Genomic DNA, 57,671 nt, shown 5'->3' on the forward strand with positions numbered 1-57,671 from the left:
GGCCCTGCTGCACGACGTCGGCAAGCCGGACACGCGGCGGTTCGAGGAGGGCGGCGGGGTGTCGTTCCACCACCACGAGGTGGTCGGCGCGAAGATGGCCCGCAAGCGTTTGCGCGCCCTCAAGTACTCCAAGGAGATCACCGAGGACGTCACCCAGCTCGTGTACCTCCACCTGCGCTTCCACGGCTACGGCACGGGCGAGTGGACCGACTCCGCGGTGCGCCGGTACGTGACCGACGCGGGCCCGCTGCTGTCGCGCCTGCACAAGCTCGTCCGGGCCGACTGCACCACCCGCAACAAGCGCAAGGCCAACGCCCTCCAGCGCACCTACGACGACCTGGAGCGCCGCATCGAGCGGATCGCCGCCGAGGAGGACCTCAAGCGCGTCCGGCCCGACCTGGACGGCAACGAGATCATGCGGCTGCTCGGCCTCCCGCCCGGCCCGCTGGTCGGCAGGGCGTGGAAGTTCCTCAAGGAACTGCGCCTCGACCGGGGGCCGCTCGACCACGACGAGGCCGTCGCGGAACTGCTCGCGTGGGCCCGAGCGGAGGGCGTGGAGCCGCCAACCGGTTGCCCGGAGTGACCTATCCGGGTCTTTTCCCTTGGCTAGTGACAGCCCGTTGCGACACCATGACTGTGTGCGTCAGACACGCACTGGGGGTGGTGTCGCATGAACGCTTGGGGATTGTCCGAGGGGGGCGCCCGGGTGCAGGGGTTGGAGACGTTGACCGATCGGCAACGGGCGGTGCTGCGGTGCCTGGCCCGTGGCCTGGCCGATCACGAGATAGCCCGGGTGCTGGCGATCAGCCAGATCCAGGTGGGGGTGGTGGTGACCGAGATCCTGAGAGTGCTGAACCTGCGCGACCGGATGGCCGCGGTGGTCTACGCGCACGAGACGGGCATGATCCGTTTGCCGCTGCCGCGGTAATTCGGCCGCTGCTTCGCGGGCGGCGCCGAGGTCGCGGGGGTCAGCGCAGGGATCGGCTGTCCGGTGACGGCGCGCGCTTGGCCAGCAGCAGGTAGCCGACGAGGCCCAGCAGGTAGGCCGCCGTCGCGGCGACCACCAGGCCGGTCGACCGGCCGTCCAGGGGCACCACGGTCGCCGCGGCGGTGACGGCCGCCACCTGCATGACGTTGAACAGCGTGTCGTACAGGGCGAACACCCGGCCGCGGACCTCGTCGCCGATGTCGCCCTGCACGGCCGCGTCCACGCACAGCTTCACGACCTGGCCCGCGAAGGTGAGCAGGAACGACGCGGCCAGCGTGGTCGGCAGCAGCATCGGCAGGCCCAGGCCCAGCTGGGTGACCGCGGCCAGCAGCAGCGCGGCGCACACCGCGCCGCGCCGGCCCAACAGGTCCACCACGCGGTCGGTGACCAGTCCCGCGAGCAGGATGCCCGCGCCACCCGCGACGGCGACCTCGCCCAGCCCGGCCAGGCCCGCCTTGAACGGGCCGAAGTCGGTGAAGGTGTGGCGCATCAGCAGCAGCGTGAGCAGCAGCGACGCGCCGAACGCGGCCCGGTGCGCCAGCAGCGCGAGCAGCGCCGCCGCCACGCTCGGCGTCCGCCAGACCGCCCGCGCGCCGTCCAGCAGGCCCCTGGCCACCGCGGTGGCCGTGCGGCTGGGTTCGACCACCTGGTCGGGGCCGAGGGCGGCGGGCCGGAAGCGCGCCGCCAGCCACGCCGCCAGCAGCGAGCCCACCAGGGCGACCGCCGTGGTCGACGCCGAACCGCCGTCGCCCGCCCCGAGCAGCCCGCGCAGCGCGACCGCGCAGCCCGCGCCCGCCACGGCGGCCAGCGCGCCGAGCGTGGCGGCGAACGCGTTGGCCTCGACCAGGTGGTCCGCGTCGACCACGTGCGGCAGGGACGCGGACAGGCCCGACCCGACGAACCGGCTCACGCCGGTGACCAGCAGCGCGGACGCGTACAGCGGCACGCCGTCCAGCCCGAGGGCGACGGCGACGGCGGTGAGCACGACGAACAGGCCGCGGGTGAGGTTCGCCGCCACCAGCACCCGGCGGCGGTCCCACCGGTCGAGCAGGGCGCCCGCGAACGGGCCGACCACCGAGTACGGGAGCAGCAGCACGGCGAACCCGGCGGCCACGGCGAGCGGGTCGGCGTGGCGCTCGGGGTTGAACAGCACCGCGCCCGCGAGACCGGCCTGGAACAGGCCGTCGCCCCACTGGGCCGCCAGCCGGGAGGCCAGCAGCCTGCGGAAATCCGCTACGGCGAGGAGTTTCCGGATGCCGAGGTGGTGCTGTGCCGCAGTGGTCCCGGCGGTGGTCACGAGCTTGAGCCTATGCCTCTCGTCGCCTGGTCCCGGTGAACCGCGGGCGCGGGCCCGCCGAACCCCGGGGCGGTCGGTGGCGCACGACTGCCGGTGACGACCACGAAGGCCGGACCCTCGCGGGTCCGGCCCCCCTGGCGCCAGGCGCCCGGTCGCCTCTCGGCGCTTCGCGCTACGCGGCTCCAGCCGGACGGTATTCCGCGGAGGCGGTTTTGAGTGGGCCCGGGGGACTCGATGGCGCCTGGCAGGTCGTACAACGACAACGGTAACCCGGAATGTTCCCCGCCGAGTGCGTCGCCGCCCATCTGGGATCATGCAACCCGTGCGCCCTGATGTCGACGTCGAACCGGGTTCCCTGCTGGTCGCGGCACCGAGCCTGACCGACTCGAACTTCCGCCGCACGGTGGTCTACATCATCGACCACCGGGAAGGCGGGACGCTCGGTGTCGTGCTGAACCGCCCCAGCGAGGTGGCGGTCCACGACGTGCTGCCCGCGTGGGGACCCCACGTGACCAGGCCCCAGGCCGTCTACATCGGCGGCCCGGTGCAGCAGAAGACGGCGCTGTGCCTCGCGGCGATGCGCACCGGCGAGAACACGGGTTCACTCGAAGGTGTGGTTGGCGTGCACGGCCCGGTGGCGCTGGTCGACCTGGACGCGGACCCGGACGCCCTCGCCCCGAAGGTGCGCGGCCTGCGCGTGTTCGTCGGCTACTCGGGCTGGGGCGAGGGCCAGCTCGCGGGCGAGATCTCCCGCGGCGACTGGATCGTGGTCAAGGGCCTGCCGGACGACGTCCTCACCCCGCCCAGCGTCGACCTCTGGGGCCGCGTCCTCCGCCGCCAGGGCCTGCCCAACGCCCTCCTGGCCACCTTCCCCACCGACATCCGCCGCAACTGACCCGCGCGAGTCGTACGCCCAGACCCCGCGAGTCGTACCTCCAGACCTCGCGAGTCGTACGTTCAGGACCCCCGAGTTCAACACTCAGGACCCGAACGAGGGTTCCTGAACGTAGAACTCGGGGGTCCTGGAGGTACGACACGGTCGACCTGGGCGCACGACTCGCGCGTTTGCGGGAGGGAAGGGGAGGGCGGTCAGGCTCGGGTCAGCACGCCGCACGCGCCGGCGCACGCGCACCCGCCGCACCCGTCGGCCGGCTCCGGCTCGGGCAGCGCCGCCGCCGCCCGGTGGCCGACGAGACCGCCCGCCACCGCCACCGCCACGCCGCCGAGCAGGCCGATCAGGCTCACGACCAGCGCGATCGCCGTCGTCGGGGCGAACAGCACGACCGCGCCGCACACCAGCGCCACCGCGCCCGCGCCCACGTTCGGCACCCCGGCGACCCGGTTGGCCAGCGCGAACGCCTCGTCGTCGCGCAGCGCGGCCTTCGTGCGCACGCCGACGAAGGGGTTGCGGCGCAGCCGCCCGCGCAGGCCGAGGGCGCCGACCGCGGCGAAGGCGACACCGACCAGACCCAGCACCACAGCCAGCAGGATGTTCACGCTGACGAGGGTAGGCCGCGCCACCGCGCCCACCCGAGCCGACCCGGGCGTGAGGTTCGTTGCAGTTCGCTTGCGCCGCGCTGATACCGTGGAGGCATGAGCAAGGCCCGCCTGCTCCTTATCTAGCCGCGCAGACCTCGCAGGGCCAGGTCGGCGCGGCAACCCCTCATGCCCGAGCAGGGCTGAGGGGTTTCGTCATGTCAGGGGCAGGTACTGATGGAGAGGGACATCCCGATGAGCACCGACGCGGCGGACGAGAAGCCCGCCTTCCGCTACACCGCCGAGCTGGCGGGCGAGATCGAGCAGCGGTGGCAGCAGCGCTGGGAGGAGCAGGGCACCTTCCACGCGCCGAACCCGGTCGGTCCGCTCCGGGGCGAGGTGCCCGCGGACAAGCTGTTCGTGCAGGACATGTTCCCCTACCCGTCCGGCGCCGGCCTGCACGTGGGTCACCCGCTGGGCTTCATCGGCACGGACGTCTTCGCCCGGTACCACCGGATGAACGGCCGCAACGTGCTGCACACGATGGGCTTCGACGCCTTCGGGCTGCCCGCCGAGCAGTACGCCGTGCAGACCGGCCAGCACCCGCGCAAGACCACCGAGGACAACATCCAGACCTACCTGCGGCAGATCCGCAGGCTGGGCCTGGGCCACGACGAGCGCCGCCGCATCTCCACGATCGACCCGGCGTACTACAAGTGGACCCAGTGGATCTTCCTGCAGATCTTCAACTCCTGGTACGACCCGCAGCGCGGCAAGGCCCGGCCGATCGCCGAGCTGGTGGCCGAGTTCGAGTCGGGCGACCGGGAGACCGGCGGCGAGCCGTGGGCCGACATGACCGGCACCGAGCGGCAGGCGCTGCTGGGCCGGTACCGCCTGGCCTACCTGTCCGAGGCGCCGGTCAACTGGTGCCCCGGCCTGGGCACCGTGCTGGCGAACGAGGAGGTCACCGCGGACGGCCGCAGCGAGCGCGGCAACTTCCCGGTGTTCCGCCGCAACCTGCGCCAGTGGATGATGCGGATCACCGCCTACTCCGACCGCCTGATCGACGACCTGGACCGGCTGGACTGGCCGGAGAAGGTCAAGTCGATGCAGCGGAACTGGATCGGCCGCTCCCACGGCGCGCGCGTCAGGTTCGCGGTCGAGGTCCCGGGCGAGGGCCCGGTCGACGTCGAGGTCTTCACCACCCGCCCCGACACGCTGTTCGGCGCCACCTACGTGGTGCTGGCCCCGGAGCACCCGCTGGTGGACGTCATCACGGCGCCCGACCAGGCGGGGGCGATCGAGGCCTACCGGCGCGAGGTGTCCCGCAAGTCCGAGCTGGACCGGCAGGAGAACAAGGACAAGACCGGCGTCTTCACCGGCGCCCACGCCACCAACCCGGTCAACGGCGCCCAGCTGCCGGTGTACGTCGCGGACTACGTGCTGATGGGCTACGGCACCGGCGCGATCATGGCGGTGCCCGGCCAGGACCAGCGCGACTGGGACTTCGCCAAGACCTTCGACCTGCCGATCATCCGCACCGTGCGACCGCCGGACGACTTCGACGGCGAGGCCTTCACCGGCCAGGGCCCGGCGGTCAACTCCGGCTTCCTGGACGGCCTGGGCGTCGACGAGGCGAAGAAGAAGGTCGTCGCCTGGCTGGAGGAGCGGGGCCGCGGCGAGGGCACCGTGCAGTTCAAGCTGCGCGACTGGCTGTTCTCCCGGCAGCGGTACTGGGGCGAGCCGTTCCCGATCGTCTACGACGAGGACGGCGCGCCGGTCGCGGTGCCGGAGTCGATGCTGCCGATCGAGCTGCCGGAGGTGGACGACTACTCGCCGCGCACGTTCGACCCGGACGACGCGAACTCCGAGCCGTCGCCACCGCTGTCGCGCGCCGAGGACTGGGTGACCGTCGAGCTGGACCTGGGCGACGGCCCGAAGCGGTACCGCCGCGAGACCAACACCATGCCCAACTGGGCGGGTTCGTGCTGGTACCAGCTGCGGTACGTGGACCCGACCGAGGCCGAGCGGTTCGTCAACGCCGAGAACGAGCGGTACTGGCTGGGTCCGCGCACCGCCGAGCACGGCGCGAGCGACCCGGGCGGCGTCGACCTGTACATCGGCGGCGTGGAGCACGCGGTGCTGCACCTGCTGTACGCGCGGTTCTGGCAGAAGGTGCTGTTCGACCTGGGCCACGTGTCCGGTGACGAGCCGTACCGGCGGCTGTTCAACCAGGGCTACGTCGAGGCGTACGCCTACACCGACGCGCGCGGCGCCTACGTGCCCGCCGAGCAGGTGGAGGAGCGCGAGGGCAAGTACTTCTTCGGCGACGAGGAGGTCAGGCGCGAGTACGGCAAGATGGGCAAGAGCCTGAAGAACGTCGTCACGCCGGACGAGATGTGCGCCAAGTACGGCGCGGACACGTTCCGGCTGTACGAGATGTCGATGGGCCCGATGGACGTCTCGCGGCCGTGGGCGACGAAGGACGTCGTCGGCGCGCAGCGGTTCCTGCAACGGCTGTGGCGCAACCTGGTCGACGAGAACACGGGCGAGTCCCGCGTCACCGACGAGGAGCCGGGCGAGGAGGCGCTGCGCCTGCTGCACAAGACCATCGCGGGCGTGCACGACGACTACGCGAGCCTGCGCTACAACACGGCGGGCGCGAAGCTGATCGAGCTGAACAACCACGTCACCAAGCACTTCCCGGGTGGCGCGCCGCGCGCGCTGGCCGAGCCGCTGGCGCTGATGCTGGCCCCGCTGAGCCCGCACGTGGCGGAGGAGCTGTGGGCCAGGCTGGGCCACGGCGAGTCGCTGGCGCACGGCCCGTTCCCGACCGCGGCCGAGGAGTACCTGGTCGAGGACACCGTCGAGTACCCGATCCAGGTCAACGGCAAGGTGAAGGCCCGCGTGGTCGTCGCCGCGTCGGCGTCGCAGGACGAGGTCCGGGCGGCGGCGCTGGCCGAGGGCAAGGTGGCCGAGCTGCTGAACGGCGGCGAGCCGCGCAAGGTGATCGTGGTGCCCGGCCGGCTGGTGAACGTGGTGCTGTGAGGCAGTGGGTCGGGGGTGGGGCCGGCCGGGCCCGCCCCCGGCCTCACGGTCGGGGCAGCTGCGCGGCGACCTCGGCCAGGGCGTCGAGCAGCTCGGGGTCGACCGACCCGGCCGCCGGTTCCGCCTCGGCGATGGCGATCGTGGTGTCCCGGATCTCCGACCAGTAGTGGGCGGCGGTGAACGACACCTCGGCCATGCCGGTCAGCGTGGTGCTGAGCGGTCGCACGTCGCCCGAGCCCGGCGCGCCGATCACCCGGTCGAACTGCCGCGCCTGGTTGCGGCCCGGGAAGGTCACCCAGGCCACCGACACCACCGAGGCGTTGCCCGCCCCGTCGCCCACGGCCAGCAGCAGCCGGTCGAGCGCCGTGCACGGGTGACGCGCGAAGAAGTCCTTGACCTGGCCGAACGAGTTCTCCAGGCAGCTCGGCTCCTGCTTGAGCGCCTGCTTCTCCACGCGCACGCCCAGGTGCCGCATCGCGCCCTCGGCGTCGCCGCCGCGGGCCGACCGCTTGGCGTCCCACTTGAGCACGCCGATGCTGGTCACGGGCGCGACGCCACCGGCGCCGCCCGCGCCCGAGTTGAGCGCGGCGCCACCTGCCCCGCCTGCCCCGGCGAGGACGACGAGCACCGCGGCGACTAAGGCAACCCCTCCGCCGCCGGATCCCTTGTTCGAGCCCACGATGATCCCGCCCCGGGGTCGCCATGTCGTTCGGACGCCCCATGCAACCCCGTTCCCCGCGGTCTGGTTGCGCCCGAACGTGGAAAAGCGCTCGAACGGACCAGCAGGTGTGCCGGGAAGTCGCAGCTCACGGTTGCGGAGGGAGACCCATGTCACCCAACAGGTCGGCCAGCATGGAGTCGAACAGGGGTTCCGGATTGGCCACCGCGAACGGGAAGCGACCGAACACCTCCAGGGCGACGTGCCCGTACAGGCGCACCCAGGACTGGGCGATCCGGTGGACCGCGCCGAGCGTCAGCACGCCCTCGTCCACCTCGACGCCCTGCTCGTGCACGGTGGCCGCCAGGACCTGCCGGAACGCCGCCAGGTCGGCGTGCAGCTCGGCGGGGACGTCCCCGGTGACCTCCGCGGCCAGCGGGTGCGCCGCGATGAGCTTCCCGGCGACCTGGAGGAACACCCGGCCGAACTGGTCGCCCACCTGGCCCGCGGCGTCGGCGTCGCAGGACCCGATCTTCGCCTCGGTCGACGCGAAGACCAGCGCGAACTCCTGCGGGTGGCCCAGCGCCCAGCGCCGGAAGCCCCGGCACACCGCGTAGACCTGCGCGGCCACGTCGTCCTCGGGCAGGCCGTCCAGGCCGGCGTCCAGCTCGCCGGCGAGGTCGGTGCAGATGTCGTCGGCGAGCTTGAGCAGCAGGTCCTCGCGCGAGTCGTAGTACCGGTACAGCGCCGGTGCGGTGATGCCGAGTTCCCGGGCGATGGCACGCAGCGTCACCGCGTCCCGCCCGCGTTCCACGAGCAGTGCGCGGGCCTGGCGGCGGATGTCGCGCTCGGTCTCCGCGCGTAGTCGTTCTCGACGGGTGGCCTCGGTCATATGTCACCTGATCGGGTTGTAAACGGTGTTCACCGGGGTATAGCTTCCAGGCCTGTTCAGTGAACGGTGTTTACGGAGTTCACGCCAGTCACGCAACGTTAGCCCATCAGCCTGGGAGGACGCGTGTTCGCGAAGTGGGGATCGCTGGCGTACCGCCGCCGGTGGGCGGTGCTGATCTCGACGGCGCTGCTCGCCGTCGGCGGCGGCACCTGGGGCCTGGGGGTGTTCGACAAGCTCGGCCAAGGCGGCTACGAGGCCCCGGACAGCGAGGCCGCGCGGGCCAACCACGTCGCCCAGGAGGCGTTCGGCCGCCAGGGCGGTGACGTGCTCGTGGTCTACGGCACCGCGGACCCCGCGCGGCTCGGGCAGATCGGCGCGCGGCTCGCCGAGCTGCCCGACGACGCCGTGCTCAGGGCGCAGCCGCCGATCCCGTCGCCCAACGGCGACAAGTCGCTCGCCGTGATCACGCTCCGCTCCGGCGACTCGAACGAGCAGGTCAAGCAGTACGAGCGGATCTCCGGGCAGCTCGCGGTCGACGGCGTCGACAGCCACGTCGGCGGCCTCGTGCCGACGCAGAAGGCGATCAACGACATGTCCGCCTCCGACCTCACCAAGGCCGAGGCCGTGTCGCTGCCGATCGTCCTGCTGCTGCTCGTGGTCATCTTCGGCGGCCTGGTCGCCGCCTCGCTGCCGGTGCTGGTCGGCGGCCTGTCGATCCTCGGCTCGCTCGGCGTGCTGCACGCGGTCTCCTACGGCGCGGACGTCAACTCGTTCGCGGTCAACGTGGCCAGCCTGCTCGGCCTCGGCATGGCCATCGACTACGGCCTCTTCATGGTCGGCCGGTTCCGCGAGGAGCTGGCCGCCGGCCGCGCCACGCCCGACGCCGTCCGCCGCACGGTCATGTCCGCCGGCCGCACCGTGCTGTTCTCCGCGACCCTGCTGGTGATCGCCCTGGCCGGCCTGCTGCTGTTCCCGCACGGCTTCCTGAAGTCGCTCAGCTACGGCGGCATGTCCGCGGTCGCCATCGCCGCCCTGGTCTCGCTGACCCTGCTGCCCGCGCTGCTGGGCGTGCTCGGCCACCGCGTGGACAAGCTCGCCCTGCCGTGGCGCAAGGACAAGGCGCCGTCCGAGGCCGGGTGGCGGCGGCTGGCGGGCCGCGTGATGAAGCGCCCGGTGCTGTTCGCGCTGCCGATCGTGGTGGTGCTGCTCGCGCTCGGCGCGCCGTTCCTGAACGTCAAGTTCGGCGAGGTCACCGAGAAGGTGCTGCCCGAGGGCAACCCGGTGCGCGTCGCCGCCGAGAGCATCAACACCGACTTCGCCGCGCTGTCCAACTCCGGGCTGAAGCTCGTGATCACCGGCGACCCGGCGGCGGCCGACGTGCAGCGGTTCGCGGCCGAGGTGGGCGCGGTGCCCGGGGTGGGCGAGGCGCAGCCCGCCGCCGAACCGGCCAACGGCACGTGGCTGCTCAACGCGGGACTGGAGCAGGACGCGCTGAGCGACGCGTCCAAGCAGGCGCTGCGGGACGTGCGGGCGCTCGACGGGCCCGGCGACGAGGTGCTGGTCGGCGGCAGCACGGCGATGGTCTCCGACAGCCTCGACGCGATCGCCGACAGGCTGCCGTGGATGGTCGTGCTGCTCGTCGGCGCCACGTTCGTGCTGATGTTCCTCGCGTTCGGGTCCGTGCTGCTGCCGGTCAAGGCCGTGGTGATGAGCGCGCTCAGCCTGTCCGCCACGTTCGGCGTGCTGGTGTGGGTGTTCCAGGAGGGCCACGGCGCGTCGCTGCTCGGCGTGACGCCCGCCCCGCTGGAGTCCGGCATCGTGGTGCTCATGGCGGCCGTGGTGTTCGGCCTGTCCACCGACTACGAGGTGTTCCTGCTGTCCCGGATGGTCGAGGCGCGCGGGCGCGGCGCGTCCACCGAGGAGGCGGTGAGCGCGGGCCTGGCCAAGACCGGCCGGGTGATCACCGCGGCCGCGCTGCTGCTGATCGTGGTGACCGGCGCGTTCGCGTTCTCGCAGATCACCATGATGCGGTTCGTCGGCGTCGGCATGATCCTCGCCCTGGCGCTGGACGCCACCGTGGTGCGGGTGCTGCTCGTGCCCGCGGTGCTCAAGCTGCTCGGCGACGCCGCCTGGTGGGCGCCCGGACCGCTGCGGCGCGTCCAGGAGCGCATGGCGATCCACGACGACGTGCCGGCGGAGGACGGGGAGAAGGTGCCGCAACCCGCTTAGCCCACCTCGAAGGCGACGACCTCGGCACGCGAGCCGGGGCCGTCGCCGTCCAGGGCGCCGACCCGGAACGTCGCCAGCACCTCGTCGTCCGCGCTGTCCAGCACGGTCGTGGTGCCGCCGGTGGCGAGGAAGACGCGGCGGTCGCCCGGCGGGATGGCCAGCGACCTCGCCGCGAACGGCAGGTTCCTGGTGGTGCGGCTGACCGTGTCGACGACGGCGACGGACCGGTCGAGCGCGACGTAGACCCGCCTGCCGTCCGGGGTGACCGCGATGGCCCCCGCGCCCCGGCCGACCGGCGTCGACCACACCACGCGGGCGGTGCGCGGGTCGACCATCGACACCGTGCCGGTCCCCTCGCGCAGGTCCAGCGAGCTGACGTACAGGGCGTCGCCGCGCGGGCTGATCGCCACGTGCTGGGGCAGGCCGCCGACCTGGGCGGTGGCCTCCGGGGTCGCCGCCGCGGTGTCGAGCACGCGGACCGTGCCGTCCTGGGCGTTGGCCACGTACAGGTGACGCCCGTCCGGTGACACCGCGAGGCCGAGCGGCTGCCCGCCGACCTGGACGGCGGCGACCATGCGGAACGTCGCGGGGTCCACCACCGCGACGCTGCCGCTGCCGCTGACGTAGAGCCGCTCCCCGTCCGGGCGCAGCACCGCGTGCGCCAGCGGCGCGCCGGCGTGGATGCGGCCGACGACCTCGCCCGAGGCCGGGTCGACCGCGGTGATCGTGCCGGACCAGCCGTGGACGACGTAGACCCGCCGCCCGTCCCGGTCCACCGCCGCGCTGGTGGCCCGGCGCCCGGTGACCGCCGTGCCGACGACCGCGCCGTCGGAGGTGTCCAGGACCCGGAGCCCGCCCCCCTGCGTGACCACGTACGCGCGCGGTGCGGTGGTGTCCGCGACGGTGACGACGCGGGAGGGCGGTTGACCGGCGGAGAGCGCGGCGGTGAGCAGGAGGGCGGCGGTGCCGGTGGCAGCGGTGCGTCGTCGTCCCCACATGGTCGGATGGGAACACCGCCGCACACCCGGCCTCCACTCGGGAGACACGTGCAGGTGATATTTGCGCCGGTTCGAGTGGTCCACGGGCCTCGCGGGTGCGCTGCCGCCCGCGACGGCGGGGCGGGCGGCAGCGGGAAACCGCGTGCGGCCGTGCGCCCGGCGCCGGTCGCTCGGGGGGCGAAACGACCGACGCCGGACCCCTGCCGGTGCTCGCGCACCGGTGGTCGTGCCCCGACGACGTAGAGAACTACACCAGGTTGACGCAGCCGGCCGGTATTTGGCCCCGCGGCACGGCGAAACAACCCGAAATAGCCCTACTTCCCCCTGGTCGCCACCAACTTGGCGTAACGGGTGCCCGCGGTCAGGAGCACCAGGCCCGCGCCGATGAACGCCAGCACGCGCGCGATGCCGTCCAGCGCGGCCAGGTCGAACAGCAGCAGCTTCGCCACCGCCGCGCCCACCAGCACCAACCCGGCCACCCGCAGCGACCTCCGGTCGATGCCCCGCACCAGCAGCACCAGCGCGGCGACCGTCCACGACACCGTCACGATCGTGTGACCGAAGAGGAAACCGGTCACGTCCTGCGACACCAGCAGCGCCGAGCACAGCACCACCCCGGCCGCCGCGTACAGCAGCACCACACCCGCGACGACCCACGGGAGCGGGCGGCGGTCGAGCGCTCCCAGGTCGGCGGCGAACCACGGCAGCACCACCGCCAGCACGCCCAGGACCAGCGAGGTGAGCGCGCCGGCGACCAGGAAGCCCGGCGAGTCCAGGTGGCGCGGCACGTCGAGCAGCAGCCGCGGCGGCACCGCCTCGCCCAGCGCGAGCAGCAGGCCGATCACGCCGAACGCGCCCGAGCCGAGGAGCGGGCCGCGCGAGGACAGGCGCCTGGCCACGAACGCCAGGACCAGCGCCTCGGCCAGGACGACCGCGGCGCGGGTGCTGCCGTCCAGGGCGAGCGCGGTCGCCAGGAAGGCCGCGAACACGCCGACCGCGCCCACACCGGTCGTGAAGCCCGCCGGCAGCGCCCGCCGACCGGCGGCCCACACGGAGACCATCACCACCGCGACGGCCCCGGCGACGCCCGCGCCCCAGGGCCGGTCCAGGACGGCGGTGGTCAGCAGGGCGGGCATCGGCGAGCCGATCGCCAGGCCGACCGCCGACAGGTCCCCGGGGCGGACCCGCGCGGTCAGCACGGCCGCGGCCACCCCGACCGCGGCGGCCACCAGGGCGATCGCGGCGAGGGTGGGCTGGTCCTCCGGGGCGGCCAGGCACAGGACCGCGGCCGGCAACGGCGGCACACCGGCCGCGACCGCGAGCCACGGCCAGTCGCGCTTGAGGTGGACCGGGCTCGCGGCGATCTTGAGGACCAGCAGGAACGCGACGAGCAGCGGGGTGAAGCCCGAGGTCAGGACGGGCGCGCAGGCGGCGCACGCGACCACCGTGCCGATGGCCAGGACCGACGAGTCCCAGCGCAGGGCGAGGAGCAGGCCGCCGCCCGCGACCACCAGCCCGGCCACCAGGCCGCCGCCCGCGGGCAGGTACCCGTAGATCGAGGTGGCGGCGACGACGTCGAGGTAGAGGACCGCGATGCCGGTGGCGGCCAGGGCGAACGCGCCCGTGCGGTTGGCGGGTGCGCGGTGCAGGCGCAGGCCGATCGCGACCAGGACCAGGCCCAGCGCCGCGCCGCCCAGGACCCGGGGCAGCGGGCCGAGGTGACCGCGCTGGACCGCGAGGACCAGGAGGAGGACGACGCCCAGGAGGGTCACCGCGCCGCCGACCCAGGCGAGGAGCTTGCTGCCCGCGCCGTCCTGGCCGAGGCGGTCGAGGAGGGAGGGGCGCGGTGGCGGCGGGGACCAGGCGGGGGGCGGTGGGCCCCAGCCCTGGTTCGGGTGGGCGTGGTTCGGGGGCGGTGGGGCGGCGGGGCCGGTGAGCGGGCTCGGGGCGGTGATCGGGCTCGGGGGTGCGGACGGGTTCGGGGCGGTGGTCGGGGGCGGCTGGGTGGTCGGGTGCGGCTGCGGCTGGGCGGACGGGTGCCGGCCCGGCGCGGAGGTCGGGACCGGGGCCGGAGCGGGGGCGGGGGCGGGGAGCTGCGCTGATGCCGGGGCCTGGGCCGCAGTCGGGGCCGCAGTCGGGTTCGAGCCGGCGCCGGTGGTCCGGGCGCCGACCCGGTGCAGCTCCCGTCCCACCACCTCCAGGCGGCGGCCCAGGTCGCTCAGCTCGTCCGCCAGCCGCACGAGGGGGTCCTGTCCGATACCTGTCATGTGAGCAGGGTCGCTCCCGATCGGTGTATCCGGCATCCGTACCTCTACTCAGGTCGCGTACCGAACCGGTCACACCACCACGCTCCGGGCCTGGCAGAGTGCGGGGGGTGACGGTGCTCGTGCTCGGCTCGGCCAACGCCGACCTCGTGGTCCCCGTGCCCCGCCGCCCCGGCGCGGGCGAGACCGTGCTCGGGGGCGACGCGGTCGTCCTCCCCGGCGGCAAGGGCGCCAACACCGCCGTCGCCGCCGCGCGGCTCGGGGCCCGGGTCGCGTTCGCGGGTGCGGTGGGCGCCGACCAGTACGGCGACCTGCTGCGCGACTCGCTGGCGTCCGCCGGGGTGCGCACCGACCTGCTGCGCACCTCCACCCGCCCGACCGGCCTCGCCTACATCACCGTCACCCCGGACGGCGAGAACTCGATCGTCGTCGCGCCCGGCGCGAACTCCGACGTCGGCGACCTCGACGTGGACGCCCTGACCTGGGACGGCGTCTCCGTCCTCGCCTGCTCGCTCGAAGTGCCGGTGAGCGCGGTGGCGCGTGCGGTCGAGGCGGCCGCCGCGCACGGGGTGCGGCCGGTGCTCAACCTGTCCCCCGTGGCGCCGGTCCCGCCGTCGACCCTGGCGCTGCTGGACCCGCTCATCGTCAACGAGCACGAGGCGGCGGCGCTGGCGGGTTCGCCGGAGGGCCTGCTCGACCTGGGGCCGAAGTCCGCCGTGGTCACCCTGGGTGCGCGGGGCGCGCTCGTCGTCACACCGGAAGGGGTCACCGAGGTGGACGCGCCCGAGGTGCCCGTCGTGGACACCACCGGCGCGGGCGACGCGTTCGCCGGCGCGCTGGCGGCCGGCCTGGCCAACGGCGACGCGTTGGCCGACGCGGCGCGGTTCGCCGCCCGGGTCGCGGCCCTCTCGGTGACGGCGGCCGGCGCGCAGCCGTCCTACCCGACGCTGGACCGGGTGCGGGCATTCGGGTGAGCCCCGGCCGGGCAGGTGCCGTGGCGGTCGGGGTGAGGTGGCGGCGGTCGGAGCTGCGGCAGCCGGGACGGCGGTGACCAGGTCGGGCGTCGTGGTGGGGGTTGGGGTAGCGGGAGGCGGCCGGATGGCGTTGGCTCGTGCTTACGCCACGTCCAGCCGAAAGGTATGGTCTAGACCATGTCGAGCGTGCGCCGCAGCGGTGTCGGGGTGAGTTCCGGTCGGGCTTCCGGGCCGGTGGTCCTGGTGGCCGAGCCGTTGGGCGAGCCGCCCGCCGGGCCGGCTCCGGCCGACCCCGCGGCCGAGGCCGCGCGCGTCCGGCCCGCCGCGGGGGTCGTGGTGCGGCGGCTGGAGGAGCGGGCGGCGTCCGCCACCGGCGAGGCCAAGGCCGTGCTGGAGACCACCGCCGCGATGGCCGCCGACCCGGCGCTGCTGTCGCAGGCCGAGAACCTGGTGACCGCCGAGTCGCTGCCCGCCGCGCGTGCCGTGCACCAGGCCGCCGCCGGGTTCATCTCCGCCCTGGAGGCCGCCGGCGGGTACATGGCCGAGCGCGCCCGCGACGTGCGCGACGTGCGCGACCGGCTGGTCGCCGAGCTGCTCGGGGAGCCGGAGCCGGGTGTGCCCGCGCTCGCCGCGCCGTCGGTCCTGGTGGCCCGCGACCTCGCGCCCGCCGACACCGCGGGCCTCGACCCCGCCAAGGTGCTCGCGCTGGTCACCGAGGAGGGCGGTCCCACCTCGCACACCGCGATCCTGGCCCGGTCGCTCGGCATCCCGGCCGTGGTGGCGTGCCGGGGCGTGCTCGACCTGGGCGCGTCGGCGCTGCTCGTGGACGGGGACAGCGGCGTGGTGCAGGTGTCCGACGGCACCGTGCTCGCGGCGCGCGCGGGCGGGCGCGCGGAGTGGAACGGGGTCGGCGTGCTGCGCGACGGGCACCGGGTGAAGGTGCTCGGCAACGTGGGCTCGCCCGCCGACGCCGTCGCGGCCGCCGCGGGCGGCGCGGAGGGCGTCGGCCTGTTCCGCACCGAGTTCTGCTTCCTGTCGGCGTCGGCCGAGCCGTCGGTGGAGGACCAGCGCGAGGCGTACGGGGCGGTGCTCGCGCCGTTCGGGGGCAAGCCGGTCGTGGTGCGCACCCTGGACGCCGGCGCGGACAAGCCGCTCGCGTTCCTCGAACCCGACCCCGAGCCCAACCCGGCGCTGGGCGTGCGCGGCCTGCGCGTCGCGTTCGACCGGCCCGAGGTGCTGGAGCGCCAGCTCGAAGCCATCGCCCTGGCCGCCGCGGACACCGGGGCCGACGTCTCGGTCATGGCGCCGATGGTCGCCACCGCCGCCGAGGCCGCGTGGTTCGTCGAACGCACGCGGGCGGCGGGCATCCCCCGGGCCGGCGTGATGATCGAGATCCCGGCGGCGGCCCTGCTGGCGCGGGAAATCCTGGCGGTCGTCGACTTCGTGTCGCTGGGCACCAACGACCTGGCCCAGTACCTGTTCGCCGCCGACCGGCAGGTCGGCGCGGTGGCGGCGCTGAACGAACCGTGGCAGCCGGCGCTGCTGCGCCTGGTCAAGCTGGTCGGCGACGCGGCCACGGCCGCGGGCAAGCCGCTGGGCGTCTGCGGCGAGGCGGCCGCCGACCCGCTGCTGGCGTGCGTGCTGACCGGGCTGGGCGCGACCAGCCTGTCGATGAACCACACCGCGCTGGCGGCCGTGGGCGCGAAACTGGCCACGACCAGCTTCGACCTGTGCCAGCTCGCGGCCCGGGGCGCACTCAACGCGGCCGACCCGGCGGCGGCGAAGCTCGCCGCCCGCGCGCCGCACTGATCCCCGTCCGGGATCTCCGCCCGGGATCTCCGCGGCGGGAGGGACGCCGCGTCGGGGTGCCGCACTCGGTGAAGACGCCGGGGAGCCCGACGCGGGTGCTCACCACTCGTCCTCCCGGCTCGCCGAACCGGACGGGGGCGCGCTCAGTCCCGCCCGGCCAGGGGGTGGCACGCCTCCACGAGGGCGTCGCGCACCAACTGGATCAGCGGGTGGTCCGCGCTGCCCCGCCGCACCGCCGCCACCACCCGGCGCAGCGGAGCCGCGCCCCGGACCGGCACGCCCCGCACCGAGCCGTCCCCCGCCGGACCGCCCCCCGCCGGACCGCCCCCCGCCGGACCGCCCACCGCCCGACCATCCACCGCCAGGTCGCCCCGCAGCGCGTTGCGCGGCACCAGCGCCACCCCCGCCCCCGCGCCCACCAGCGCCCCGATGGCCCGGAAGTCGTCGGACGTGTGCGTGATGCGCGGCGCGAACCCGGCCTGCGAGCAGGCCAGCTCGACCACGTCGCGCACCGGGTTCCCGGGCAGCGTGGCCACCCAGTCCTCGTCCGCCAGGTCCGCGAGCCCCACCTCCGCCTTCCCCGCCAACCGGTGCCCCGCGGGCAGCACCACGTCGAACGGCTCGGTGTACAGCGGGAACCGGGTCAGCCTCCGGTCGTCCGCGTGCAGCCGGTACCCCTCGGTGATCGCCAGGTCGATCTCGCCGTCCAGCAGCAGCGGCACGCTGGCGTGCCCCTCCACGTCCCGCACCCGCAGCGCCACGTCCGGCGCCCGCACCCGCAGCGTCGCCAGCGCGGGCGCGACGACCTGCGTGATCGCCGACGCGAAGCTGCCGACCTCCACCCGGCCGGTCGTGCCCGCCGCGAACGCCGCCAGGGTCGCCCGCGCCCGCTCCAGCTCGGCCGCGACCGCGTTGGCGTGCCCCACCAGCAGCTCGCCGGCCGCGGTCAGCGACACCCGGCGGCCGCGGCGGCGCAGCAGCGCGTGCCCCACCTCCGACTCCAGCGCGGCCAGCTGCTGCGACACCGCGGACGGCGTGAGGTGCAGCGCCCTGCCCGCCGCCGTCACCGTGCCGTGGTCGGCGAGCGCGCGCAGCACCCGCAGCCGTCGTGGGTCGATCACCGGGACATCCTCGTCTCTCGGTGCCGGCCGGGACCTTCCCGGGCAGGGGTGCCGAGCCCGAACCGGAGCCCTAGCCCGCACCCATCAAGGCACGGGCGGCCACGAAGGCGTCCACGGCCCGGTTCACGTCGTCGGTCGAGTGGGCCGCCGACATCTGGGTGCGGATGCGCGCCTTGCCGTGCGGCACGACCGGGTAGGAGAAGCCGATCACGTAGACGCCCTGCGCCAGCAGCAGGTCGGCCAGGCGCGACGCCTCCGCCGCGTCGCCGATCATCACCGGGATGATCGGGTGCTCGCCCGGCAGCAGGTCGAAGCCCTCGTCGGTCATCCGCGACCGGAACAGCGCGGTGTTCGCGCGCAGCCGCTCCAGCAGCTCGCCGGACGACTCCAGCAGGTCGAGCGCCGCGATCGCGGCCGCCGTGACGGCCGGCGCCAGCGAGTTGGAGAACAGGTACGGCCGCGACCGCTGCCGCAGCATCTCCACGACCTCCGCCCGCCCGGACGTGTAGCCGCCGCTCGCACCGCCCAGGGCCTTGCCGAGCGTGCCGGTGACGATGTCGACGCGGTCCCGGACGCCGAACAGCTCGGGCGTGCCGCGGCCGGTCGGGCCGGTGAAGCCCACCGCGTGCGAGTCGTCCACCATGACCAGCGCGTCGTACCGGTCGGCCAGGTCGCAGATCTCGTCCAGCGGCGCCAGGTAGCCGTCCATGGAGAACACGCCGTCGGTGGCGATCAACCGGTACCGGGCGTCGGCGGCGTCCTGGAGCCGCCGCTCCAGGTCCTCCACGTCCCGGTTCTTGTAGCGGTACCGGCGGGCCTTGGACAGCCGCACCCCGTCGATGATCGACGCGTGGTTCAGCTCGTCGGAGATGATCGCGTCCTCCGCGCCGAGCAGCGTCTCGAACAGGCCGCCGTTGGCGTCGAAGCACGAGCTGTAGAGGATCGTGTCGTCGGTGCCGAGGAACTCCGACAGCTTGCGCTCCAGCTCCTTGTGCGGCTCCTGCGTGCCGCAGATGAACCGCACCGACGCCATGCCGAAGCCCCACCGGTCCAGCGCTTCCCGCGCCGCCCCGACCAGCCGGGGGTGGTCGGCCAGGCCCAGGTAGTTGTTGGCGCAGAAGTTCAGCACCTCGGCGCCGCCGCCCACGCGCACGGCGGCGTCCTGCGGGCTGGAGATCACCCGTTCCGCCTTGTAGAGGCCCGCCGCGCGGATCTCGTCCAGGCCGGCCCGCAGGTCCTCGCGCATCGCGCCGTACATTCAGTGAGCTCCCGTCCAGTCGAGGATGACCTTGCCGCACTTGCCCTCGCGCGCCGTGGCGAACGCCTCGTCGAACGACGTGTGGTCGAACCGGTGCGTGATCACCGGCGACAGGTCCAGCCCGCGTTGCAGCAGCACCGACATCGAGTACCAGGTCTCGAACATCTCGCGGCCGTAGATGCCCTTGACGTGCAGCATCTTCAGCACCACGGCGCTCCAGTCCACCGGGAACCCCTCCGCGGGCAGGCCGAGCATCGCGATCCGCCCCCCGTGGGCCATGTTGCCGATCATCTCCTGGAGGGCGATCGGCTTGCCGGACATCTCCATGCCCACGTCGAAGCCCTCGGACATGCCCAGCTCGGCCTGCGCCTCGGAGATGGTGCGCCGGCCGACGTCGAGGGCGAGGTCGACGCCGACCGCGCGGGCCAGCTCCAGCCGGTGCTCGCTCACGTCGGTGATCACCACGTTGCGCGCGCCCGCGTGCTTGGCCACGGCCGCGGCCATGATGCCGATCGGGCCCGCGCCCGTGATCAGCACGTCCTCGCCGATGACCGGGAACGACAGCGCGGTGTGCACGGCGTTGCCGAACGGGTCGAAGATCGCCGCCACGTCCAGGTCCACGGGCGCGCGGTGCACCCACGCGTTCTCCTCGGGCAGCACCACGTACTCGGCGAACGCGCCGTCGCGGTGCACGCCGAGGCCGCGGGTGTTGGCGCACAGGTGCCGCCGGCCCGCCTTGCAGTTGCGGCACGTGCCGCAGACCAGGTGGCCCTCGCCGCTGACCAGGTCGCCGACCGCGACGCCGGTCACCGCGGCCCCGATCTCGACGACCTCGCCGACGAACTCGTGCCCGAGCACGAGCGGCGCGTGGACGTTGTGCGCGGCCCAGTCGTCCCAGGAGTCGATGTGCAGGTCGGTGCCGCAGATGCCGGTGCGCAGCACGCGGACGACGACGTCACCCGGACCGGGGGTGGGGTCCGGCACGTCGGTCAGGGAGAGTCCAGGCCCGGCTGTGGCCTTGACCAGTGCTTTCATGGCGCGCAGTCTGCCGCCGGCCGGTGGTGCGGTCCATCAGGACTTTCTGAATTCACTCGTAAGTTCCGCTTCACTGGTGATGTTGCGGACCATGCCGCCGAACACGAGCCCGTGGAACGGCCACACCAGCCACCAGTACAGGTGCCCGGCCAGCCCGCGCGGCACGAACACCGCCCGCTGCCGGTAGGTCGAGCCGCCGCCGCGACCGGGCAGCACCTGGAGCTCCAGCCACGCCAGGCCGGGCACCCGCATCTCGGCGCGCAGCCGCAGCAGCCGGCCCCGCTCGACCTCCTCGACCCGCCACCAGTCCAGCGCCTCGCCGACGTGCAGCCGCCTCGGGTCGCGGCGACCGCGCCGCAGGCCCACCCCGCCGACCAGCCGGTCCAGCCACCCGCGCACCGCCCAGGCCAGGGGGAACGAGTACCAGCCGTGCTCGCCGCCGATGCCCTCCACCACCGACCACAGCCGCTCGGGGGCCGCCGTCGTCTCCCGCTCCCGCACGTCGAGGTACGACGAACCGCCCGACCAGCCCGGGTCCGACGGCAGCGGGTCCGACGGCACGCCCGGCACCGAGGCGCCCGACCAGCGCGTCTCCACGTCCGCGTCCCTGATCCTGGCCAGCGCCAGGGCCACGGCCTCGTCGTAGCCGGTCGTCCGGCCCGGCAGCAGGTCCTCGACGTCGTGCTCCCGGCACACCACCTCGTGCACCAGCGACTCGATCAGCGGCGCGGCGATCGACCTCGGCACCGGCGTGACCAGGTTCACCCAGTGCGACGACACGCGCGGCGTGAGCAGCGGCACCGGCAGCACCCGGCGCGGGCGCAGGCCCGCGACCCGCGCGTACCGCTCCATCATGTCCAGGTAGGTGAGCACGTCCGGGCCGCCGACGTCGAAGGTCCGGTTCACGTCGGGCGGCAGCCCCACCGCCTCGACCAGGTACCGCAGCACGTCGCGGACCGCGATCGGCTGGATCCGGTTGTGCACCCACCGGGGCGTGACCATGACCGGCAGGCGCTCGGTGAGGTAGCGCAGCATCTCGAAGCTCGCCGACCCGGACCCGATGATCATCGCCGCCTGGAGCACCGCGGCGGGCACCGGGCCGCGCAGGAACACGTCCCCGACCTCCTTGCGGGAGGCCAGGTGGGGCGAGAGCCGCACCCCGGACGGGTGCAGGCCGCCCAGGTAGACGATCCGCCGGACCCCCGCCCCGGCGGCGGCGCGGGCGGTGTTCTCCGCGGCCCGCCGGTCGGCGTCGGCGAAGTCGGGGTCGTGCAGCGAGTGGACGAGGTAGTGCACCACGTCCACGTCGCGCACGGCGGGCTCCAGCGACGCCGGGTCCAGCACGTCCCCGCGCACCACCTCGACCCGGTCCGCCCAGGGCACGTCGCGGAGCTTGCCCGGGTCGCGGACCAGGCAGCGGACCTCGTGGCCCTCGGCGAGCAGCCGAGGCACGAGCCGTCCGCCGAGGTAACCGGTCGCTCCGGTGACGAGGCAGCGCATGAACCGATCCTCGGCCGAACGGCCCCGTCCCGCACGACGGGCGGGCGCCGCGGTCAGACGTGGCGGAACCAGCGGGTCTTCTTCTTGATCTCCACGTTGCCCGCGCGCACGTGCCCGTGCACCACGAAGTGCGGCCGGCCGTTCGCCCCCGTGCCGACCTTGTCCTTCAGGTTGCTCGCCGCCAGCTCGACGCCGTCCGCGTCCACCGTGGCGCCCTCGGGCAGCACCAGCTTCACCGACCCGGCCGTCACGTCCAGCTCGATGTCCACCACCGCGTGCGGGATGGAGGCCTCGCGGAAGTCCAGGTCCGTCGAGCCCAGCCGGTTGTGCACGACCAGCCGCCGCGGCACCGACCACCGGCCCTTGCGGTTGACCGTCGACATGGTGGCCTTCAGCTCCTGCAGGTCGCGCACCGGCGCGACCTGCTCGCGGTTCACCACACCGGGCAGGTCGACCAGCACCGCGTTGAGCTGGGCCCTGGTCTTGGCGGCCAGCGCCGTGTCGGTGCGCTCGGTGAACTCGTCGAGCGTGATCAGGCCGCGCCCGATCGCCTTCTGCAACAGCTCGACCACGTGCTCGCGCTCCGCGTCCGACACCCGGAAGTTCCTCGGGTCCGCCTGGGCGGGTTCGGTCATGTCAGTCCTCCGGTTCGACGTCGAGCCCGTGCTCGATCGCGTACCGCGCCAGCTCGACGCGGTTGTGCAGCTGGAGCTTGCGCAGGGTCGACTGCACGTGGTTCTCGACCGTGCGGTGCGAGATGACCAGCCGGTTGGCGATCTGCCGCGCGGTCAGCCCCTTGGCCACCAGCCGCAGGACCTCGGTCTCCCGCTCGGTCAGCTGCGGCTTGTCCTGCTCGCCCGGCGCCGCGGCCATCCGCCGGTACTCGCCGAGCACCAGGCCGGCCAGGCCCGGGGTGAACACCGCGTCGCCCGCGGCGGTCCGGCTGACCGCGTCCACCAGCTCCTCGGCCGAGGCCGACTTCACCAGGTAGCCGGACGCGCCGGCCTTCACCGCCTCCAGCACGTCGTCGTGCTCGCCGCTGGCCGACAGCACCAGCACCCGCGTGCCCGACAGCGAGCCGGTGATCAGCGTGGTCGCCTCCACCCCCGTCGAGGCGCCCAGGTTGAGGTCCATCAGCACCACGTCCGGCCGCACGGCCCGCGCGATGCGCACCGCCGACGCCGCGTCGCCCGCGGTCGCCACGACCTCGAAGCCGCGCTCGGCCAGGTCCCGCGCGACGCCGTCGCGCCACATGGGGTGGTCGTCCACCACCATCACGGACACGCTCATCGGTGAACCCGCACTTCCCACTCGGTGCCCTCCCCCGGCCCGGTCTGGAGCTCCAGGGTCCCACGCAGGTCCTCCACCCGACCCCGGATCGACTTGGCGACGCCCATCCGGCCCTCCGCCTCGGCCGAGTCCAGCCGGCCCTCGGGGATGCCGGGGCCGTCGTCGCGGACGCTCACCACGACCTCCTCGCCCAGGTCCTCCAGCAGCACCCACGCCTTGGCGTCCGGCCCCGCGTGCTTGTCCACGTTGGACAGCGCCTCGCGCACCACCGCGGCCAGCTCGAACACCGTCGCCGCGGGCAGCATCACCCTGGTGGCCGGTGTGGACACCTGCACGCGCGACGTGGCCAGCAGCTGGAGCGCGGGCCGCAGGTCCGCGTCGCCGTCCAAGGTCGACTCGCCCGGCGCGGCGGCCACCAGGGACCGCAGCGCGATTTCCTGCTCACCGGCGAGCCGCGCCAGCTCCGCGGCCTCGCCGCCCAGCTCGTTGCCGCGCTTGCGCACCCGCGCGAGCACCTGGAGCACGCCGTCGTGGATGGAGCGGGCGAGCCGCTCGCGCTCGGCCGTGGCGGCCTCGGTGCGCAGCGCCTGCGCCAGCCGCACCGCCGAGCGGCGCGCCGTGGCCGACGCCATGCCGATCACCAGGCCCGCGCCGGTCAGCAGCACCACGTCCCGCACCACGTCCACGCTGATCGCGCCGCGGTTGAGGTAGGTGATCAGCCCGACCAGGAGCCCCGACAGGGCGCCCGCGAGCTGCCCGCCCAGCGCGGCCGTCGCCACCACCGGGTTGCACGCCCAGATCGTGGTGATCAGCGGCGCGTCGAGCACGAACTGCTCGGCGGTCATGATCAGCGGCGACAGGGACATCAGCCCGCACGCCAGCACCACGTCCGCGACCACGACCCAGGGCCGCCGGCCGCGCTCGCGGCTGTAGGCGCGGACCGTGAACACCGACCAGGCGAACATCACCGCGACCGCCGACCAGGCCAGCCACTCCCGCTGGTAGTCGTCGCGGTGCACCGCGGTGGTGCCCGCGGCGAACAGGAACGTCACTACGCGTAGCGCGACCGTTCCCCGCCAGAGGTGGGCGACCGGGTCCTCCGTGGTCGAGGTCCCCTGGTCGGATGGCTTCGTGTGCACGGCGTGCCCCCTTCGCCCCCAATCTTGCCGTGCCGGAGTGGCGCAGCTAACCCCCAGGTGGCCGTCTGTTCCACAGATGACATCTGTGAAAAGCTGACGGTGGTTACTGGGTGTGATCGCGCCCATCAACTCCGCGTGGCGAGGGAGGGCCCGGCGTGCGCCACTGGCCGCTGTGGGGGTTGAGGCGGTCGGCCCTGGCCTACTGGCTGTTCGTGGAGGCCTGCGCGCTGGCGCTCGTGGTCCACGTCATCGCGTCGTCGGAGCAGCCCGAGCCCGCCGAGGTCGGCCGGTTCGCGATCATCGCTGCCACCGCGGGCGCGGTCGTCATCGGCAGCTCGATCCACAGCAACCGGATGGGCGAGACCGAGCGCAACCCGTGGGCCGCGCACCTGTGCTACCTGACCGCGGGCGCGGTGGCGCTGCCGTGCAACCTGCTGGTCCTGCTGCTGTTCGGCCCCGCGCTGCACGGCGTGCTGTCCTCGCGCCCCGAGTCGCACCGCTGGGTGTTCACCCTGTCCGCGAGCGCGCTGGCGGTGTTCGGCGCCCGGTACGTCATCGGCTGGGAGCAGCCCGACCTCGACCTGGGCCTGATGGTCCTCGGCGCGACCGCGCTGCTCGTGGCGCACGCGGGCCTGATCGCGATCGGCCTCAAGCTGCGCACCCCGCGCGCCCGCGGCGAGGAGGTCGTCGGCGAGTCGATCGACGTGGTCCTCGGCGTCGTCGCGGTCAGCATCGGCGGCCTGATGGGCGTCGTCGCCGTCACCAACCCGGTGCACGCCCTGATGGCCGGACCGCCGCTGGCCCTGCTCGAACGCGCCGCCCAGCTGCCGCAGTGGCGCAGGTCGGCGCAGCGCGACGCCAAGACCGGCCTGGCCAACGCCGTGCACTGGGACGCCCGCGCCCGCGCCGAGCTGGCCAAGGCCCGCGCCCGCGACCGGCCGATGGCCGTGATGCTGCTCGACCTCGACCACTTCAAGCGGGTCAACGACGAGGTCGGGCACCTGGCGGGCGACTCGGCGCTGAGCGCGGTGGCCCTGCTCCTGACCGGCACCGTGCGCAGCGGCGACCTGGTGGGCCGCTTCGGCGGCGAGGAGTTCGTCGTGATGCTGCCCGACGCCGAACCGGCCGTCGCCCGCTCGGTCGCCCAGCGGGTCCGGCACGCCGTGGCCGACCTGGCCGTGCCCACGGCCGACATGCACGGGCGGGAGCACCTGCTCACCGGCCTGACCGTGAGCATCGGCGTGGCCACCACCCAGCGCTTCGGCTACGAGCTGCCCGACCTGCTGATGGCCGCGGACGCCGCGCTGCTGTCCGCCAAGGGCTACGGCCGCAACCTGGTCGAGATGGCCTGAACCCCTCCGGCCGCCCGGGGGGTCGGCCGGGGGGTCGGCCGGAGGGGCGGGGTCACCGCCTGCCGCTGTGGCCCGGTCCCGGGCGCTCGCGGCCCCCGATGTCCTCCACCCGCTCGCCCGCCGTGTCCACCGCGCCGCTCTCCTGCGGCTCGTGCACGTCCACCTGCCGCGGCTCCACGTCCTTGTCCGAGTCCGACAGCAGCGACCGGATGCCCGAGTTCAGCACCGCCAGCAGCGGCACCGCCAGCAGCGCGCCCGCGATGCCGCTGACCACCAACCCGGCGGCGATCGCCAGCACCACCGCCAGCGGGTGCAGCTTCACCGCGCGGCCCAGCAGCAGCGGCTGGAGCACGTGGCTCTCCAGCTGCATCACGCCGATCAGCACGCCCAGGATGATCAGCGCCTCCACCGGCCCGTTGGCCACCAGCGCCACCAGCACCGCCACCGCGCCGGTGACCACCGCGCCGACGATCGGGATGAACGCGCCGAGGAACACCAGCGCCGACAGCGGCACCACCAGCGGCACGTCCACGATCCACAGGCCGACGCCGACGCCGACCGCGTCGACCACGGCCACCAGGGCGGTCGCCCGCACGTAGGACACCAGCGAGGCGAACCCGCGCCGGCCGGCCACGTCCGCCCGGTCGCGCACGTCGTGCGGCACGATCCGGACCAGGAACCGCCAGATCCCGTCGCCGTCGTGCAGGAAGAAGATGAGCGTGAACAGCGCCAGCACCAGGCCGGTCAGGATCTCGCCGAGGGTCGCCGCCGTGGTCAGCGCGCCCGAGGTGATCTCGCCCTGGTTCTCCTGGACCGTCTGCACCACGTCGTCCAGGTACTGCTGGAGCTGCACGTCGCTCAGGTGCAGCGGCCCGTCGCGCAGCCAGTCGCGGATGGTGTCCAGGCTCGCGCTGACCTGGACCTGGAGCTGCGGCAGGCCCTTGGAGAACTCGGTGATCACGAACGTGAGCACGCCGCCGACCACGGCGAGCCCGCTGACCAGCACCAGGCCGGTGGACACGCCGCGCGGCACGCCCGCCTGGCTCAGCTGGGACACCGCGGGCGACAGCAGCGCCGCCAGCAGCAGGGCGATGCCGACCGGGATGACCACCGAGGCCAGGAAGCCCACCACCTGCGCCACCACGTAGAGCGCGGCGACCACCACCACGAACCGCCAGCCCAGCGCCGCGCTCACGCGCAGCAACGGCGGCACCCTGCTGTCCAGCTCTCTCCCCGTCACACGATCACGTTAGCCCCGTTCGGGTAGCGCTGGGTGACGACCAGCCGGCTGCGACGCAAACCACCAAAACCTGGCGGTGGTCGCGCCGCGGGTGATCGGATCACGGCGTGACCGTTGAGCAGAGCGTGCGCGAGGCGTTCGCCGCCGGCAGGCGGGTGCGGTTCGACCCGAGGGCGCCCAAGCGGGAGCGCACGGTCCGCGGCGAGCTGCTGTCGTCCCTGCTGGCCGACCTGCCGCTGGACGGCCTGCGCGGCGCGGCGCTGCGGCTGGTCGGCGCGAACGTGGTCGGCCCGTTCGCGGTGGAGGGCCTGCGCGTCGACCACGTCGTCGACCTGCACGACTGCACCTTCGAGCAGCCGCCGGACCTGCGCATGGCCCGCCTGGTCGGCCTGCGGCTGCGCGGCTGCCAGGTGCCCGGGCTGCTCGGCCGCAACCTGCGCGTCGGCAGCGACCTGGTGCTGGAGGCGGGCTTCACCAGCGACGGCGCGGTCGACCTCACCGACGCCTCGGTCGACGGCACGCTGCGGCTGGCCGGCGCCGTGCTGCGGGCCAGGGGCGACCACGCCCTGCTCGCCGCGCGCGTCCGCGTGTCCGGCTCCCTCCAGGCGATCGCCCTGCGCGCGGGCGGCGAGGTGCGGCTGCGCGGCGCGAACATCGGCGGCAACGTGCACCTGGGCGGCGCGCGGCTGGTCAACGCCGGGCAGACCGCCCTGGACGCGACCGGCGTGACCATCGCGGGCACCCTGTTCTGCGACACCGACGGCGGCCGGTTCACCGCCGAGGGCCGCGTCCTGCTCGACGGCGCCAGGGTCGGCGGCAGCGCGGTGTTCTCCGGCGCCCGCCTGCACGGCGGCGTGGCCGACCGGCCCGTGCTGGTCATCCCGCGCGGCACCGCGGACGAGTCCGCCGCGCTGGTCGCCGACCGCATCCGGGTCGAGGGCAACGTGGAGCTGGACGACGGCTTCACCTCCTCCGGCACGGTCCGCCTGCCCAACGCCGACATCGGCGGCTACCTGCGGCTGTCCGGCGCCCGGATCGGCCGCCGCGACGCGGTGGGCGAACCGGGCGAGCAGCCGGCCGGCGCCGTCCAGCGCATCCCGGTCGCCCTGCACGCCGACGGCATCCAGGTCCGCGGCGACCTCGAAGCGCGCGGCGCGGTCAACGGCGGCGGACCCCGCGGCGACGCGCTGCACGCCTACGGGCAGGTGCGCCTCGTGGACGCGCACGTGCGGGGCAGCGCGTCCCTCTCCGGCGTGCGGCTGCACGGCCCCGGCATCGACGTCCTGTTCGCCGACCGGCTCCGCGTCGGCGGCACCCTGTTCCTGCGCGAGCTGCGCACCGAGGGCTCGCTGCGCCTCCAGAACGCCGAGATCGGCTCCACCCTCGACTGCTCGGGCGCGAGCCTGCTGTCGCCGCGCCGCCTGCCCGACGGCAGGGTCAAGCCGTCGCTGGACGCCCGGGTGGCCTCCATCGGCAAGGACCTGCTGTGCAGCCACGGCTTCACCGCCGCGGGCGGCGTGCGGATCAGGCTCGCGGAGGTCGGCAAGATGGCCACGTTCGCGGGCGCGCGGCTCGGCGGTCCGGGCGGCGACATCGCGCTCAACGCCTACGGGCTGCACGTGCAGCAGCTGGTGCTGCGGCTGGACGAGGAGCACGTGCCGGTCGGCCGGGTCCTGCTCACCCGGTGCGACGCGACGGCCGTCCAGGACGGGCCGGGGCTGTGGGCCGCGACCGGCGGGGTGGACGTGGACGACTTCACGTTCCGCTCGATCTCGTCCACGCCGCAGGTCGACGTGCGCACCCGGCTGCGGTGGCTGCGCGAGGTGCAGCCCGACTTCGCGCCCGGCCCTTACGAGCAGCTGGCGGCCGTGTACCGGGACGGCGGCGAGGAGGAGCTGGCCCAGCTGGTGCAGATCGCGAAGCAGCACCGGCGCTACTCCGAGCTCGGCGTGGCCGGCCGGGTGTGGGGCTCCCTCCAGCGCTGGACGGTCGGCTACGGCTACCGGCCCTGGCTCGCGATCGCCTGGCTGACCGCGTTCTGGCTGTTCGGCGCGCTGTGGTTCCTGGGCCACGAGATGCCCAGGCTCAACGAGGACGAGTCGCCGTCGTGGAACCCGTGGCTGCTGTCGGTGGACCTGCTGGTCCCGATCGTCGACCTCGGCCAGGACGGCAAGTGGAAGTTCAGCGGGCCGTCCCAGTGGATCTCCAGCTCGTTGATCGCGGTGGGCTGGATCCTGGCGTCCACGGCGGCGGCCGGCGCGGCCCGCGTCCTGAAGCGGGTCTGACCCGGCGGTCGAACTCGCCCTCCCGTCACACGATCCGGCGAACCGGGTGGCGAACGAGTGCGCACCCGACCCGGTTCCTGGCACGCTCTCGGCGTCGGCTTGATCACGTCCGAACCGGGCGTGCTGATCTCGGTGCCGGCGAACCAGTGCCCGTGGTGAGAGGAACCAGCGATGTCTGCCGTCGACCGGCGAGTGGGAACGGGGGCGAGCCGCGTTCGGCGGCTGCTCTCCCGTGCCCTGCTGGTCGCCGGCGGCGCGCTGGCCGGCACCGCGGCCGCCTGGGCGCTGTCCGCGTCCCCGGCGGTCGCGGCCGACCACGACGTGGTCGGCGGCATCACCGCGCACGGTCCGCTGCACGAGGCCCTGGCCCCGATCGGCCAGGACGGGCTCGGTCCCGTCGGGGTGGACCCCGACGGGCTTCGCTCCACCGGGCTCGACCAGACCGTGCGGGAGTTGGGCGCCGCGCTGCACCCGTCCCGGGTGCGGGAGCCGAAGAGCCCCGACCTCGGCCGCGTCGCGGACGAGATCCGCGGCACCGTCGAGCACGTGGGCGCCTGGCTCCAGCCCCGCTCGTCGACGTCGTCGAAGCCGGCCAAGCCGGTGGTCGTCGACGGCGATGCGGTCGGCGGCACCCAGGCGCAGCCCACCCCGGAGACCACCCCTCCCACCACCGCCGTGCCGGTCGATGCCGGTACGCCGGTGGTGACCGGGGTCTTCGGCGAGCTCAGCCGACTGTGGCTGGACCAGGCGCCCGGCACCGCACCGGTGCAGGCCGCCGACCCCGGGTCGTCCCTGCCGGGCGACCCGTCCGGACTGCCGTTGATGCCGTTCGCGCCCCCGCTCGGCGTGCCGGCCCACTGCACCTGCGGTGGCGACGCGTCCGGGTCCTCCGGTGGCGGCAGCGGTTCGTACGCGACCGCGTCCGCCCACCCCTCCGACACCGCCGTGGCCCGGGCTCTGTTCCCCGCCACCGTGCGGAACGTCGTGATGCCCGGCAAGCAGCCCGGCATCACCCCTGACTGACCAACGCGCGCGGTCCGCGCCTGCTCGCTGACGAGCAGGCCCGGTAATCGACCGTCGCGCCCACTCGTGCGCGCTCCCGTTCCGGTCGAGACGCCGCGCTCCTCCCACCCCCTGAAATCCGGGTGGCCGTCGCCTCCGACGCGTTCGCGCGTCCGGTCACCCACCACCTCCCGCAAGGGACACCGAACGAAGGAGAAATCATGCAAACCTGGGCCAAGCGCGGTCTCCAGACCGCACTTGTCACTGGTGGTTTGCTGATGCTCGGCACGGGCATCGCTTCAGCCCAGGAGGACGTCAACCCCGACGCGCGGCCCAACCCGCTCGACGCGAGGGTGCGCGTCCCGGTCGACGTCGACCACAACAACCTGGGCACCCCGTTGGGCAACCGCGAGCTGCCCGTCGTGCACAGCGAGATCGGCACCCCCTCCCTGGCGGACACGCAGGCCGCCCGCATCGCGGGCCACCGCAACCCGCTGCTCCGCGGCACGCAGGGGGTCATGGCCGCCACCAACCGGTCGGGCCTCACCCGCGGCAACACCGTCGGCGCCGACGTCGTGATGCCGGTGGCCCTGTGCGGCAACGCGGTCGGCGCGGGCGGCAACTCCTACGTCGAGGCCGACTGCGCCCGGTCGGTCGAGAGCGTCGGCGACACCCGCACCGACGGCTCGTACGGCTCGCTGTCCGGCAACGCGGCCCGCGCCGCCACCGCGGTGTCGCCGCAGGTCACCGGCAACGCGATCGCCGCGCTGGCCAACGCCGAGAGCCACACCACCGCCGACCAGCGCGCCAGCGCGGGCGGCGACGTGCGGACCTCCGGCCGCCACGGCTCGCTGTCCGGCAACGTGGCCGCGCTCCAGGGCGCCGTGCCGGTCCAGGCGAACGGCAACGCGGTCGCCGCCGGCGGCAACTCGCACACCGACTCCACCGCGTCCAACCACGCCACCGCGCCCGGCTCGCTGCGCACCGACGGCGACCGCAGCAGCGCGGGCGGCAACGTGCTCGGCGTGCCGCTGGCCCCGGTCGTCGGGGTGAGCGGCAACGGCCTCGGCGCCGTGGGCAACGCGGACGCCAACGCCGACGACCGCTCGTACGCGGACGCGGGCGACGCGCACCCCTTCCCCGGCGGCCCCTCGATGTGGGCCGAGACCACGGGCCGGAACGGCACCCTCGCGGGCAACATCGCGCAGCCGTCCCTGGCCGGCCCCGCCTCGGCCGACGGCAACGCCCTCGGTGGCGCGGGCAACTCGAACGTCGCCGGCCGGTCGACCAACGACGCGCACGCCGGCGGCAGCAGCCGGACCGCGGGCCAGGACTCGGTGCTGTCCGGCAACTACGCCGACGCGCCCGTGGCGCTGCCGGTGGCCGGCTCGGGCAACTCGGCGTCGGGCGTGGGCAACACCTCCGCCCGGCACGCGAACGACGTGGTCACCGTCGCGGGCGGCGACACCTACACCAACGGCGACCGCTCGGTGCTGTCGGCCAACTCGGCCAACCTGCCCCCGGCGGGCGCGGCCGACCTGTGCGGCAACGGCACGACCGCGGGCGGCATCGCCGACAGCGAGTGCCGCAACGACGTGGCCGTGGAAACCGGCGGCTACAACGGCACCACGGGCAACGACGCCGTCCTGTCCGGCAACATCGGCCAGGTCCCGGTGGGCGCGCCCGCCGAGGCGTTCGGCAACAACTTCGGCGCGGCGGGCAGCTCGAACGGCCGCACCACCGAGGACAAGTCGATCCGCTCGGGCCGCGTGGCCAACAGCGTCGACGACAACGGCACGGTGTCCAGCAACGTCGTGTCGGCCCCGACCGTGCTCGGCGGCCAGGTGTTCGGCAACACCGGCGGCGCGGTCGCCAACCCCACCTCCACCACCGACAGCGACACCCGCGTCGACCTCGGCAACCCGCCGCAGGCCAACGGCAAGCACGGCTCCGCGTCCGGCAACATCGTGCACGTCCCGACCTCGAACCCGGCCCAGGTCTTCGGCGACTCGGTCGTCGGCGTCGGCAACGGCTCGTCGGACACCACCAGCAGCCTGGCGTCCCGCTCGGGCGGCTCGGCCGTGACGACCGGCGACGAGGGCTCCCTGTCGGGCAACGTGCTGTCGGTGCCGCAGGCGTCCTCGCCGCAGGCGTTCGGCAGCGCGATCGGCGCGGGCAGCAACGTCGAGTCCGACACCCGCAACGAGTTCGGCTCGTTCTCCGGCGGCGACGTCCACACCTCCGGCGACGCGGGCTCGTTCTCCGGCAACGGCCTCGGCCCGCAGACGACCGTGCCGCTCCAGTTGTTCGGCGACGCGGTCACGGCCGCGGGCAACGGCTACTCCCGGTCGGACAGCAGCGCCGGCCTGACCGCCGGCGGCAGGCACCTGACCTCCGGCGAGGACGCCTCGTGGTCCGGCAACCTGCTGACCACGCCGGTCGCCCTCGCGCCGTCGGCGCACGGCGACGCGCTCACCGCCGCCGGCCTGGCGGACGCCAGGACCACCAGCGACGCGCACAGCACGTCAGGAGGTGACACCACGGCCACGGGCAGCGGTCCGTTCACGGCCCACGACCTGGAGCTGCCCGCCGAGGGCGTGGCCCGGATGTTCGGCGTGCCGATCGAGGTGGCGGGCACCGCCACCGCCGACGCCGCCGACCGCAGCCGCCTGCGGACCGGCGAGGGCGAGGAGACCGACCCGGGTCGCGGCGTCACGCTGCCGATGGGCATCGACCACCTGCTGCGCATCGACGAGCTGCCGAGCCTGGAGCTGCTGCACCGGCTGCCGGAGCACCGGTCGCCGCTGAGCACCCTCGGCCTGGCCGAGCTGCGCCACCTGCCCATCCTGGGCCGGCCGCTGCCCGCCCAGGCGCCGCGCGTGGCCTCGCCCGCGCCGGCCGTGCGGAAGGCGGGCTCGGAACTGCGCGAGGACCTGCCCGCGGTGACGCCGCGGGTCGACGCCCGGGAGCTGCCGACGAGCGAACTGCCCGCCGCGGCGCAGGCGACGACCCTGCTGGAGCCGGTGGCCTACCTGCCGACCGACGCGATGCCGCGCGTCCAGGAGGACCTGCGGAACACCGCCTCCCGCCACATGCCCGCCACGGCCTACCTGGTGCACGTCGGCCAGGGCCTGCTGCCCGCCACCTCGGGTGAGCGGTCGTTCTCCGGCACCCTGCCGCTGGTCGACTCGCTGGCCCTGACCGAGCAGCTGCCCGTGGTGACCGACCAGACCGCCGTGCTGCGCGACCAGGCCCTGCCGACCCTGCCGGTCGCCTCCCCGGTCCCGCTGCCGGTCGTCCTGCCGATCCCGGGCGTCGCCCAGCCGCGCACCGCGCCGGCGCTGCCGCCGACCGCGCTGAACGGCCTGAACGTCAACCCGCTCCAGGGCGCCGTCGGTACCGAGTCGACGCCGAGCCTGGACCAGGTGCGGACGCCGGCCCTGGCCGGTCTGGACGCCTTCTCCCTGTTCGGCAACGTGGAGCGGACGGCCCAGCTGCCCCGGTTCTGACCCGCACCACCCCTCGCGCGACCGGGCCCCCGGCACTTCGGTGCCGGGGGCCCGGTCCTTGTCACGCCCCGCTCGCGGTTTCAGGCGCAGGTCGGGCTGGTCGGGCTTGTCGGGCAGGGCGGGTCGGGACCGGTTGGGCAGGTCTGCTCGGGATCGGTCGGTCGGGCTGGGACCGGCAGGGTCGGGCCGGGTCCGATCAGTCGAGCCGGTCCAGCATCGCCGCGAAGTCCTCCTCCGACACGATCGGCACCCGGTAGGTCCGCGCCCGCCGCGCCTTGCTCGACAGCGTGCACGGGTCGGCCGCGACCAGCACCCGCGTCGACCGGGTCACGTACCCCTGGCTGACCAGGCCCGCGCGGCACGCCCGGTCCACCCACACCTCGCGCGGCGAGCGCATCTGCCCGGTGAACACCACCACGTCACCCCGCACCAGCGGGACCGGCTCGGCACGCGGCGGCGCCACACCCGCGGTGCCCGTTGCACCTGCCACACCCGCTGTTCCTGCCGTGCCCGCGATCAGCGCCGCACCGCGCCGCACCTCGACCGCGTCGGCGACCAGCCCCAGCCGCGGGAACGGCGTACCGGCCGGCGCGCCGAACCGCAGGTAGTGGCGGAACAGCAGGGCGGTGGCGCGGGCGTCGTGCAGCGCGGAGTGCGCCGAGTCGAGCGCCACCCCGGCCGCCGCGCAGCAGGCCGCCAGCGACCGCCCCGCCCGGTCCGGCAGGAACCGGTCCGCCAACCGCATCGTGCACAGCCCGGTCACCTCGGCGGCCACCCCGGCGCGGTGCAGCTCGGCGGTCAGGAAGCGCGCGTCGAACGCCAGGTTGTGCGCGACGACCACCCGGTCCGCCAACCGGTCGGCCAGCGTCCCGGCCACCGCCGCGAACGGCGGCGCGTGCCACACGTCGGCGGCGCGGATCCGGTGCACGTGCTGCGGTCCGAGGTCGCGACCGGGGTTGACGAGCGTGCACCACTCGCCGGTGACGCGGCCGTCCCGGTCGAGCTGCACGACCGCGACCTCGACGACCCGGTCGGACCCGCGCGCGGCGAACCCCGTCGTCTCCACGTCGACCACGGCGTACTCGGCCACCGGCGAACCCTATCGGGCGGTCACCCGCGCAAAGCCCGGAGCACCAGGTCCACCACCGCGTCGGCGTGCTGCCCGGACAGCGGCTCGGTCCGCAGCAGCCACCGCTGGTGCACCGCCCCGAGCAGCAGGTCGGCCGCCACCGCGACGTCCACCTCCAACCGCACCTCGCCCACCCGCTGGGCGGCGCGCAACCGCTCCTCCAACCGCAGCCGGCGGGGTGTCAGCAGCAGCGCGAGCAGGTCGTCGCGAGCCTCGTGCAGCAGCGCCCGGCACACCTGGTCGAATCGCCGCTCGCCCAGCTCCTCCACCACCACCCGCAGCTCCAGCCTGAGGTCGGCGGCCAGGTCGCCACAGGTGGGCGGGTACTGCCCGATCGGCCCCAGCTCCACGAACGCCTCGAACAGCAGCGGCCCCTTGGACGACCACCACCGGTAGATGGTCTGCTTGCCGACCCCCGCCCGCGTCGCGACTGCTTCAATGGTCAACCGGGAGTAGCCGAGCGCCTCGACCAGCTCCAGGGCGGCCACGAGGATCGCCCTCCTCGAACGGTCGCTGCGCCGCGCCGCATCGGGTGGCATCCCGTGATCGTAAGCGCCGCGGGGCGGCGCCGAAACCGCGCGGAGCACGGTGGGCGACCACTGCCACAACCTCCTGACCAGCGGATTGCAGAACCGCACAAAGGGTTTGCATGACTCGGGGCGCACACTCGTCATCGAGGCGGCCCGGAAGTTGTCAAGGGGGGCGGGCCGCCTCCTCCACCGGGTCCGCTGGGACCCGGGCAGCGCCGGCGGCCCGAGGGGGAAGCGGGGTCCGGCGGCGGCTCGCGCGATCGGCGGCGGCACCGCGGCCTCCGCCGCCGATCGCGCGGACCACCCGGTGCCGAACTCCCGCTGCCGGCCGGCCCGCGCCGCCCAGCCCGCGCTCCGCCGCTCCGCCGCTCCGCCCCGCCCGCGCTTCCCTGCTCAGCCGCCCCGGCCCGCCCGCCCACCCCGCCCGTGTCGAACTCCTCAGCGCCAACGGCGCCAAAACCGAGTCCGCCCACCCCGCCGCGGGCAGAATCGACCAGGTGCAGATCGGGATGCTCGGACCGTTCGAGGTCCGCACGGACGACGGCGTCTCGGCGGGTGTGCCGGGCGCCCGGTTGCGCGCCCTGCTGATCGCCCTCGCGCTCGACCCCGGCCGCGTGGTCCCGAAGGCGGCGCTGGTCGACTGGATCTGGGGCGAGCACCCGCCGGCCGACGCGGCGAACGCCCTGCAACGCCTGGCCTCCCGGCTGCGGAGGGTGCTGCCGGACGGGGTGGTCGACGGGCAGGCGGGCGGCTACCGGTTGGCGGTGGAACCCGACGCCGTCGACGCCGTGCGGTTCGAGCGCCTCGCCGGCCAGGCCCGCAACGCCGGGGAGGCGCGGCGGGCGGAGCTGCTGCGCGAGGCCCTCGGCCTGTGGCGCGGCACGGCCATGGAGGACGTCGGCCTGGAGGACAGCGCGGCGTTCGACGCGGCGGTCACCCGGCTCGAAGGGCTGCGCCTGGCCGCGCTGGAGGACCGGTTCGAGGTGGAGGTCCGCCTCGGCCGCGGTGCGGAGCTGGTCGCGGAGCTGACCGAACTGGTGGCCGCGCACCCGGTGCGGGAGCGGCTCGTCGCCGCGCTGATGCGCGCCCTCGGCGCGGCCGGCCGGAGCACCGAGGCGCTGGTGGTGTACCAGCGGGCCCGCGAAGCCCTCGCCGACGCGCTGGGCGTCGACCCGTCGCCGGAGCTGTCCGCGCTGCACGTCGCGCTGCTGCGGGGCGAGGTGGGTCGGCGGGAGGAGGACCGGAAGACCAACCTGCGCGCCGAGCTGACCAGCTTCGTCGGCAAGGACGACGACGTCGCCGCGGTCCGCGGGCTCGTCGAGGGGCACCGGCTCACCACCCTGATCGGGCCGGGCGGCTCGGGGAAGACCAGGCTGGCCGCGGAAACCGTGCGCTCGCTGCTGCCCGACCTGCCGGACGGGGCCTGGCTGGTGGAGCTCGCCCCCGTCGGCGCGGGCGGTGACGTGGCGCAGTCGACGCTCGCCGTGCTCGGCCTGCGTGACGCGCTGCTCGGCGGGTCCGCGGACGCGGAGCCGGTGGAGCGGGTCGTCGCCGCGCTCCGCGAGCGGGAGGTGCTGCTGGTCCTGGACAACTGCGAGCACGTGATCGACTCGGCGGCGAAGTTCGCCCACCGGCTGCTCGGGGAGTGCCGGCGGCTGCGGGTCCTCGCGACGAGCAGGGAACCGCTCGGCATCACCGGCGAGGCGCTGTGGCCGGTCGAGCCGCTGGCGCTGCCCGCGGTGGACGCCGACCCGGTCGGGATCGAGTCCTCCCCCGCCGTCCGGCTGCTGCGGGACCGGGCCGGCGCGGTGCGCCAGGACCTCGCGGTCGACGCGCCCGCGTTGGCGACCATGGCGCGCGTCTGCCGGGCCCTGGACGGGATGCCGCTGGCCATCGAACTCGCCGCGGCGAGGCTGCGCACCATGTCCCTCGACCAGCTCGCCAACCGGCTCGACGACCGGTTCCGCCTGCTGACCGGCGGCAGCCGCACCGCGCTGCCGCGGCACCGGACGCTGCGCGCGGTGATCGACTGGAGCTGGGAGCTGCTCAACGACGCCGAGCGGGTCGTCCTGCGCAGGCTCTCGGTGTTCGCCGGTGGCGCGAGCCTGGAGGCGGCCGAGCGGGTCTGCGCGGTCGACGAGGTCGAGGCGTGGCAGGTGCTCGAACTGCTGACCGCGCTGACGGAGAAGTCGCTGGTGCTGACCGAGGGCGACGAGGCGCCGCGCTACCGGATGCTGGGCACCGTCAAGGAGTACGCCGCGCACCGGCTCGCCGAAGCCGGTGAGGCGGACCTGGCGCGCCGCGCGCACCTCGCGCACTTCACCGAGCTGGCCGAGGCCGCGGAGCCGCACCTGCGCCGCGCCGAGCAGCTGGAGTGGCTGGCCGTGCTGGAGGTCGAGCACGACAACGTCGTCGCCGCGATGCGCGGCGCGCTCGCGGCCGGCGAGGCGCACCAGGCGATGCGGCTCGCGGCGGCGGCCGGCTGGTACTGGTGGCTCGCCGGGCACAAGGCCGAGGGCAGCGAGCTGATCATGGCGGCCACCGCCGTGCCCGGCGAGGTGCCCGACGAGGTGAGGGCCGTCGTGTACGCGTTCGTCACGGCGTTCCTCACCGCCGGGCGCGGCAGCGACCAGCGCCAGGCGCAGGACTGGATCCGCAGCGCGTCCGAGATCAGCAGGCGGGTACCGGGCCTCCACCCGGTGGTGGGGCTCATCGTCGCGCTGGAGCGCACGTTGCGCGTGATGGACGCGCCCGAGCCGGGAGCGCTCCGACCCGACGCGTTCCTGTTCGCGTTCGAACCGCTGCTCGACGACGAGGACCCGTGGGTGCGCGCCCTCGCCCGGCTTCACCTCGGCAAGGGCAGGATCGTGCTCGGCCACGGCGGGCGGGACGCGGACGCCTACCTGGAGGCGGCGCTCACCGAGTTCCGCGCGATCGGCGAGCGGTGGGGCACCTCGTTCGCCCTGACCGAGCTGGCGGACCGGATCGCGGTGCGCGGCGAGTTCGCCGGCGCGTGCGAGCACTACGAGCACGCGATCGCGGTCGTCACCGAGGTCGGCGCCGTCGAGGACGTCGTGCGGATGCGGGCGCGGCAGGCCCAGCTGCACTGGCTGGCCGGTGACGCGGAGGCGAGCGCCTCCGCCATGGCGGAGGCGCAGCGGCACGCGGAACGGGTCGCCTGGCCGGACGCGCTGGCCGACCTGGCCTCGGCGAAGGCGGAGCTGGCCCGCTGGCGCGGCGACGTCGAGCAGGCGCGCCGGCAGCTCGACGTCGTCACGGCCGTCCTGGGCGACGACGCCGCGCAGCCGAGCCTCCGCGCGATGAGGCACGACTTCCTCGGCTACCTCGCCGAAGAGGTCGACGAGGCCCTCGACCACCGCGCCGCGGCCTTCCGGGCGGCCGCCGAGGCGGGGCACCCGTCCCTGGTCGCGCAGGTGCTCGTCGGGATCGCGGACCTGGCGCTGCGCCGCGACCAGCACGAGCAGGCCGCGCGGCTGCTCGCCGCGAGCGCCGGCGTGCTCGGCCTGCCGGACCGCTCCCGGCCGGACGTGGCCCGGATCGAGGGCGCCGCGCGGCGCCACCTCGGTGACGAGCGGTTCGCCGAGGCGGCGCGGGAGGGTGCGGGGGCGGACTGGCAGGAGCTGGCCGCGGTCGCGCTCGCCCGGTGAACCCCGCTACGCGACCGTTCCGGTCCAGGTGACCGGCAGCTCGTGGACGCCGTAGATGTTCATGTCGGTCCGGAGCCTCACCTCGGCGGCGGGCACGGCGAGCGCGAGCGTCGGGAAGCGGCGCAGCAGGCCGGCGAACCCGGCGCGCATCTCGATGCGGGCCAGCTGCTGGCCCAGGCACTGGTGGACGCCGTGGCCGAAGGCCAGGTGACCGCGGGCCGAGCGGCGGACGTCCAGGGCGTCGGGGTCGGCGAAGCGCCGGGGGTCGTGGTTGGCGGCCAGCAGCGAGAGGACGACGGTCGAGCCCTTGCCGATCGTCTCGCCGCCGAGTTCGAGGTCCTCCGTGGCGTAGCGGTAGAAGACGTCGGCGACGGACAGGTGGCGCAGGAGCTCCTCGACGGCGGCGGGCAGCAGCCCCGGGTCGGCGTGCAGCTCGGCCAGCTGCCCGGGGTGCTCCAAGAGCGCGAACGCGCCGAGGGACAGCATGTTCGCGGTGGTCTCGTGGCCCGCGAGCAGCAGCAGGAAGGCGATGCCGGTCAGCTCCTCGACGCCGAGGTCGTCGTTGCGGGCCAGGTCGGACAGCAGGTCCTCGTCGGGGTCGGCGCGCTTGCGCGTGACCAGCTCGCCCAGGTACGAGGTCAGCGCGCCGTACGCGGCGATCTTGTCCTCCAGCGTCACCTCCTTCTCCAGGAACTTCGCGGAGTTGACCTGGAAGGTCTCCCGGTCCTCGTAGGGGACGCCGAGCAGTTCGCAGATCACCAGCGAGGGCACCGGCAGCGCGAACTCCGCGACCAGGTCGACCGGCGGGGTCAGGCGCGCCATCTCGTCCAGCCGCCGCTCGGTGACCTCGACGACGTGCTCTTCGAGCAGCTTCATGCGCTTGACGGTGAAGGCGCCGGTGAGCAGGCGCCGCAGCCGGGTGTGGTCCGGCGGGTCCATGCTGACGAACAGGCCCGGCGCCTGCGGGGACGGTTCGGTGGCGACGGGCATCCCGGGGGTCTCGTGGGGCACGTGCACGACGCCGAGGTCCAGGCGTGAGCTGAACCGGGTGTCGGCCAGGGCCTGGCGGACCTCGTCGTAGCCGGTGACGAGCCAGCCCTGGTGGCCGTCGGGGAAGGACAGGGGGCTGACCGGGCGGGCCTCCCGCAGCCGCGTGATCGCGCTGGGCGGGTCGAAGGGGCTCGCGTCGCGCTCCTGGGGGAGGCCCTGCGGGACGGGGACCGTTCGGCTCATCGGGTGTCCTCTCGTGGTGGTGAACACCACGATCACCGGAAGACCTGACACGGGGCTGACACGGCCCGGACACCGACCGCCGCGCACCCGCCGCCACTCGGGTCCGGGACGTGCGGACGACCCGCGACGCCCCCGGCCGGCCTTGGACCGGACCCCGTCAGCCCTGGGCCAGGTCGGCGAAGCGGCTGTAGTGCAGCTGGTGCGCCACCGTGATGGTGGCCGTGGGGCCGGCGCGGTGCTTGGCCAGGATCAGGTCCGCCTCACCGGCCCGCGGGTCGTCCCGCTCCCAGGCGTCCGGGCGGTTGATCAGGATCACCATGTCCGCGTCCTGCTCCAGCGAACCGGACTCGCGCAGGTCGGACAGCTGCGGGCGCTTGTCGGTCCGCTGCTCCGGGCCACGGTTCAGCTGGCTGATCGCGATCACCGGGATCTCCAGCTCCTTGGCGATCAGCTTCAGGTTCCGGGAGAACTCCGAGACCTCCTGCTGCCGCGACTCGGTGCGCTTGCCCGACGACATCAGCTGGAGGTAGTCCACGACCAGCAGCCGCAGGTCGTGGCGCTGCTTGAGCCGCCGCGCCTTGGCCCGGATCTCCATCATGGTCAGGTTCGGCGAGTCGTCGACGAACAGCGGGGCCTCGCTGATCTCGCTCATCCGCCGGGCGAGCCGCGTCCAGTCGTCGTCGCTCATCCGGCCGCTGCGCATGTCGCCGAGCCGGATGCGGGCCTCGGCGGACAGCATCCGCATGACGATCTCGGTGCGCGACATCTCCAGCGAGAAGATGGCGCTGGTCAGGCCGTGCTTCACCGAGCAGGAGCGGGCGAAGTCGAGGCCCAGGGTGGACTTGCCCACGCCGGGCCGGGCCGCGACGATGATCATCTGGCCGGGGTGCAGGCCGTTGGTCAGCTCGTCCAGGTCAGCGAAGCCCGTGGGGATGCCGAGCGACGCGCCGCCGCGCGAGGCGATGGCGTCGATCTCGTCCATGGTGGGCTGGAGCAGGTCCTCCAGCGCCGCGTAGTCCTCGGTGGTGCGCCGCTCGGTCACCTCGTAGATCGCCGCCTGGGCCCGGTCGACGACCTCGTCGACGTCCGCGCCCTCGGCGCCGTTGTAGCCCAGCTGCACGATCCGCGTGCCGGCCTCCACCAACCGCCGCAGCACCGCCTTCTCCGCCACGATCTCGGCGTAGTAGGAGGCGTTGGCCGCGGTGGGCACGGTGGCGATGAGGGTGTGCAGGTACGGCGCGCCGCCGACGCGCAGCAGCTCGCCCCGGCGCTCCAGCTCCGCGGACACCGTGATCGGGTCGGCGGGCTCGCCGCGGCCGTACAGGTCGAGGACGCAGTCGTACACCGCCTGGTGGGCCGGGCGGTAGAAGTCGTTGGGCGCGAGGACCTCGACCACGTCGGCGATCGCGTCCTTGCTCAGCAGCATCCCGCCCAGGACCGACTGCTCGGCGGCGAGGTCCTGCGGCGGCTGCCGTTCGAAGCCGGGCTCGGCCATCCCCCGGTCGTCCACCAGCGCCACCGCGCCCTCACCCCAATCTGCTGCCGTGCAGGATGTTGTACCCCGCGGGTCTGACATTTCCCGGGCACCACGCCAGGGATTCAGCGACGCTAGAGCCACCCGGATGGCGCAGGCAAACGTGCCTGTGGACAACCTGGTGGACAGGTTGGGGATGGTGACGGCGAGCTGACCACAGGGGTGGGGAAACCTGTGGACAACCTGGGCACAACTCGGTCGGTGACGGAAGTTTTGCCAGGTCAGACCCTGTGGATAAATTTGTGGAAAAGTCCTTTGTCACACCACCGGCGTGTCGCGCGCAACGGGCTCCTCGGCGTGTCGCGCACGGGGTGTCACAAGAGTTGTCCACAGCCTGACGCGCGAAGGCGCCGTCCGACCGGGAAGACCGGTCGGACGGCGCCTCCGACGCCGAGCAGGTGGCGGTTCAGCCCGCGGCCGAGACCTCGACGGCCAGCGCGACGGTGACCTCCGGGTGCAGCCGGACGTTGACCGAGTGCTTGCCGACCGTCTTGATGTGGCCGGACAGCTCGACGGCCCGCTTGTCCAGCGCGGGGCCGCCGGCGGCGCGCACGGCCGACACCACGTCGGACGAGGTGACCGAGCCGAACAGCTTCTTCGAGCCCGACGCGGCCTTGGCCTTCAGCGTGACCGAGCCGAGGCCCTCCAGGGACGCCTTCAGCTCCTTGGCGTGGTCCAGGTCGCGGACCCGACGGGTGTCCTGCGCCCGGCGGATGACCTCGACCTGCTTGGCCGCGCCCTTGGTGGCGAGGATCGCCAGGCCGCGGGGCAGCAGGTAGTTGCGGCCGTAGCCGTCCTTGACCTCGACGATGTCGCCGGGGCCGCCGAGGCCGGTCACGTCAGCGGTGAGGATGAGCTTCACTGTTCCGTCCCCCTTCTCAGCGAGCGGTCGAGGTGTAGGGCAGCAGCGCCATCTCGCGGGCGTTCTTGACGGCGACCGCGACGTCGCGCTGGTGCTGGCTGCAGTTGCCGGTCACCCGGCGAGCGCGGATCTTGCCCCGGTCCGAGATGTACTTCCGGAGCAGGGTGGTGTCCTTGTAGTCGATCATGTTGGCGTTGCGGTCCTTGCAGAACGCGCAGACCTTCTTCTTGGGCTTGCGCACAGGCGGCTTGGCCATGTGTGTACTCCTGGTGACGCGGAAGAGTGGTGGTGGAGCGGTGCGGTTTAGAAGGGGGGCTCGTCGGCGAAGCCACCGGAGCCGGCCGGGGGCGCGGAGCCCCACGGGTCGTCGGCCGGTGCGCCGCCGTTGCCACCGCCGCGGGACTGACCGCCGCCGCCGCCGAAGCCGCCGCCGCCGCCATCACCCCGGCTCACCTTGTTGACCTTCGCGGTCGCGTAGCGCAGTGAGGGGCCGATCTCGTCGACCTCCAGCTCGATGACCGTGCGCTTCTCGCCCTCCTTCGTCTCGAAGGAGCGCTGGCGCAGTCGCCCGGTCACGAGCACGCGCGAGCCGCGGGTGAGCGACTCGGCCACGTTCTCCGCGACCTGCCGCCACACGTTGCACCGCAGGAACAGCGCTTCGCCGTCCTTCCACTCGCCGCTCTGGCGGTCGAAGGTCCGGGGCGTGGAGGCGACCGTGAAGCTCGCCACCGCTGCGCCGGACTGGGTGAAGCGCAGTTCCGGATCGGCGGTCAGGTTCCCGACCACCGTGATCGTCGTCTCGCCTGCCATGTTCCGGGCAGCCCCTACGCCTTGGCCGTGGCCTTGGAGGCGGCCCTCGCGGCCGCCTTGGCAGCGGCCTTCGCGGCCTTGGCGGGCTCGCGCCGCAGGACCTTGGTCCGCAGGATGGTCTCCTGGAGACCCAGCTGGCGGTCCAGTTCCTTGACCGCCTCGGGCGTCGAGGTCAGGTCGAGGACGGCGTAGATGCCCTCGGCCTGCTTGTTGATCTCGAAGCTGAGCCGGCGCTTGCCCCAGACGTCGACCTTCTCCACGTTTCCGCCCGTGGTGCGGATGACGTTGAGGAACGTGTCGAGGGACGGCGCGATCGTGCGCTCGTCGAGACTCGGGTCGAGGATGACCATCACTTCGTAATGACGCATGTAGACCACTCACCTCCTGTGGACTCGGCGGCCACGGACGTTCCGTGGCAGGAGGGTCGTCGCGTCAGCAACCCGCCCAGCGTAACAGGCGTCGGCGGGTGCGCCCCGCGGCCCCGTCGCGGCTGCTCAGAGCTTCCAGCTCTGGTAGTTCGCGAACACCGCCTCGGTGATCCGGGTGCCGCGGTTGTGGTCACCGTGGCCGTGCGCGTGCACCGCGATGCCGCACACCGTCGAGCACCCCGCCGCGCGGACGACCGAGCCGTCCTGCCCGCCGACGGTGTCCAGGTGGTAGGCGAGCTGGCGGGTGTGGGACGCGCTGATCGAGCTGGAGGTGGACCACTGGGTGGCGGCGGGCTTGTCCTGCGGGTAGCCGGAGCTGCCGACCGCGGTGCCGTCGAGCGACGCGGTGGTCCAGCTCATGCCGTACCAGCCGGTGGTGTTGCCGATCGAGCAGTCGAGCTTGAAGCCCGCGTAGTCGTACTCGGGGTTCGCGTTCTGGGTCCACCCGGTGACGCTGTGGGCGCTGGTCACGCCGCAGCTGCCGAACGGCGACGAGCTGCCGTCGCGGCCGGGGTGGACGGTGAAGTTGGTGTTCCACGCGCCGCCGCTGCCGCCGGAGTGCGCGCAGTGGCCCGCGGTGGCGACCGCGTTCGGCGCGTACAGCCAGCCGGTGCACCAGCCCGCGGCGCCGTTCGGCTTGGTGTAGGTGACGTAGGCGTCGGCGCTCGCGGGGTAGGTGGTGGTGGCGGTGACCTGCGTGCGCCCGTCCGGCGGGATGATCGACCGGGCGGAGGGCCCGTCGGGGGTCGCCGCGCGCGGGTCGGGTGCGGCGGGGCGGACGTTCCAGGAGTCGGCGGGGTCGCCGGTGCTGGCGAACCCGGGGGTCTCGCGGTGGGCGGGCGTCGGCGGGGAGCCGGTGCGGCCGTCGCTCGCGATCGGCGTGTCGGGGGAGGGCGGGGCGGCGGTGGCCGCCGCGGTCGAAGCCGCGGTGAGGGCCGCAGCGAGGGTGAGCGCGGGTAGCGCGGCGAGTGCTCGTCCGACCATTGCTCGTCTGACCATCGGATCCCCCTCGGGGCTCGCGGAGGTGACGAGTGGTGACGATCCCAGTGCCGGCCGTGATCAATCGGCGGGCGAACGCAGCAACCACGGCCGGACCGGTTGGGCCTTCCGGAGGAGCGGGACCTCGTCCCGAACTCAGGCGACGACTGCCCGGCGCAACACCCAGGTCCGCACGAGCGCGCCCGTGACGCAGGCCAGCATCAGCACCGCGAGCAGCACCGGGGCCGCGACCCCGCCGCCCATCCGGCCGAGGCCCGGCAGCGCCTGGGCGTGGCCGGCGGTCTGCACGCCGTCCGAGTCGCCCGCGCTCGGCAGCTCGTAGCCGGGCCGGTAGCCGCTGACCCCGCCGCCGTAGCGCACGCCCGGCGACGGCGCGTACTGGCCGGGCACGGCGAACGGCAGGGAGCCGTAGCTCAGCAGCGGCAGGCGGCCGAAGTTCCCGCTCCACGGGTTCGAGCCGTACAGCGGCACGTCGAGGCCGCCGACGCCGCCGACCGGGGTGAACGGGCGCTGCGGGTCCGGCCTCGTGCCGGGGGTGCCCGGGTTGGTGCCCGGCCGGCCGGTCTGCGGCGGCGTGCCGCCGGGGTTCGGCGGCGGCGGCGTGCTGCCCGGCGGTGGCGACACGACCCGGCCCACGGCCTGCTCCGAGGCGTCCGCGAGCGCCTCCGACCCGTCCTGGACCGGCGCGGCCACGCCGTTCACGACCTTCACCGTGACGCCGCACAGCTCGGTCAGCCTGGTCCGAACAGCACCGGTCAGCGTGGTGATGATCGGCCCGAGCAGCGGCAGCTTGTTCAGCTCCGCGTTGACCTGGTTCGCGATCTCGCCACCGGTGATCACCGTCCGGCCCACCTGCACCGAGCCGATCGGGATGGGCGGCAGCGCGGTGAAAGCCCGCTTGAACGGCTCGGCCAGCGGCGGGCCGAGCAGCGGCACCGCGCGCACCAGGTCGACCACCGGGTCGAGCACCGCGCCGGGGCTCAGCGCCACCGGGGTGCCCGGCGCGCCCTGCACCGTCGCCGCGCAGCTGCCCACGACCACCGGCTCCGCGGCCGCGGCCGTGCCGGGACTCGCCACGACGCCCGCCGTGCCGGCCGCGAACACCACCGCGACCGCGCCGAACAGCCGGGTGAGCCGGGTTCGCATGTGCTGCCTCCTGGTGCGCCGCGCGCCGTTCCTACTTACAAGTAACGAGCGTAGGTCCTGATGGTGACGCGAACCACCCCCGGAACCCGCGTTTTCCACATCGGTCATCCCGGCCACGGTGCCGCCCTTCCCCATTACCCTGCACAGCATGCGCATCGGGGCCCACGTTTCCCGCGACGACGACCCGCTCGGCGCGGCCGCCGAACGCGGCGCCGAGGTCGTCCAGTTCTTCCTGGCCGACCCGCAGGGGTGGAAGGCGCCCGCCGCGCACCCGCGCGCCGACGAGCTGCTGGCCTCCGACGTGGACGTCTTCGTCCACGCGCCCTACGTGGCGAACGTGGCGTCGCTGAACAACCGGATCCGCATCCCGTCCCGCAAGCTGGTGCTCCAGCACGCCGAGGCCGCCGCGAAGGTCGGCGCCAAGGGCCTGGTCGTGCACGGCGGCCACGTGACCAAGGGCGAGGACCCGCTGGAGGGCGTGTCCAACTGGCGGAAGATGTTCGAGCGGCAGGCCGGTGAGGGCGGGTTCGCCACCCCGGTCCTGATCGAGAACACCGCGGGCGGCGACAACGCCATGGCGCGGACCTTCGACATGCTGGCCAGGCTGTGGGACGCGGTCGGCGGGTTCGGCGCCGGGTTCTGCCTGGACACGTGCCACGCGTTCGCCTCCGGCGAGGACCTGGTCGGCGTCGTCGACCGGGTCAGGGCCATCACCGGCCGCATCGACCTGGTGCACCTCAACAACTCGCGCGACCCGTTCGGCTCCGCGCGCGACCGCCACGCCAACATCGCCTCCGGCACGATCGACCCGGAGCAGCTCGTCGCGGTGGCCGCCGCCGCGGGCGCGCCGGTCGTGGTCGAGACGCCGCACGAGGGCCAGGCCGCCGACATCGCGTTCCTCCGCGAGCACCTGGGCCGATGAGCTCGACGCGCGAGACGGCCGCGCCCGGGCGCGCGGACGTCGGACCACCGGCGCCCGGGCTCGGCCGGGTCGCGCTCGCCGCCCTGGTCCTGCTGTGCGGCGCCACGCTGTTCGCGGGCTTCCTCAACAAGGACCGCTGCACCGGGCCGACCTTCGACCAGTGGGGCCGCAGCGCGCCGGACTACGCCGAGCGCAACAAGGCCGACGTCTGCTACTCCGACGTCCAGCACCTGTGGATCGGGCGCGACGTCGACCGGCACGTGTTCCCCTACGTCAACGGCGGTATCACCAGCAAGGGCGTGCTGGTCGGCGGGGTGGTCGAGTACCCGGTGCTGACCGGCCTGCTGATCTGGATGGGCGCGTTCTTCGCGCACACCGACGGGGCGTTCCTGCTGTTCTCGGCGCTGCTGATGGCGCCGTTCGGCCTGGCGACCGCGTACCTGCTCGGGAAGCTCAGCCGGTGGCGGGCGCTGATCTGGGCGCTCGGGCCGCCGCTGGTGCTCTACGCGTTCCACAACTGGGACCTGCCGGTCGTGCTCTGCGCGGTGGCGGCGGTGTACGCGGTGCACCGCGGCCGGGGCGGGCGCGAACGGCCGCTGGTGGACCGAGCGGTGGCCGCGTCGGTGCTGCTCGGCGTCGGGTTCGCGGTCAAGGTCTACCCGGCGATCTTCGTGCTGCCCCTGTGCCTGTACGTGCTGACCGGTGGCCCCGGTGGCCGCGAGCTGCCCGTCGGCAAGCGGTACGACCCGGTGGGCGCGACCCGGGTGGCGCTGGTGGCGGTGCTCACCGCGGTGGTGATCAACCTGCCGTTCGCGGTGGTGGGCCCGGAGGGCTGGCGGGCCTCGTTCGCGTTCCAGGGCCTGCGCCGGGTGGACATCACCACGAACTCGATCTGGTTCTGGTCGATGCGGCCGTTCATGGCGGACGAGACCATGCAGTCGGTGGTGTCGGTGCTCTCGCCGGTCACCGTCCTGCTGTCGTTCGCGCTGGCCTGCCTGCTCGGGTGGCGGCGCTACCAGTCGGAGGGCGCCTACCCGTGGGTGCCGGTGTCCGCGGCCATGCTGTGCGGGTTCCTCCTGCTGCACAAGGTGCACTCGCCGCAGTACACGCTGTGGCTGGTGCCGATGTTCGTGCTGCTGCGGGTGCGCTGGGGCTGGGTGGCGGCGTACTTCGCCGCGGACCTCGCGATGGGCATCGGCATCTTCCGCTGGTACTACGCCATCGAGTCCGGCCTGCCGACCGGCATCCACGACGGGTTCGCGGCGCAGGCCGTGGTGATCGGGGTGTGGGGGCGGGCCGCGCTGCTCGTGGCGCTGTTCCTGGTGTTCCTGCGGTCCGAGGTGACCTTCGCCGACGGCCGGCTCACACGCCGGCCGTCTCCCGCTCCGGTGGGTCGAGCGGAACCGGCTTCCGCCTGAACCGCAGCGCGAACCGGTCCGGCGCGCCGTCGAACGGCCCGCCCGCCGGGTCGTCGTCGCCCGCCTGCCGCACCTTGTCCAGCTCCGGCCGGTAGATCTCGCGCACCACCAGCGCGCACAGCACCAGCACCATCACGTCCCGCGCCACCACCGTGCCCAGGAACCAGTCGATCGGCAGCCCCTTGTTCTCCACACCGAGGTAGAAGTACATCCGGGGCACCCACACCAGCGCGTCGACCGCCATCCACGCCAGCAGCAGCCGCCAGCGCGGCAGCGCGAGCACCGCCAGCGGCACCAGCCACAGCGAGTACTGCGGGCTCCACACCTTGTTCGTCAGCAGGAACGCCGCCACCACCAGGAACCCCAGCTGCGCGAACCGCGGCCGGCGCGGCGCGGACAGCGTCACGTACCCGATCGCCGCGCAGCACACCAGGAACAGCACCGCGCTGACCGTGTTCAGCACCTCCGGGGCCTGCCCCTGCACCAGCCCCGGGTCGAAGCCCTGCCAGCCGGTCCACTGCGCGACCACGTTGTAGAGCGAGTCCGGGTCGACGCCGCGCTCGGTGTTCAACCGGAAGAACTCGCGCCAGCCCGCCGGGTACAGCAGCGCGATCGGCCCGTTCACCGCCGCCCAGGTGACCAGGGTCGCGGCCAGCGTGGTGAAGAAGGACTTCAGCTTCCCCGACCGCAGGCACAGCAGCAGCAACGGCCCGAGCAGGAACAGCGGGTACAGCTTCGCCGCACCCCCCAGGCCCAGGAGCACGCCCGCCAACAGCGGTTTCTTCCGCGCCCACGCCAGCATGGCCGCCGTGGCGAACGCGGTGGCCAGCGTGTCGAAGTTGGTGAACGCGTGCACGACCACCAGCGGCGATATCGCCACCAGCACCGCGTCGTACGGTCGTCGCCGGGCCAGTTGGGACACCGCGAACGCCGTCACCAGCCACGCCAGCGCCAGCCACACCGCGGTGATGTTGAAGTACACGATCACGGTCATCGGGTTCGGCAGCCAGCCCGACTGGGCGATCACCGTCCAGCCCTGCGCCATCCGGGCGTTGAGCAGCATGAACATGCCGGTCAACACCGGGTACTCCATGTACCGGACGTGCGCCGTCGGCTTGCCCTCGTCGTCCACCCAGGACGTCCTGTAGGGGAACGTCCCCGGCTTGTCCAACCGCTCCGCGGTGTAGAGCGGGACGGTGTCGGAGTAGCACAGGGCGACGAACTGCCTGCTGCCCCGCCAGTCCAGCTGCACCACGCCGTTGTCGTCGACGTACTGCTGGACGCACGGCGACTTCTGGAACCACGCCAGCGCCAGCGTCACGACCGCGAACAGCAGCACCACGCGCACCGGCGTCCAGAACCACTGCCTGCCGACCTGGGCGTGCTTGCCGACCGGTCCGCCGACCAGCCCGCTCACCGCGCGGGCGGGCGCCTCGGTCCACGTCGGGTTGACCCGCTCCTCGGGACCGAGGGAGTCGGCGTCGTCGGCGTTCGCCTGGGGGTGCGAAGGGCTGGCCACGGGCAGCGATGCTACGGGCACAGGTCAACAAAGGCTGTGAGGTCCGCCTCAGGACGTGCCTGCGGCGGACCTCACCGCGAGGTGCGGGCGGGCGGGTGGTGGAAAACGAGAAGGGCCCGGCGCGAGCCGGGCCCTTCTCGTTCACGGGTGGATCACCCGCCACCGGGCGGTCTGATGTTGTTGCCGGGACCGCCGGGCTCCTCCTCGTCCGACGTGGGCGTCGTGGTCGGCGTGGTCGGGCAGACCAGGCCCGTGCACGGTCGCGGCGGCCGCGTCGTGGTCGGCGTGGTCGTGGAGCTGGTCGGCGGGGCGCTGGAGTTGTTGTCCTCGTCCGGCTCGGGCTCCCGGTCGCGCGACGGGTTCGTGGACTTGGTCGTGGTGACGACGGGCCTGGGGTTCTCGTACTGGCCCATCGGCTTGGCCTTCGGGAACTTCCCGGACTCCGTCCCCGCGAGGGCGTTGTCCATGAACTTCTTCCAGATCTGGCCCGGCAGGCCGCTGCCGAAGATGGGGTCGCCGTCGGCGTCCTGCAACGCCACGTTGCCCGCGTCCTTGCCGATCCACACCGACGCCGACAGCGTGGGCGTGTAGCCCACCATCCACGCCTTCGAGTTCTGGCTGGCGTCGTCCGGGAGCTCGTGCGTGCCGGTCTTGCCGGCGCAGTCGCGGCCGCCGGCGCACTCGATCTTGGAGTGCTTCAGCACCGGCTTCAGCGCCTCGGTCACGTTGTCCGCGATGTCCTGGCTCTTCACCGGGTCGCTGTCGAACGCCACCCGCGACACGTCGACGTGCTGGTAGATCGCCTCGCCGTCGTCCTTGGTGATCTTCGAGACGAAGAACGGCTCGTGGTGGACGCCGCGCGCGGCGAACGTCGCGTAGGCGGACGCCATGTCGAACGGCCGCACCTGGGCCTCGCCGCCACCGAGCGCGATGCCGATGTTGGGCGCCCCGCCGGTCTCCTTGTTGACCAGGAGCTTGTCCTCCGGCCGGCCCGTCAGCTGCACCGTCCTCGGGATGCCCGCCGCGAACGCCGCGTCGGCCACCGGCTGGGTGCCGATCTCCAGGACCATCTCGTAGAACACGGTGTTCAGCGACATCTCCATCGCCTTGCGGACGGGGCACCGCTCACCGCACGTGTTGCGGGGGTCCGAGGCGTTGCGGATCACCAGCGGCTCGTCCGTGCCGATGTCGAAGCTCTTCGGCGACCGGCCGTCGTAGGTGCTGCCGAGGCCCTTGCCGTTCTGGAGCGCGGCCACCAGGTCGAACGGCTTGAACGACGAGCCGGCCTCCTGGATCGTGTCGCGCGCGTAGTCCTGCCCGACACCGTCCGAGCCCGCGTAGTAGGCCCGCACCGCGCCGCTGGCCGGGTCGACGGCCGACAGCGAGGTCCTCAGGTCCGGCGGCTGGCCGTTGAGCACCTCGGCCACCGCGTCCTCGGCCGACTGCTGCATCTTCGGGTCGATCGTGGTGTGGACCGTGACGCCGATCTTCTGGACCTTCTCCTGGTCCCAGCCGACGCGGGCCATCTCGTCGAGGACCTGCTTGCGGATGTGCAGGCGCGGGCCGCTCAGGCCGCTCTGCTCGCCCACCGAGACCCGCTCCGGCAGCGTCTCCGCCTGCCGGTAGGCCGAGTCGATCCAGTTGAACCTGAGCTGCTGGTCCATCACGTAGTTCCAGCGCTCTTCGACGTAGGCCTGCTCCTCGGAGCGGCTCGGGCTCTGGATCATGCCCGCCAGCACGGCCGCCTGCGACGGCGTGACCTGCTGGAGGTCGTCGATGCCGAAGTACGCCTTCGCCGCGGTCTTGACGCCGTACGCGCCGCGGCCGAAGTAGACCGTGTTCAGGTACGCCGTGAGGATGTCGGGCTTCTCCTGCTGCTCCGACATCTTGTAGGCGGCGACCATCTCGTTGAACTTGCGGGTCAACGTGGCGTCGGACTGGTCGGTCGCCTCTTTGACGTACTGCTGGGTCAGGCCGGAGCCGCCGGACGAGCGGCCGGTGGCCTGGTACCAGACCGCGCGGGCGATCGCGCGCATGTCGAAGCCGAGGTTGGACTCGAACGTCGGGTCCTCGGCGGCGAAGACGGCGTGCTTGATGGAGTCGGGGATGTCCTCGTACTCGACCAGCGTCCGGTTGGCGTCGCCGAGGGCGATCCGGGCCATCTCCGAGCCGTCGGAGTAGCGGATCGAGATGACCTTGCTCTGGCCGGCCGCCACCTCCTCCGGGTTCGGGACCTCGACCACCTGGTAGGCGATGGCGAAGGCGACGACCGGGGCGAGGAGCATCAGGCCGAGCGCCACGTAGGTGGTCCGGCGGACGCGGCGCCAGAGCTTCTTCCGGCGCACGGCCTTGGCCTCCTCCTCGGACAGCTCGTAGTCGTACTCGTCCTCGTCGTAGAACGGCTCCAGCTCGACCTCGTCCTCGCGGTGCGTGAGGAGTTCGGGCTCGCGGGGCAGGCTCTGGTGCACCGGCACCAGCATGTCCGTCGGCTCCTCGCCGGGACGGGACTGCCGGCCGGGGTCGCCGGGTCGGCGGGGACCGCCGGGGCCTCCCGCCGCGGGACGGCCGCCGGGCGGCAGCGGGCCCGCCGGGCCACCGGGGCGGCGCACGCCGCCGGGAGGGGTGTTCGGGCGCTGGGGCGGACCGACGGGCACGCTGCCCACGGCCGCGCTGGCGTCCGGCGCGCCGGGACGACCGCCGGGGCCGCCCTGTGCTCCGGGACCGCCGGGGCCACTTTGGGCTGCGGGGCCGCCGGGACCACCCTGACCGCCGGGCGCGCCGAAGCCACCGGGGCCGCTCGGACCACCGGGGCCATGAGGGCCGCCGGGAGCACCGGGGCCGTTCGGTCGGCGCGGCGGCTGCGCCCCGGCTCGCGGGACGCCGCCGGGCGGCGTGCCGGGCGCCGGGGGGTGGGCGAACCCACCGGGCGGCGTGCCGGGTGCGGGGGGACGCGCGAACCCGCCGGGGGGCGTCCCGTGCCGGGGGCCGGGTCCGTCCGCCGGGGCGCGACCCAACCCGCCGGGTGGCGTGTTCGGTCGTTCCGGCTGGTCACCGGCTCCGCGTCGGTTGGGGTGCGCGCCGCCGTCCGGGTCCTCCCCGGTCGGCCACTGCGGCTCCCCGCCGCGATGCCTCTCGTCGTGCTGGTCGTTCACGAAATGGCCTCCCAGACCGGCGTGCGGGCGCACGCGGTTCGGTGGTCGTACGCCGCCGCTCCGCGGTGGAGCGACGCCCGGGGCCGGAGCAGGTTCACTCGGCCGCGGTCCTCCTGCGCGGCTTGCGGGTGTTCACGCCGCGCGTTCCCAGGACGTATGACTGCACCAGGTGGTTCCAACTGCATGTGCGGCAAACCTCGACCACGTACACGGTGAACTCCTCGAAGAGGGTCGCCATGCGCGTGAGCTCGTCGACGGTGCGCGCGGACCCGGCCGCGTGCTTGAGCTCGTCGCCGTAGACCCAGGACACGTGGGTGAGGGGCTCCCTGCGGCACACCGGGCAGGTCACGTCGCTCGGCCGGCCGTGGAACTTCGCAGCTCGCAGCAGGTACGGGCTGGCGTCGCACACCTCCATCGTGCCCACTCGACCCGCGTAGACCTCCGCCAGCAGCGCACGGCGCTGCAAGGCGTAGTCCACGACCTGGCGTTGGGTCAGCACGCGACCAGAGTACGTGGCGGCCCAACCCCTTCGATGGGCCGTTCAGGGCAGTAGGCACGGGCCCTCCCCCGACTGTGGGCCACGCGACACTTATAACGCGCGATCGGATGTATCGCGCCGATATAGTGAGCACACCCATCGGCGCTCACCGAGCGGAGGTGCTACGTGCTGGAGTTCGCGATCCTCGGCCTGCTGCACGAAGCGCCCATGCACGGCTACGAGCTGCGCAAGCGCTTGACCGAGCTGCTGGGGGCGTTCCGCGCGTTCTCCTTCGGGACGCTGTACCCCACGCTGCGCAGGTTGCAACGCGGAGGGCTCATCGTCGAGGAAGTGCCCGAGGAGGACGCGGCCCGCTGGGGGCGCCGGGCCCGCAAGGTCTACAAGCTCACCGCGGAGGGCAAGGAGAGGTTCGCCGAACTGCTGGCCAACGCCGGCCCCCAGACGTGGGACGACGACTCGTTCGGCGTCCACCTGGCGTTCTTCTCCCGCACGCCCGCCGACGTGAGGATGCGGATCCTCGAAGGCCGCCGCAGGCGGGTCGAGGAGCGCCGGGAGGGGCTGCGCGACTCGTTATCGACGACGAGCGAGCGGATCGACAGGTACACCCGGGAGCTGCACCGGCTCGGGCTGGAGAGCACCGAGCGCGAGGTGCGGTGGTTGAACGAGCTGATCGCCCACGAACAGGCCGAGCAGCGCGAGCGGGACGAATGACTCAAGCAGAACTAGAAGGAGGACTCGGCATGGGCGACAACCGCCGCGCCGTTCGAGTGGCCATCGTCGGGGTCGGCAACTGCGCGGCGTCGCTGGTGCAGGGCGTCCACTACTACCGCGACGCCGACCCGGCCACCCGCGTGCCCGGTCTCATGCACGTCCAGTTCGGGCCCTACCACGTGCGCGACATCGAGTTCGTGGCCGCGTTCGACGTGGACGCGAAGAAGGTCGGGGCCGACCTGTCCGAGGCCATCGTGGCCAGCGAGAACAACACGGTCAAGATCGCGGACGTGCCGCCGCTCGGCGTGGTCGTGCAGCGCGGGCACACCTTCGACGGGCTCGGCCGGTTCTACCGGGAGACCATCGAGGAGTCCGACGAGCGGCCGGTGGACGTGGCGCAGGCGCTGCGCGACGCCGAGGCCGACGTGCTGGTGTCGTACCTGCCGGTGGGCTCGGAGGAGGCCGACCGCTTCTACGCGCAGGCCGCCATCGACGCGGGTGTGGCGTTCGTCAACGCGCTGCCGGTGTTCATCGCCTCCGACCCCGAGTGGGCGGAGAAGTTCCGCGCGGCCGGCGTGCCGATCGTCGGCGACGACATCAAGTCGCAGGTGGGCGCCACCATCACCCACCGCGTGCTGGCCAAGCTGTTCGAGGACCGGGGCGTCCAGCTCGACCGCACCATGCAGCTCAACGTGGGCGGCAACATGGACTTCCTGAACATGAAGGAGCTGGAGCGCCTGGAGTCCAAGAAGGTCTCCAAGACCCAGGCCGTCACCTCCCAGGTCGACCGCGACCTCGGCAAGCGCAACGTCCACATCGGCCCGTCGGACTACGTGGCCTGGCTGGACGACCGCAAGTGGGCCTACGTGCGGCTGGAGGGCCGGGCGTTCGGCGACGTGCCGCTGAACCTGGAGTACAAGCTGGAGGTGTGGGACTCGCCGAACTCGGCGGGCATCATCATCGACGCGGTGCGCGCGGCGAAGATCGCCCTGGACCGGGGGATCGGCGGGCCGATCCTGTCGGCCTCGTCCTACTTCATGAAGTCCCCGCCCGTGCAGTACTCCGACTCGGAGGCCCACGAGGCGGTGGAGGCGTTCATCCGCGGCGACGTGGAGCGCTGAGCACCCGGGTGGTGGCCCCGGTCCCCTCAGGGGGTCGGGGCCACCACCCGCGTCAGCCCTTCGGGGTGACCGGTCCCACGTGGGTGGCGGGGCGCGTGGCCCCGTCCTGGAGCACGAGCGGGCCGGCCGACCACGGCAGCTGCTCCGCGGCGGAGGCCCCCGGCGGCGTGACGACCAGCGCCCGCACCTCCCAGTTCCCGGGCTGCGGTCCGAGGGCCAGGTTCGCCACGGCCTGCTGACCGGGCCCCAGCGTCACCGGGCGGGCCTGCTCGTCCCGGCGGGTGACGTCCCACGAGGCGCCGTCGACACCGTCGAGGCGCACGCCGGGGAAACCCGTCACCGTGCAGGTCCGGTCACCCTCGTTGGTGAACACGAGGGGCAGGCCGCGCTGCCCGCCGTCGGTCCGCACGCCCCCGGTGGACACGCCCAGGGTCGCGCACTCGTCCGGGTCGCCGTCCTTCTTGGTCGTCTTCTTCGTCGCGGTCGACTTGCCGGCCGTCGACCCGGCCTTCGAGGACCTGGAGGACTTCGAGGTCCCCGACGAGCACCCGACCAGCGCGATCGCCGTCGTCACCGCGACGAGCACCGCCACACCCCTGCGCATGTCTTCCCCCTGCTCCGCTCACCGGTGGGCGACCCACCCCGGTGATCGGACGCGCGCGGCCGCCCGCGGAGACCGCGGTGCGACCCGGATCACATCACCGCTTGGACAGCCGCAGCGACTGCCAGGACCCGTCGGCCGCCCACCCGCCGTCCACCGGCAGGGCGACCCCGTTGACGAACCCGCTGCGGCCGGGGTCCGCGAGGAACGCCACGGCCTGCGCGACGTCGTCCGGCGAGGCGAACCGCCCCATCGGCACGTGCCCGGTGATGTCGTCGTCCGAGTAGTGCCCGCCGGCCTGGTCGGCGACGTCCATCTCGGTCTTGACCCACCCCGGGCACACCGCGTTGACCCGCACCCCGCGCCCGCCCCACTCGACGGCGAGCGTGCGCGTCAGGCCGATCAGCCCGTGCTTGGTGGTGTTGTAGGCGGCCCGGTCGGCCACGCCCCGCAGGCCCGCCACCGAGGCGATGTTGACCACCGACCCCGAGCGGCGGGCCAGCATGAGCCGGCCGAGCGCCCGGGTGAGCAGGAACGGCCCGGTCAGGTTGACCGCCAGCACCCGCTCCCACTGCTCGGGCGTGGTGTCCTCGAACGCGCCGATGCCCGAGACGCCCGCGTTGTTGACCAGCACGTCGACCCGGTCCCCGACCCGCTCGGCCAGCCTCGCCACGTCGTCGACCGAGGCCACGTCGCCCACCACGCCACCGGGCGTCTCCAGCAGGTCGAACCCGACCACCTCGTACCCGTCCGCGGTCAGGACCTGGGCGATCCGCCGCCCGATCCCCTGAGCCGCCCCGGTGACCACCGCAACCCGTTGTTCCATGGCGATCAAGCTAGGCCGGTGCGGCAGGGGGTGCACACCTCCCGGTCGAACGGTCGGGAACGGACCTTTTCCGGGTAGGCGGTGGCCCGCTCGTGAGCCGGGTCGAGCAGGCAGGTCATCCACTCGGACGGGACGAGCCCAGCGCGGCCGGCAGCTCGGCCAGCTCCCGCAACACCGTCACCTGCGCCAACACCGCCGGGTCGGGTGGGAAGTGCGGGTTCGGCACCGCGTACACCGCCATCCCCGCCGCCAGCGCCGAGCGCAGGCCGTTGGTCGAGTCCTCCACCGCCGCGCACCGCTCCGGCGCCACCCCGAGCCGCGAGGCGGCCAGCAGGTAGACGTCCGGTGCGGGTTTGCCCGCGCCCGCCTCCTCGCTGGAGAGCGCGACCGGCACCACGTCCACCAGGTCGGTCGCCTCCAGGAACGACCTGATCAGGGCGGGTGGCGACGAGCTGGCGATGGCCACCGGCCACCGGTCGGCGACCTGGCGCACCACGTCCACCGCACCCCCCGGCACCGGGGGGCCGGCCTCGTACCGCCGCTCCATCTCGGCGACCACCCCGGCCGCCACCTCGTCGGGGGTCAGTCGCACGCCCACGGCCTCGACCAGGTACGCCGCCCACTCGGGCGTGCTCATGCCCTGCATCGCCCTGGTCGCCCCGGGCGTCCACGAACCGCCGTGCGCGGTCGCGAACGCCTGCCTCACCTCGTCCCACACCGTCTCGGAGTCCACGAGCACGCCGTCGAGGTCGAACACCACCGCATCCACACGGCCGACCGTAGTGTGAGCACCCTTACTTCGCCATACTAAGTAAAACGGCTGGGTCGGCCCGGTGGCACTCTTCGACCAACCCCGTCAGGTGTGGGTCACGGCGTTCGCCGCGGTCATCGCGTTCATGGGCATCGCGCTCGTCGACCCCATCCTGCTGTCCACCGCGGAGGGCCTGCACGCCACACCGTCGTCGCCGCCCTGCCGGTCTTCGGCTGCACCCGGCGGCACGCCGTGCCCGCCACCGCGGTCCTGGTCAGTGAGGAAATCGTCGGTTAACAAAGGGTGACCACCGGGTTACGGTCAGTTGGTCAGATCCGGTCGTGTCCGGTCCGGGACCGACCGGCTGACCGACCGCAGGAGGCGTTCGAGTGCGACACCTACCCCTGTTGCCGAACCACCGCGCCGGCCGCGCGTCCGTCACCTGCCG

Annotated in this window: 47 protein-coding genes and 1 pseudogene (2 of these 48 only partly in view); 18 read left to right on the forward strand and 30 right to left on the reverse strand. The window is 73.8% G+C overall.

What is annotated here, in order from left to right:
- A protein-coding gene (locus ABD223_RS04080; RefSeq protein WP_344034464.1) for a CCA tRNA nucleotidyltransferase crosses the window boundary here: on the forward strand, window positions 1-583 show its final stretch. The gene continues 887 nt to the left of window position 1, outside the view; only the last 583 of its 1,470 coding nucleotides appear in the window; the start codon falls outside the window, past its left edge; it ends in the stop codon at window positions 581-583.
- A gap of 87 nt (window positions 584-670) precedes the next feature.
- On the forward strand, window positions 671-928 hold the full coding sequence (locus ABD223_RS04085) for a helix-turn-helix domain-containing protein (protein ID WP_344034465.1): 258 nt from the start codon (window positions 671-673) through the stop codon (window positions 926-928).
- Between the two features lie 40 nt (window positions 929-968).
- On the opposite strand, the gene ABD223_RS04090 is transcribed toward ABD223_RS04085, so the two are convergent.
- Entirely contained in the window at window positions 969-2,285 is a 1,317-nt protein-coding gene (locus ABD223_RS04090) for an MFS transporter (protein ID WP_344034466.1), read from the reverse strand.
- A 313-nt stretch (window positions 2,286-2,598) separates the two neighbouring features.
- Between ABD223_RS04090 and ABD223_RS04095 the strand changes: the two genes are divergently transcribed.
- Window positions 2,599-3,180: a YqgE/AlgH family protein gene (locus ABD223_RS04095; RefSeq protein ID WP_344034467.1), complete on the forward strand. Its 582-nt coding sequence runs from the start codon at window positions 2,599-2,601 to the stop codon at window positions 3,178-3,180.
- A 194-nt stretch (window positions 3,181-3,374) separates the two neighbouring features.
- On the opposite strand, the gene ABD223_RS04100 is transcribed toward ABD223_RS04095, so the two are convergent.
- The gene (locus ABD223_RS04100) at window positions 3,375-3,782 is read right to left on the reverse strand and encodes an SdpI family protein (RefSeq protein WP_344034468.1); all 408 of its coding nucleotides are present in this window, start codon (window positions 3,780-3,782) and stop codon (window positions 3,375-3,377) included.
- A gap of 234 nt (window positions 3,783-4,016) precedes the next feature.
- Between ABD223_RS04100 and leuS the strand changes: the two genes are divergently transcribed.
- Window positions 4,017-6,809, forward strand: a complete 2,793-nt coding sequence (leuS, locus tag ABD223_RS04105; RefSeq protein ID WP_344034469.1) for a leucine--tRNA ligase — start codon at window positions 4,017-4,019, stop codon at window positions 6,807-6,809.
- A gap of 43 nt (window positions 6,810-6,852) precedes the next feature.
- Here the strand turns inward: leuS and ABD223_RS04110 are convergent, their stop codons facing one another.
- Both ABD223_RS04110 and ABD223_RS04115 read right to left on the reverse strand, forming a co-directional pair.
- The gene (locus ABD223_RS04110; RefSeq protein WP_344034470.1) at window positions 6,853-7,437 is read right to left on the reverse strand and encodes a hypothetical protein; all 585 of its coding nucleotides are present in this window, start codon (window positions 7,435-7,437) and stop codon (window positions 6,853-6,855) included.
- Between the two features lie 178 nt (window positions 7,438-7,615).
- Window positions 7,616-8,359 (reverse strand): TetR/AcrR family transcriptional regulator, encoded by a 744-nt coding sequence (locus ABD223_RS04115; protein WP_344034471.1) that lies wholly within the window; start codon window positions 8,357-8,359, stop codon window positions 7,616-7,618.
- Between the two features lie 123 nt (window positions 8,360-8,482).
- Between ABD223_RS04115 and ABD223_RS04120 the strand changes: the two genes are divergently transcribed.
- Complete coding sequence (locus tag ABD223_RS04120) at window positions 8,483-10,588, forward strand: MMPL family transporter (protein WP_344034472.1); 2,106 nt, start codon at window positions 8,483-8,485, stop codon at window positions 10,586-10,588.
- Here the strand turns inward: ABD223_RS04120 and ABD223_RS04125 are convergent.
- Window positions 10,585-11,586, reverse strand: a complete 1,002-nt coding sequence (locus tag ABD223_RS04125) for a cytochrome D1 domain-containing protein (RefSeq protein WP_344034473.1) — start codon at window positions 11,584-11,586, stop codon at window positions 10,585-10,587. The two genes, ABD223_RS04120 and ABD223_RS04125, sit on opposite strands and share 4 nt — an antisense overlap.
- Window positions 11,587-11,900: 314 nt before the next feature.
- Complete coding sequence (locus ABD223_RS04130; RefSeq protein ID WP_344034474.1) at window positions 11,901-13,853, reverse strand: DUF2339 domain-containing protein; 1,953 nt, start codon at window positions 13,851-13,853, stop codon at window positions 11,901-11,903.
- Between the two features lie 113 nt (window positions 13,854-13,966).
- On the opposite strand from ABD223_RS04130, the gene ABD223_RS04135 reads away from it, so the two are divergent.
- Both ABD223_RS04135 and ABD223_RS04140 read left to right on the forward strand, forming a co-directional pair.
- Window positions 13,967-14,824: a ribokinase gene (locus ABD223_RS04135; RefSeq protein WP_344034734.1), complete on the forward strand. Its 858-nt coding sequence runs from the start codon at window positions 13,967-13,969 to the stop codon at window positions 14,822-14,824.
- Window positions 14,825-15,001: 177 nt separating this feature from the next.
- Entirely contained in the window at window positions 15,002-16,633 is a 1,632-nt protein-coding gene (locus ABD223_RS04140; protein ID WP_344034475.1) for a phosphoenolpyruvate--protein phosphotransferase, read from the forward strand.
- A 143-nt stretch (window positions 16,634-16,776) separates the two neighbouring features.
- Here the strand turns inward: ABD223_RS04140 and ABD223_RS04145 are convergent, their stop codons facing one another.
- The 7 genes from ABD223_RS04145 to macS form a co-directional block, all read right to left on the reverse strand.
- Window positions 16,777-17,754, reverse strand: coding sequence for a LysR family transcriptional regulator (locus ABD223_RS04145; protein ID WP_344034476.1), 978 nt, complete (start codon window positions 17,752-17,754; stop codon window positions 16,777-16,779).
- Between the two features lie 70 nt (window positions 17,755-17,824).
- On the reverse strand, window positions 17,825-19,012 hold the full coding sequence (locus ABD223_RS04150) for a glycine C-acetyltransferase (protein ID WP_344034477.1): 1,188 nt from the start codon (window positions 19,010-19,012) through the stop codon (window positions 17,825-17,827).
- Window positions 19,013-20,047: an L-threonine 3-dehydrogenase gene (gene tdh / locus ABD223_RS04155; protein WP_344034478.1), complete on the reverse strand. Its 1,035-nt coding sequence runs from the start codon at window positions 20,045-20,047 to the stop codon at window positions 19,013-19,015.
- Between the two features lie 36 nt (window positions 20,048-20,083).
- On the reverse strand, window positions 20,084-21,547 hold the full coding sequence (locus tag ABD223_RS04160; protein WP_344034479.1) for an SDR family oxidoreductase: 1,464 nt from the start codon (window positions 21,545-21,547) through the stop codon (window positions 20,084-20,086).
- Between the two features lie 53 nt (window positions 21,548-21,600).
- Window positions 21,601-22,182 carry a DUF1707 SHOCT-like domain-containing protein gene (locus ABD223_RS04165; protein WP_344034480.1) on the reverse strand — a complete coding sequence of 194 codons (582 nt, stop codon included), beginning with the start codon at window positions 22,180-22,182 and terminating at the stop codon, window positions 21,601-21,603.
- Between the two features lies 1 nt (window position 22,183).
- Window positions 22,184-22,837, reverse strand: a complete 654-nt coding sequence (locus ABD223_RS04170; RefSeq protein WP_344034481.1) for a response regulator — start codon at window positions 22,835-22,837, stop codon at window positions 22,184-22,186.
- Entirely contained in the window at window positions 22,834-23,976 is a 1,143-nt protein-coding gene (gene macS / locus ABD223_RS04175) for a MacS family sensor histidine kinase (protein ID WP_344034482.1), read from the reverse strand. Before macS ends, ABD223_RS04170 begins: the two co-directional genes overlap by 4 nt.
- A 155-nt stretch (window positions 23,977-24,131) precedes the next feature.
- Between macS and ABD223_RS04180 the strand changes: the two genes are divergently transcribed.
- Window positions 24,132-25,328: a GGDEF domain-containing protein gene (locus tag ABD223_RS04180; protein WP_344034483.1), complete on the forward strand. Its 1,197-nt coding sequence runs from the start codon at window positions 24,132-24,134 to the stop codon at window positions 25,326-25,328.
- Window positions 25,329-25,380: 52 nt separating this feature from the next.
- On the opposite strand, the gene ABD223_RS04185 is transcribed toward ABD223_RS04180, so the two are convergent.
- Window positions 25,381-26,568, reverse strand: a complete 1,188-nt coding sequence (locus ABD223_RS04185; RefSeq protein WP_344034484.1) for an AI-2E family transporter — start codon at window positions 26,566-26,568, stop codon at window positions 25,381-25,383.
- Between the two features lie 107 nt (window positions 26,569-26,675).
- Between ABD223_RS04185 and ABD223_RS04190 the strand changes: the two genes are divergently transcribed.
- The 3 genes from ABD223_RS04190 (at window position 26,676) to ABD223_RS04200 (ending at window position 33,364) form a co-directional block, all read left to right on the forward strand.
- Window positions 26,676-28,853, forward strand: coding sequence for a translocation/assembly module TamB domain-containing protein (locus ABD223_RS04190; protein ID WP_344034485.1), 2,178 nt, complete (start codon window positions 26,676-26,678; stop codon window positions 28,851-28,853).
- Window positions 28,854-29,024: 171 nt separating this feature from the next.
- On the forward strand, window positions 29,025-29,876 hold the full coding sequence (locus tag ABD223_RS04195; protein WP_344034486.1) for a hypothetical protein: 852 nt from the start codon (window positions 29,025-29,027) through the stop codon (window positions 29,874-29,876).
- A 200-nt stretch (window positions 29,877-30,076) separates the two neighbouring features.
- A complete protein-coding gene (locus tag ABD223_RS04200; RefSeq protein ID WP_344034487.1) occupies window positions 30,077-33,364 on the forward strand; it encodes a hypothetical protein in 3,288 nt (1,095 codons plus the stop codon).
- A gap of 196 nt (window positions 33,365-33,560) precedes the next feature.
- Here the strand turns inward: ABD223_RS04200 and ABD223_RS04205 are convergent, their stop codons facing one another.
- Entirely contained in the window at window positions 33,561-34,454 is an 894-nt protein-coding gene (locus ABD223_RS04205) for an exonuclease domain-containing protein (RefSeq protein WP_344034488.1), read from the reverse strand.
- A gap of 20 nt (window positions 34,455-34,474) precedes the next feature.
- A complete protein-coding gene (locus tag ABD223_RS04210) occupies window positions 34,475-35,032 on the reverse strand; it encodes a TetR/AcrR family transcriptional regulator (protein WP_344034489.1) in 558 nt (185 codons plus the stop codon).
- A 488-nt stretch (window positions 35,033-35,520) separates the two neighbouring features.
- Here ABD223_RS04210 and ABD223_RS04215 point away from each other — a divergent pair, with 488 nt between their 5' ends.
- Entirely contained in the window at window positions 35,521-38,691 is a 3,171-nt protein-coding gene (locus tag ABD223_RS04215; protein WP_344034490.1) for an ATP-binding protein, read from the forward strand.
- Window positions 38,692-38,697: 6 nt separating this feature from the next.
- Here the strand turns inward: ABD223_RS04215 and ABD223_RS04220 are convergent, their stop codons facing one another.
- The 8 genes from ABD223_RS04220 to ABD223_RS04255 form a co-directional block, all read right to left on the reverse strand.
- Entirely contained in the window at window positions 38,698-39,924 is a 1,227-nt protein-coding gene (locus tag ABD223_RS04220; protein ID WP_344034491.1) for a cytochrome P450, read from the reverse strand.
- A 157-nt stretch (window positions 39,925-40,081) separates the two neighbouring features.
- Complete coding sequence (gene dnaB / locus ABD223_RS04225; protein ID WP_380647352.1) at window positions 40,082-41,443, reverse strand: replicative DNA helicase; 1,362 nt, start codon at window positions 41,441-41,443, stop codon at window positions 40,082-40,084.
- A 421-nt stretch (window positions 41,444-41,864) separates the two neighbouring features.
- On the reverse strand, window positions 41,865-42,320 hold the full coding sequence (gene rplI / locus ABD223_RS04230; RefSeq protein WP_344034492.1) for a 50S ribosomal protein L9: 456 nt from the start codon (window positions 42,318-42,320) through the stop codon (window positions 41,865-41,867).
- Window positions 42,321-42,336: 16 nt separating this feature from the next.
- A complete protein-coding gene (gene rpsR / locus ABD223_RS04235) occupies window positions 42,337-42,576 on the reverse strand; it encodes a 30S ribosomal protein S18 (RefSeq protein ID WP_344034493.1) in 240 nt (79 codons plus the stop codon).
- Window positions 42,577-42,623: 47 nt separating this feature from the next.
- Window positions 42,624-43,130, reverse strand: coding sequence for a single-stranded DNA-binding protein (locus ABD223_RS04240; RefSeq protein ID WP_344034494.1), 507 nt, complete (start codon window positions 43,128-43,130; stop codon window positions 42,624-42,626).
- A 14-nt stretch (window positions 43,131-43,144) separates the two neighbouring features.
- Window positions 43,145-43,498: a 30S ribosomal protein S6 gene (gene rpsF / locus ABD223_RS04245; RefSeq protein ID WP_344034495.1), complete on the reverse strand. Its 354-nt coding sequence runs from the start codon at window positions 43,496-43,498 to the stop codon at window positions 43,145-43,147.
- Between the two features lie 126 nt (window positions 43,499-43,624).
- The gene (locus ABD223_RS04250; RefSeq protein ID WP_344034496.1) at window positions 43,625-44,557 is read right to left on the reverse strand and encodes a trypsin-like serine peptidase; all 933 of its coding nucleotides are present in this window, start codon (window positions 44,555-44,557) and stop codon (window positions 43,625-43,627) included.
- A 135-nt stretch (window positions 44,558-44,692) separates the two neighbouring features.
- Entirely contained in the window at window positions 44,693-45,703 is a 1,011-nt protein-coding gene (locus tag ABD223_RS04255) for a hypothetical protein (protein WP_344034497.1), read from the reverse strand.
- 148 nt (window positions 45,704-45,851) lie between these two features.
- Between ABD223_RS04255 and ABD223_RS04260 the strand changes: the two genes are divergently transcribed.
- Both ABD223_RS04260 and ABD223_RS04265 read left to right on the forward strand, forming a co-directional pair.
- Entirely contained in the window at window positions 45,852-46,625 is a 774-nt protein-coding gene (locus ABD223_RS04260; protein WP_344034498.1) for a deoxyribonuclease IV, read from the forward strand.
- Entirely contained in the window at window positions 46,622-48,043 is a 1,422-nt protein-coding gene (locus ABD223_RS04265; RefSeq protein WP_344034499.1) for a glycosyltransferase family 87 protein, read from the forward strand. The genes ABD223_RS04260 and ABD223_RS04265 overlap by 4 nt, the downstream gene beginning before the upstream one ends.
- Here the strand turns inward: ABD223_RS04265 and ABD223_RS04270 are convergent.
- The 3 genes from ABD223_RS04270 to ABD223_RS04280 all read right to left on the reverse strand — a co-directional run bounded on the left by ABD223_RS04270 (window position 47,988) and on the right by ABD223_RS04280 (window position 53,213).
- Window positions 47,988-49,562, reverse strand: coding sequence for a glycosyltransferase family 87 protein (locus ABD223_RS04270; RefSeq protein WP_344034500.1), 1,575 nt, complete (start codon window positions 49,560-49,562; stop codon window positions 47,988-47,990). The two genes, ABD223_RS04265 and ABD223_RS04270, sit on opposite strands and share 56 nt — an antisense overlap.
- 152 nt (window positions 49,563-49,714) lie before the next feature.
- The gene (locus tag ABD223_RS04275; RefSeq protein ID WP_344034501.1) at window positions 49,715-52,042 is read right to left on the reverse strand and encodes a transglycosylase domain-containing protein; all 2,328 of its coding nucleotides are present in this window, start codon (window positions 52,040-52,042) and stop codon (window positions 49,715-49,717) included.
- A gap of 766 nt (window positions 52,043-52,808) precedes the next feature.
- Window positions 52,809-53,213 carry a DUF5318 domain-containing protein gene (locus ABD223_RS04280; RefSeq protein WP_344034502.1) on the reverse strand — a complete coding sequence of 135 codons (405 nt, stop codon included), beginning with the start codon at window positions 53,211-53,213 and terminating at the stop codon, window positions 52,809-52,811.
- A 165-nt stretch (window positions 53,214-53,378) separates the two neighbouring features.
- Here ABD223_RS04280 and ABD223_RS04285 point away from each other — a divergent pair, with 165 nt between their 5' ends.
- Together ABD223_RS04285 and ABD223_RS04290 are read left to right on the forward strand one after the other, a co-directional pair.
- Window positions 53,379-53,924, forward strand: a complete 546-nt coding sequence (locus ABD223_RS04285; RefSeq protein WP_344034503.1) for a PadR family transcriptional regulator — start codon at window positions 53,379-53,381, stop codon at window positions 53,922-53,924.
- Window positions 53,925-53,953: 29 nt separating this feature from the next.
- The gene (locus ABD223_RS04290; RefSeq protein WP_344034504.1) at window positions 53,954-55,045 is read left to right on the forward strand and encodes an inositol-3-phosphate synthase; all 1,092 of its coding nucleotides are present in this window, start codon (window positions 53,954-53,956) and stop codon (window positions 55,043-55,045) included.
- Window positions 55,046-55,097: 52 nt separating this feature from the next.
- Here the strand turns inward: ABD223_RS04290 and ABD223_RS04295 are convergent, their stop codons facing one another.
- The 3 genes from ABD223_RS04295 to ABD223_RS04305 form a co-directional block, all read right to left on the reverse strand.
- A complete protein-coding gene (locus ABD223_RS04295) occupies window positions 55,098-55,649 on the reverse strand; it encodes a DUF4232 domain-containing protein (protein ID WP_344034505.1) in 552 nt (183 codons plus the stop codon).
- A 94-nt stretch (window positions 55,650-55,743) separates the two neighbouring features.
- The gene (locus ABD223_RS04300; protein ID WP_344034506.1) at window positions 55,744-56,472 is read right to left on the reverse strand and encodes an SDR family NAD(P)-dependent oxidoreductase; all 729 of its coding nucleotides are present in this window, start codon (window positions 56,470-56,472) and stop codon (window positions 55,744-55,746) included.
- 115 nt (window positions 56,473-56,587) lie between these two features.
- The gene (locus tag ABD223_RS04305; protein WP_344034507.1) at window positions 56,588-57,241 is read right to left on the reverse strand and encodes an HAD family hydrolase; all 654 of its coding nucleotides are present in this window, start codon (window positions 57,239-57,241) and stop codon (window positions 56,588-56,590) included.
- Window positions 57,242-57,305: 64 nt separating this feature from the next.
- Here ABD223_RS04305 and ABD223_RS04310 point away from each other — a divergent pair.
- Together ABD223_RS04310 and ABD223_RS04315 are read left to right on the forward strand one after the other, a co-directional pair.
- Window positions 57,306-57,434, forward strand: a pseudogene (locus tag ABD223_RS04310) (MFS transporter); the annotation flags it as partial.
- A 178-nt stretch (window positions 57,435-57,612) separates the two neighbouring features.
- Window positions 57,613-57,671, forward strand: partial view of a PhoX family protein gene (locus tag ABD223_RS04315; protein WP_344034508.1) — the 5' portion only. 1,939 nt of this gene lie beyond the right edge of the window; only the first 59 of its 1,998 coding nucleotides appear in the window; the start codon lies at window positions 57,613-57,615; the stop codon falls past the right edge of the window.

This window comes from Saccharothrix xinjiangensis (genome assembly GCF_039527585.1).
Taxonomy (GTDB): Bacteria; Actinomycetota; Actinomycetes; order Mycobacteriales; family Pseudonocardiaceae; genus Actinosynnema; species Actinosynnema xinjiangensis.

Coding starts and splice junctions, on each gene's coding strand:
- ABD223_RS04085 (WP_344034465.1), top strand. CDS start 671: ATGAACGCTTGGGGATTGTCCGAGGGGGGCGCCCGGGTGCAGGGGTTG.
- ABD223_RS04095 (WP_344034467.1), top strand. CDS start 2,599: ATGCAACCCGTGCGCCCTGATGTCGACGTCGAACCGGGTTCCCTGCTG.
- leuS (WP_344034469.1), top strand. CDS start 4,017: ATGAGCACCGACGCGGCGGACGAGAAGCCCGCCTTCCGCTACACCGCC.
- ABD223_RS04115 (WP_344034471.1), bottom strand. CDS start 8,359: ATGACCGAGGCCACCCGTCGAGAACGACTACGCGCGGAGACCGAGCGC.
- ABD223_RS04125 (WP_344034473.1), bottom strand. CDS start 11,586: ATGTGGGGACGACGACGCACCGCTGCCACCGGCACCGCCGCCCTCCTG.
- ABD223_RS04130 (WP_344034474.1), bottom strand. CDS start 13,853: ATGACAGGTATCGGACAGGACCCCCTCGTGCGGCTGGCGGACGAGCTG.
- ABD223_RS04140 (WP_344034475.1), top strand. CDS start 15,002: ATGTCGAGCGTGCGCCGCAGCGGTGTCGGGGTGAGTTCCGGTCGGGCT.
- ABD223_RS04150 (WP_344034477.1), bottom strand. CDS start 19,012: ATGTACGGCGCGATGCGCGAGGACCTGCGGGCCGGCCTGGACGAGATC.
- tdh (WP_344034478.1), bottom strand. CDS start 20,047: ATGAAAGCACTGGTCAAGGCCACAGCCGGGCCTGGACTCTCCCTGACC.
- ABD223_RS04160 (WP_344034479.1), bottom strand. CDS start 21,547: ATGCGCTGCCTCGTCACCGGAGCGACCGGTTACCTCGGCGGACGGCTC.
- ABD223_RS04165 (WP_344034480.1), bottom strand. CDS start 22,182: ATGACCGAACCCGCCCAGGCGGACCCGAGGAACTTCCGGGTGTCGGAC.
- ABD223_RS04170 (WP_344034481.1), bottom strand. CDS start 22,837: ATGAGCGTGTCCGTGATGGTGGTGGACGACCACCCCATGTGGCGCGAC.
- ABD223_RS04195 (WP_344034486.1), top strand. CDS start 29,025: ATGTCTGCCGTCGACCGGCGAGTGGGAACGGGGGCGAGCCGCGTTCGG.
- ABD223_RS04200 (WP_344034487.1), top strand. CDS start 30,077: ATGCAAACCTGGGCCAAGCGCGGTCTCCAGACCGCACTTGTCACTGGT.
- ABD223_RS04210 (WP_344034489.1), bottom strand. CDS start 35,032: ATGCCACCCGATGCGGCGCGGCGCAGCGACCGTTCGAGGAGGGCGATC.
- ABD223_RS04220 (WP_344034491.1), bottom strand. CDS start 39,924: ATGAGCCGAACGGTCCCCGTCCCGCAGGGCCTCCCCCAGGAGCGCGAC.
- rpsR (WP_344034493.1), bottom strand. CDS start 42,576: ATGGCCAAGCCGCCTGTGCGCAAGCCCAAGAAGAAGGTCTGCGCGTTC.
- ABD223_RS04240 (WP_344034494.1), bottom strand. CDS start 43,130: ATGGCAGGCGAGACGACGATCACGGTGGTCGGGAACCTGACCGCCGAT.
- rpsF (WP_344034495.1), bottom strand. CDS start 43,498: ATGCGTCATTACGAAGTGATGGTCATCCTCGACCCGAGTCTCGACGAG.
- ABD223_RS04250 (WP_344034496.1), bottom strand. CDS start 44,557: ATGGTCAGACGAGCAATGGTCGGACGAGCACTCGCCGCGCTACCCGCG.
- ABD223_RS04255 (WP_344034497.1), bottom strand. CDS start 45,703: ATGCGAACCCGGCTCACCCGGCTGTTCGGCGCGGTCGCGGTGGTGTTC.
- ABD223_RS04260 (WP_344034498.1), top strand. CDS start 45,852: ATGCGCATCGGGGCCCACGTTTCCCGCGACGACGACCCGCTCGGCGCG.
- ABD223_RS04265 (WP_344034499.1), top strand. CDS start 46,622: ATGAGCTCGACGCGCGAGACGGCCGCGCCCGGGCGCGCGGACGTCGGA.
- ABD223_RS04275 (WP_344034501.1), bottom strand. CDS start 52,042: ATGCTGGTGCCGGTGCACCAGAGCCTGCCCCGCGAGCCCGAACTCCTC.
- ABD223_RS04290 (WP_344034504.1), top strand. CDS start 53,954: ATGGGCGACAACCGCCGCGCCGTTCGAGTGGCCATCGTCGGGGTCGGC.
- ABD223_RS04295 (WP_344034505.1), bottom strand. CDS start 55,649: ATGCGCAGGGGTGTGGCGGTGCTCGTCGCGGTGACGACGGCGATCGCG.
- ABD223_RS04300 (WP_344034506.1), bottom strand. CDS start 56,472: ATGGAACAACGGGTTGCGGTGGTCACCGGGGCGGCTCAGGGGATCGGG.